A 56,733-nucleotide genomic window follows, 5' to 3' on the forward strand; every position below is an offset into this window, starting at 1 on the left:
CCGCTTTCGTCCCACGGCGCGTTCGTATAGACCTTGCCGTCGGGCGCCACCGCGATCGCGGTGATGTTGATCTGCGCCCAGATGCCGTCGCCGAAACCGAAGGTATTGCCGATCCACGACGTTTTCGCGTTCAACGCGGTTTCCGCATGCACCGTGACACTGGCCGCTCCCGCAGTCAGTCCGGCGGCGCATGCAAAAACAGCGAACCAGCTTTTGAACGTGAAACGGTGCAAGGTATTTCCTCCAATCAGCGCCGCGCGCGGGCAAAGAGGCTCGCGCGGAAACACAACTCAATGAATGACGCTACGAATCGCGGTCGATCTCGTGATGCAGACCGCTAGAAGCCGTGCAAGGACATAGGACAGATTCGTGCGGGAACAGGACTCGGGCAGAGCGTCCGGAAAGCAAACCCAGGCGAACCCCGCAAGTCCGCGAGCGCTTGACAGCGATCACAGCGTGAGGCCCACGCGCCGTCCTTGGCCACCCAATCCGCACGGCTCACATTACGCGGAAAAAACGCCGCGACGAAAATCGAAAATAATTCAAAAATATTCGACGCATTAAGCGTCTCGAAAGAAAGCAATTAAAAATTGATTAAAACGAAATCGGCTGTGGCGGCGTTGTGCACGGAGCTGTCAGCATCCATCCTTACCGATGCCCAGCAAAGCAATCCGCACTTATTACATATCCCGTCATCCATTCGACACAAGCATAAAAATCCATTGCGAATAGATAACGAAACACCCTGTTGCAATCTGATTCATTTATCCAATTCATTCCCGTTTTTTCACGATTTTATTTTCCCTAGAATCGATTGCACTTCCGTTGCGATGCGAAGCGAGCGCGCCTGCTCCACGAAACCCTCGCGCGATGCTTCGCCCGGCCCATCTGCTTCACACCATGGACGGTTCATGACTGCCAGCGCACTGCCCTTAGCGCCTTCCCACTCCCGCCGCATCGTGCAGCTCGACGGCTTGCGCGCCATCGCGGTACTTGCCGTGTTCGCGCAGCACGCGTTGAAAGCGCCGCTGTGGATGGGCGTCGATCTGTTTTTTGTTTTGAGCGGTTTTCTGATTACCGGCATCCTGCTCGAACGCAAGGCGCGTCAGCAGTCGTATTTCGGCTATTTCTACGCACGCCGGGCGCGCCGCATCCTGCCGCCCTACGTGCTGCTGATGGCGGTGTCGTCGCTTCTGTTCGGCCTCGGCTGGGCCGAGCACTGGCAGTGGTACACGTTCTTCGCGACCAATATCGGCGACGCGCTCAATCAGAGCGGTCACGACAGCCTGAATGTGCTGTGGTCGCTCGCCGTTGAAGAGCAGTTCTACATTGTCTGGCCGTTCGTGATCCTGCTCGTGCCCGAGCGCGTGCTCGGCTACGTGGCGGCCGCGTTGATCCTGCTGGTGCCCGTGTTGCGCGCGGTGGCCACGCCCTGGTTCGATTCGTTCTGGCCAATCTATTACCTCACGCCGTTCCGCATGGACCTGCTCGCGGCCGGCGCGCTGCTGGCGGTTGCCGTACGGCGTGACCGAAATGCGCTCGAGCCTTACAGAGGCGTCGCCGTGCTGGGAATGATCGCGGCGCTGGCCACCCTCGCGTGGCTGCATCTGCACTTTCCGCGCTTTCGCGCGGCCAATACGCCGCTCTCGAACGCCGGGCTCTACAGCGTTTCGCTGGTGCTTTGCACTTCAGTCGTGGTCATCGCCCTGCAGAGCAAGGGCATCGTCAAACGGCTGTTGTGCAATCCCGTGCTGGTCTATATCGGCACCATCAGCTACACGATTTATCTGATTCACCTGAGCGTGCTGTATGCGCTGTGGCCGCTGCATCTGAACCGCTTCGTCACCGCCGCGCTCGCGCTCGCGATCACGCTCGTCTACGCCAGCATCACGTGGTTCGCATTCGAGAAGCGCCTGATTTTCGGCTCGACGGGCAAGGCGCCGGCGCATGCGCCGACACAAGCCGCCAACGGCGGTGGCGTCGGCACGGCGCGGCAAGCGCCGCAAAGCCGCGCATGAAGTGTATGAAGCGCCGCGCATGGCTTGCCGCAAGCATATGCGCCGCTGCATCGCTGCTCGCATCCGCCGCGTTCGGCGCGGCGCCGGGCCCGCGAACGCAAGTGCTGATCGAGGCCTACGGCGATTCGACGACGCTCGGCATTACCTGCAGCGAAGGTCATTGCGGCCCGCAGGCGCAAAACGCGGTCGCGTATCTGCAGGACGAATTGCAGGCGCGCCACGGCGAACGGGTGCGCGTGACGAACTACGGCGTGGGCAACACGATGGCGACCCAACTGCGCGACGGCACGGGTAATCGCCGCGCCGGGCCGACGGCGGGTTTGCCGTGGCAGGAACGGCTCGCCGCTTCGTCCGCGCAGATCGTGCTGATCAATTACGGCATTAACGAAGTGATGCAGAACCAGACGCCCGAGCAGTTCTACACGGCCGAAACGACGCTTGTGAAAACCGCCCGCGCACTCGGCAAGCAGCCGGTTCTGCAGACCGCGAACCCGATGCCCGACAACCGCCTCAATGCGCGGCTCGCGACGATGGTCGCGATGACGCGCCGCGTGGCCGCCGAACAGCAAGTGCCGCTCGTCGACCAGTTCGCGTACATCAGCAATTTGCCGGACTGGAAGACTTTGATGTCCGACGGCGCGCATCCGAAACCGGGGCTGTACCAATTGAAGGCCGAACAGGATTTTCAGGTCGTCGAACCGTTGGTGCGGCGGCTGTTGGAAGGCACGCCATGAAGCGCTTTTTTCTCTCTTTTAACAATCACGAAGGCAAGCTATGAGCCAACCACGCAAAGCGACCATCACCGGCGTATCCGGACAGGACGGCGCCTATCTGACCAAACTGCTGCTCGACAAGGGCTATATCGTGACCGGCACCTACCGGCGCACGAGTTCCGTCAATTTCTGGCGCATGCGTGAGCTCGGCGTGATCGATCATCCGAATCTGCGTCTTGTCGAACACGATCTGACCGACCTCGGTTCGACGCTGCGCCTGCTCGAAGGCGCGCAGGCCGACGAGTTGTACAACCTCGCCGCGCAGAGCTTCGTGGGCGTTTCGTTCGACCAGCCGGTGACCACCGCCGAAGTGACCGGGATCGGCGCGCTGAATCTGCTCGAAGGCATCCGCATTCTGAATCCGAAGATGCGCTACTACCAGGCGTCGACGTCGGAAATGTTCGGCCTCGTGCAGGCCGTCCCGCAACGCGAGGACACGCCCTTCTATCCGCGCAGCCCGTATGGTGTCGCCAAGCTGTTCGCGCATTGGTCGACCATCAATTATCGCGAGTCGTATGGTCTGTTTGCGAGCAGCGGCATTCTGTTCAATCACGAATCGCCGCTGCGTGGCCGCGAATTCGTTACCCGCAAGATCACCGACACCGTCGCCAAGATCAAGCTCGGCAAGCAGGACGTGCTCGAACTCGGCAACCTGAGCGCCAAACGCGACTGGGGCTTCGCGCTCGAATACGTGGAAGGCATGTGGCGCATGCTGCAAGCCGATGAGCCGGACACCTTCGTGCTCGCCACCGGCCGCACCGAAACGGTCCGCGATTTCGTGCGCATGGCGTTTGCGGCAGCGGGCTATCAGCTCGAATGGTCGGGTAAGGAAGAGCGCGAGTCGGGTATCGATGTCGCCACCGGCAAAACGCTGGTGCGTGTGAATCCGAAGTTTTATCGTCCGGCCGAAGTGGACCTGCTGATCGGCTGCGCGGACAAGGCTCACGAAAAACTCGGCTGGAAACCGGAAACCACGCTGGAGCAGTTGTGCCACATGATGGTTCATGCGGATCTGGGGCGCAACGAGCATCATGAGACGTTTTGATTCGGCGTAGGCAGTAGCCGAGCCACGGAGGCGCGGTGGCTTGGCTCACTCTGCCCACAGCGAGGGACGCGTTTTTTGAACCAGATATATCTGCGTGTCTAGTTCGAAAACGACAATCCCTCCTCACTATTAGCTCATTTGCGACAAAATCGGCTGCATCTAGCCGAATGCTAGCTTGAAAGCGATATCCCGAGATTGGCGCCGCCATCTCATATTTAGCCAAAAAGCGACGGACCTGCTAAATTAAAAGCTACAAAACGACACGATGCCACCACAGTGAATCTCTCCGAAGCCGAAAAACGACGGTCAGCAGACGTATTTTTTTCTACCTCCGATGCCACGCTAAACCGAAGTCTGCAGCGTCGCGCGAAAGACGGAAGCCTTACACGTGTTGGCCCGGGTGTGTATGTCGAATCCGGCAGTGAAGAAGAGATAGTTGGCAGAATTCAGCGCAACTGGCAGAAAATCGCAGCGCACGCGGTTCCGGGCGCGGTAGTTTCGCATTTGAGCGCATTGACGGGCGGCATCACGGCGTCCCACGAAGTCGTGCTGTCTCATCCGACTCGCTATAACCGCCGTGTTCGCTTTCCCGGCCTCACCCTGGTACTGATGAAAGGGCCGGCCCCGCAAGCCGGCGACCTTCGGCTTGGTTCTCTCGACCTCTACTGGGCTTCACAGGAACGCGCTCTTCTGGAAAATCTCGGTCGAGGTTCGGCAAGTATCCGCGCTGGACGCAATGCCATTGAAGAGCGGCTCATTACCTGCCTGAACGCGAACAAAGAAGCCGGACTCAATCAGATTCGGGACCGCGCCCGCGCGCTGGCGGAACCGCTCGGCGCAACTGCCAGCTACGAAATACTCAACGGCATGGTCGGCGCGCTGTTGACCACCCACTCAAAAGGCACACTCAAAACAAAGGCCGGTTTGGCCATCGCTCGAGGCATGCCAATCGACATGGGGCGTATCGACGTTTTCAGCACGCTGGCGACTGCATTGCGCACCGCAGTCCTGCCCGATATCGCTGACGTAGCCGAGCGAGGGAACGCCCGGATCCACTTCGCGTTTCTTGAATCGTATTTTTCCAACTACGTCGAAGGAACACGATTTTCTGTGGAAGAAGCCGAGGGGATCGTGCTACGCAATCAGATTGTCGCCCAGCGCCCGAAGGATTCGCATGACATCCTCGGCGTGTTCGACCTCGCGTATCAAACGGAAACCCGTGCGGCAGTGCCACCGGTCGGTGACGATTTCGTCGATGTGCTTCAGGAGCGCCATCGCGTCATGCTTGAGCGCAGGCCGGAAGTGAACCCGGGCCACCTCAAGCTCGAAGCAAACTATGCAGGCACCACCCAATTCGTCGAACCCTCGCACGTCCGCGGTACGCTTGCTGAAGGGTCCCGCCTCGCGTTGACAATTCCCGAAGGGATGGGACGGGCCATTTATTATCTTTTTCTCGTCGCAGAAGTGCATCCGTTTGCCGACGGCAATGGGCGACTATCCCGCCTGGTCATGAATGCCGAACTATCGCGGTGCGGTCGCTCTCGCATCATTATTCCAACGCTATTTCATCCCCAGTTTGTAGACTGTCTGAGGGCGCTCACGCAGAACGGGCGGCCCGAGCCGCTTATTAAAGCGCTTTCACGCATGGGCAGCTGGTGTGCGGAGTTCGATTACGCTGACCTTGCCGCACTGGTGCAGGCCATGAGGAACTCCAACTCATTCGAAGAATCCGTTGCCGACTTCCGCCTGCTGAATGCTGACGGCAGCCGGGCTACGTAAGCCCGTCCGCCACCCGCTGGGGTCAATGCACCCCGCCCGCCGCAATCGCCTCCCCATACACCGACGCCACCCGCTTCGCGATCACCGAGTTATCAAAGTTCTCACGCGCATAACGGCGGCATGCCTCGGCATCCGGCAATTTCAGCGTCCCGTTGAGCGCACCCGCAAGTCCATCCGCGATGGCCTTCGCGCCCGTCTCCGGCAGCACCAGATTCGGCGACAAACCCGCCACCGCTTCCGGCAAACCACCCACCGGCGTCACGAGCACCGGCGTACCGGAAGCCAGCGATTCGACCGTGATCAGGCCGAAGCCCTCGAGCGCCACCGTCGGCACGACACTGATATTCGCCGCGCGATACAGCGCGGCCAGATGCTGATCGGGCACGAAACCCAGCAGCTTCACGTTGTCCTCCAAACCCGCCTCGGTGATGCGCGCCTGCAACTCGCCTTCGAGCCGTCCCTTGCCCGCGATCAGCAGCAGTACATCCGGCGCCGTGCGCTTGACCAGCTTCACCGCGTCGATCAGATCTTCGAGACCCATGCGGCGCACCAGGCGCCGCACCGCCAGCACGATCGGCCGGTCCTGCGGCAATTGCAGCTTCAGACGCGCCTCGGCGGGCGTGATCGGCAGATTGAACTGCTCGACATCGACGCAACCCGGCACCACGCGCACGCGGTCCGGCGCGATGCGATAGCGCGAGGTCAGAATCTTGCCGAACGCTTCCGACAACACGATCAGCCGCGACGAGCGCGCATAGACCGATTGCTCAAGATAGCGCTTGGCGCGCTGGCCGAGCGAATCGGCGCCTTCCACATGACTTTCGTCAGCCCACGGCCCCTGAAAGTGTGAAACCTGCGGAATGCCGCGCGTCACGTCGAGGCCCGGAAAGGTATAGAGCGCGAAGTGCGAGGAAATCACGTCGGGACGCGACGTGCTGATTTCCTGACGCAGCGCGCGGCGCGCGGCCATGAGCCGCAGCGGCAGCGATTGCGCGGCCGAGCCGAAGCCGTTGATGGCGCCGCCGGTGTCGGCCGCCACTTTGGGCGAGCCGGCCACCACGCCGCGCACCGCGACGCCCGCGCCCGGCAACGCGCCGACCAGCGAGTAGTACATGCGGTCGAGGCCGCCCGCGCGCTCGGGGAACCAGTGCATCCCGATCTGCAGCGATTTGATAGAGCTCGTCGTCATGGTTGTGACCCCTGTGCGTTTTGAGAGTTGTGATAGTCGAGCGATGAATGCGTCAGGCGAGCGAGTGAAACCCGCAACGTCATTCCGCGCTCTTCTGGCCGGCCAGCGTGTTCAGCGTCAGCGCGTCGGTCTTGGCGACCGCTGCCGCTTCCGCCTCGCTGCGTCGGCGATCCTTCTGCTGTCCTGCAAGCTGGCGATAGAGCGCGATGTATTGCGCGGCCATGCGCGCCCAGCCAAAGCCGGTCGCGAGCTCATTGGCGGCGACGCCCATCGCGCGGCGCGCCACGTGGTTGTCGGCGAGCCTTGCGACCGCGCGGGCCAGCGCCTTGGGATCGTCCGGATCGTCGAGCACGATGCCGCATTCCGGCGTGATGATTTCGGCGCCGCCCGCGGTGCGCGCCGTGACCACCGGCAAGCCCGCCGCCATCGCTTCGAGCAGCGACAGGCTCATCGCTTCATAGCGCGACGGAAACACGAAGGCGTCGACCGAATGCATCAGCACCGGCATCTCTTTCACGAGACCGAGAAAATGCACGCGATGCGCAATGCCGAGTGCCTTCGCCTCTTCCGGATATGGACTGCCCGGCAGAAAGCCCGCCACCGCGATCTGCACGTGCTCTGGCAGATGTTTGAGCGCGGCGAGCACGGTGCCGAGGTTCTTGCGCGGCGTGCGCAGATCGCCGACGAACAGCAGCAAAAACGCATCCTTCGGCAAACCGAACTTCTCGCGGTCGCCGGTGGCCGCGGCGAAGCCTTGCGTATCGACGCCGTTGTAGATCACGTCGACACGGTTATCGGGCGTGAGGCCGATCGCGCGGATTTCGTCGGCGACCTTTTGCGACACCGCCGTGATCACCTTCGAGCGCCGGTAGGCCCAGCGTTCGAGCAGCGCATTGCAGCGCGTATAGACGGATTGATACGCGGACCACATGCCCTTGGTCAGTCCGAACGGGTAGTACTTGCTGCCGAACCAGCCGCTATGCACGAAGTGCGAGGTGTTGACGTCGGCGGGCATCCACGTGATGAAGCCGTTGACGTGCAGCACGTCGTATTCGCGGCGATGCGCGCGCAGCCACAGCGCGCTCTTGAACGCGAACACCTGCTGACGCAGCAGATTGGTCGGCCACCAGCGGCCGATTTTGATCGGCGCCCAGCGGACGTTCGGATGCGCGAGCAGATCCGGCGCGACGTGCGAGGCGATCAGCGTGACGCCGATGTTCTCGTCGAGCGCCGCGCGTGCGATCTCGTGGTTGACGCGCCCCTGGCCGTCGTTATGGCGCACGACGTGCGTGACAATGGCGACTCTCAATCAGTGCCTCCGTGAAAAAATAGCGTGTGATTTGACAGACGTGCGCGGTTGATCTTTTCGTAATGCACCGCGGAAAGAATCGAAAAAACACTCATGAAAAGCAGCAGTCCGCCCGTGCCGACCAGCGAGTTGGTGAACACCAGCATCGCAAACGTGGCGAGGCTCAGGCTCATGCAGGCGGACACGAATTTATCGTTGCGCAGCTTGAACGACGCGAGCACCGCGCGCGTCACCAGCCAGATGATTCCGGACATGTAGAGCAGCGTGCCGGGCCAGCCGAGCACGAACGGAATGTTCATCACGCCGCTGTCGAAGTTGCCGTACTGACCGAGCTGGCCGCCGTCGTTCGAGAGTTTGGTGGAGGTGCCGGTGGCGCCCATGCCTTCGCCGGAGACATCGGTAAAGGCCGTTTTGGCGAAGGTCGCGTAGAACTCGTTACGCGCGGCGTAGCTCTGGTCGTCGTTCAGGTTGACGATGGTGGTCAGGCGCGCCTGCATCCGCTCGGCCACCGGGCCGACCGCCAGCAGCGGCACGCATAGTCCCGCCAACAGCACGGCGCTCGCGACAATGCGCACCCGCACCTTGTTATTTGATTTGACGAGCTGGATCAGCAGCGCGATGACCCAGCCGCCCCACGTCGAGCGCACGAGGCTCAGCGCGAACGCGAAGAAGCCGAGCGCCGCGGCGATCCAGCGCACCCGGTGCGTGGCCGCCATGACGAACACCATCGCGCCCATCATCGCGAACGCGAACGGTCCCGACGAGTTCATCGTGCTGAACACGCGCACGCCCATCGGCACCGGGTCGCCCTGCGAGTTCATCTGCGAGCCGAGCATCCACAGCGCGTCCCACTGCGGCATGATGAAGAACTGCACGAGGCCGTAGCCGCCCATCACCAGCATGCCCCAGATAAACGTATTGACGATGGTGTCGCGGTACTTCGGATACTGGCGCGTGTGCGCCATGATGTGAAAGCCGATCAGGATCGGATACAGCCAGTTCGCGAGGTCGTAGGTGGCCGCGAGCGGCCCGCTCGACATCACGCCCACCAGGAACGCATAGACGAGCCCGAGCAGGACCAGCAGCACCGGCAGGCCGCGCCGTTGCCCCAGCAGCTTGTAGTAACGCAGCAGCGACAGGCCGCTGATCATCGTCACCGCGAGCGGCGCGACCTGGATCAGGCTGGTCGGCGTGAACGAGCCCTTGGACCAGTCGGCCAGACGCCGCACTTCCGGGCTCAGGAACCACAGCCACCACATGAACCCGATGTAGCGCGCCGGACTCTTGAAGTACAGCCACAGGCCCGTCAGGATCGCGAGCACCGGAAACGCGAGCGTGAGCACGGTGCCCTGATGCGCGCCGATCAGCAGCGTCGTGACGAACCACAGCAAAGCCTCCGGCAGCCATTCCTTGCGGCTGCTGGACGGTGCCCGTGCGGTGCCGTTCGCGCTAGCGGCGCTTCGCGTCAGCGTCGACATCGTTCAGAGACCTCCGCGCGACTGGCGTGCCGGCCGCCGCTCGGACTCGGACACGCCCGCCGCCGTCGCCATGCCGGCCGCTGAGCGCGTGCGCGCCGCAGCCCGCGCGCGCAGCATCTCCTGGGTGATCCGCACGTGCTGCATGGCGTAGTGCTGAGTGGTCAGATCGCGCGACAGCAGGCCGGCCGCGGCCGCCTGCGCCTGGCGCAGCGCATCGAGCGGCGCGGCGGCGAGTTCATCGACCGCTTCGCGCAGCGCCTGCGGATTGAACGGCGGAATATAGAACGCCTCGCCGGCCGGAAAATAATCCTGCAAGGCGCCGACGTTCGTGACCACCATCGGCTTGCCGACTGCCGCCGCTTCGAGCATCACGGTAATGCCCGAGGCGTGTGAATTCGGCCGCAGAGGCACGACGATCACGTCGGCCCAGTCGTACAATTCGTGCTGCTTTTTGATGCCGGAGAACAGCGCGATCTCGACGTTCGGCGCGCGCAGCGATGCGGGAATACGGCGCCGGGTCGCAAGCTTCACGGTGTAGCGCGTGTCGTTGCCGAACGCTTTGATGAGCGTCTCCCAGTCGCGGTCGCGGTCGTTGCCGATCGCGGCGATGCGGATCGGCGTGTGCGGCGTCCATTCGGCCGGCGTCTTGACGGGGAAGTCGTGTGTGTTCAGGCCATACAGCAGCGGCTTGGCGTCGCGAGCGAAGTAGCGCTGGCACAGTTCGGCGTTCTCGCTGGCGAGCGTGGTGAGCTGATCGGCGCGCGTCATGAGCTTGCGGTACAGCCAGCTGCGCAGAATGCCGTAGGAAGGCCATTTATCGAGCAGCCACACGCTTTGCGCGAGCAGCAAGGGGGATGCGTCAGCGCCGGCCTTGCGGCCGCTCAAGAGCAGCATGAGGGCCGCGGACAGCCATTCCTGTTCCGTATGCGTCCAGATCACGTCCGAGCGCAGCATCTCGGCGCGGTTGCGCCACGTATGGATGAAGTCGAACCCGAGCGCCGCCTTCAACGCGCGGCGCAGCAAACGCACCGGCTTGCTCTCGCGTGCATCCTGCGAATACGTGAGCCTGAACGCGTCGGATTCCGCGTGGTGATAGCCGTACAGACAACCAATGTTGTCGCCCGGCCGATAAAAGCGCGGGTCGGCGCCGTAAAACAGATGAACGTGAACTTTCGTACTCATGCAGGCACTCCGCTCTGCCGGTGGAAAGGGGCATCGGCGGCCCGGACGCGGGCCGTGCGCCGATGCGCGAACGTGCGAGACGTGGAGGATGCGACCGAGCCGGCGATCACGCGGCGCGTGAGAGCGCGCGACGCGCCTCGTGTGCACCGCTGCGCACGGCGCGCCAGCGCGTGAGCTTCAGGCCAGCCTGCTTCGAGAGCAGCGCGAGCGCCGCGTGCGTGAGGCCCGGATAGACCCGCGTGCCGACCAGCGTCCACCACCACCACGCGGTTTCGCGATGCAGCGGCGGCAACTGGTCGCGCAGGATCAGATGGAAATTGAAGGCGGCGTTGCGCAAGGCGGCCATGGTTTGCGCGTCGCGGCGGTCGTCGTCGAAACGTTCGGCGGGGAAATGATCGACCGCCACGCGCGGGTCGTACATCAGCTTCCAGCCGGCATTCTTCACGGCGAGGCTGAACGCCATGTCGTTGTGGACCTGAGCGCCGGCGCCGCGCAAGCGCGCGTCGAAGCGGATGGTGCGCACCGCCTCGCGGCGGTAGCTCATGTTGGCGCCCTTCAGAATGTCGACTTCGCGCGCGCCGCCCACACCCAGGTGATGATTGCCGATGACCTTGCCGTGCGCCGTGACCTTGCCCACCAGCGGACGCTCGCCGTCCAGCACGCGGCCTTTTTCGTGCACCCAGTCGCGTCCGCCGAGCGCGCCGAGGCGCGTGTCGCCCTCGAAGGCGGCCGCGATGCGTTCGACCCAGTCGACGTGCGGCGCGGCGTCGTCGTCGGTGATCGCGATCACGTCGCCGCGCGCGGCGTCCAGACCGCGATTGAGCGCCGCGACCTGGCCGGGCACCTCGACGATCGCCAGCGCGAGCGGCAACGCGCCCGCTACAGACGGATCGCGCAGGCACGCGTGGGTCGCTGCGTCGTCGGCACGCGCCACCACCACCACTTCGTCAGGCCGCCGCGACTGCCGTTGCAGCGCCGCGAGGCAGCGCGCCAGATCGGCCGGGCGGCGGTAAGTCGGAACCAGTACCGTCACTTTCATCGTGATGTCCTTTGTTGTCGTCGTTGCGCGAGGTTCGCCATGCATAGGCCAACCCGCCGCCTCAGGTGCTCAGGTATTCCTGAACCGCCGCGTAGCCACGGTCGTAGCCGCCGCGCGAGCGCGCCGGCATGCCGTTGAAAATGCCGCCCTGCACGTGCACGCCGGCCGCGCGCAGACGCTTCAATGCGTCGTTGATCTCGCCCTCGCTGTGCACGCCCGAGCGCATCACGAAGAAGGTCGAGCCGGCATACGCGCCGATGATCGACGCATCGGTCACGGCCAGCACCGGCGGCGTGTCGATCATGATCACGTCGTAGCGCTTGGCGAGGCCTTCGAGGTACTGCGGCAGACGCGGCGACATCAGCAGTTCCGACGGATTCGGCGGACGGCGGCCGCACGAGATGAAGCTCAGGCCGTCGACCTGCGAGCTGCGGATCGCTTCTTCGAGCGAGATCTGGCCGCTCAGCAATTCGGACAGGCCGTTATCCGGCGCACCGCCCAGATAGCGTTCGAGCACGCCGCGGCGCATGTCGCCGTCGATCATCAGCACGCGCTTGCCGGAGTTCGCAAGCAGCACCGCGAGGTTGACCGTCAGGAAGCTTTTGCCGACGCCCGCCATCGGACCCGTCAGCATGACAATGCGGTTCTTCGCGTCCATCAGCGTGAACTGCATGGAGGTGCGCAGGCTGCGCAGGCTTTCGACCGTGACGTCCTTCGGCCGCGCGTTCGCGAGCACCGAGCGCAGACGTTCGCCGCCGCGCTGGAAGCCGGCTTCGAGCACGCCCTGTTCGGCGGAGAGCGGCACAAGGCCGAACACCGGCAGATGGAACGCGCGCTCGATGTGGTCGGGGTCGTCGATGCCCTTGAACATATTGCGGCGCAGGAACACAAAGCCGGTGCCCGCGATCAGCCCGAGAATCACCGCCGCCGACAGGATCAGCGCCTTCTTCGGCTTGACCGGCACGCCCGGGCGCAGCGCGGCGTCGACGATATGCACGTTGCCGCCGGTGCCGGCCTTCTGCACGGACAGTTCCTGCACGCGGTTGAGCAACAGCACGTAGATGTCTTCCGCCACCTTCGCGTCGCGTTGCAGCTGCACGGCCTTCACTTCGGTGGCCGGCAGATCGCGGAAGCGGTCCGCGTATTTGGCGCGCTGCGCCTGCAACTCGGCCATCTGCTCGCGCGCGGCTACCAGCATCGGATGATCGTCGCCGTAACGCTCGGTGAGCTGCGCCATCTGCAGACGCAGGCCGGCAATCTGCTGCTCGTACTGCACGCTGCCTTCGAGGTACACCTTGGCCTCATCGCTCGCGTTGATCGAGCCGGACTGGCGCTGATACGCGGTCAGCGCGGCCTCGGCGCGTTCGAGATCGGACTTCAGGCGCGGCTCCTCGCTCTTGAGGAAGTCGAGCATCTTGCTGGCGTCGGCCTGCTTGTTCAGCACGTGCTGGCGCACATACGATTGCGCGAGCGCGTTGGCGACCAGCGCGGCGTGTTCGGGGCTCTTGTCTTCCAGCGAGATCTGGATCACGCCGGTCTGCTTGCCCTGCTCCTGCACCGTGATCGCCGACTGGAACGCGGAGATCGCGTCGAGGTCGTTGGCGCGCATCACCGTGAATTCCTCGCCCGGGCGCGCCACCAGTTTGTTGACCATGATGGTCACGCCGCCGCCCTGCTCCTGCTGGCCGACCTGGCCGTGCAGCAGCAGCGAGCCGTTCGCGGCGTACAGGTTGTACTGCTGGGCGTCGATCACTTTCATGGTCAGCTTCTGACCTTCCAGCGCGGGGATCACGTCGATCGAATCGACGTCGGCCTCTTCACCGCCCCATGCATACGACGACAAACCGAGCCACGGACGCGCCGGCTGCCCCGGCGTCGCCATGCGCGCGGCGATGCTGCCGAGCAGAGGGAAGGTTTTCGGCGTGACGCTGAAGTTCAGCTTCAGTTGCTGCACGACCGGGCCGACCACGCCGCGGCTCTTGATGATTTCGATCTCGGCGTCGGTCGGCAGCGAGGTCGAGCCGGTGGTGATCGCCGCGCCGGTCTGCGTCTGCGTGAGCGCCTGCGACGTGTTGTCCGATTGCTCGACCCGCACATGCGCGTCGGCCGAATAGATCGGCTTGGCGAGAAAACAATAGGCGCCGGCGATCCCGACGATCACCGCGGCGATGGCGATGAGCCACCAGATGTCGTCGAGGATCACCTGCACCAGTTGTCCGAGGACGACGTCCTCTTCTTCGGTCTTGATCGGACCGGCCATGTGTGGAGAGATTTGGTTGCTCACGATTCGCTTCCCGTATCGGTTACAGCGGTATTTGCTTCGGTCCCGCGCCACGTCCATTACGGACGGCGCGGCGCGGGGCCTGACGACGGCTCAGACTGCGGTTACGACGATCAACGCGTCAGCTGTTTCAGGTAGAACAACGTCTGCACGCTCGGCAACACCTGCTGCAACACACGGTTGAAGGTGGTCGACGCGGCGGTGCCCACATACACGACATCCAGCGGCTGCAACTGGAACTGCGAGGACAGCATGATGGCGTCCGGCTGCGTCATGTCGAGGCGATACACGTCCGGCGTGGTCGGGTGATCCTTCATGCCGCGCATCACGAAGATCTGGCGCGGATTGGCGTCGGTGTCGAGAATGCCGCCGCCTTGCGTGAGCGCATCGGCGATCGTCATGCGGCCTTTGATGATCGGCAGCTGGATCGGCGTCTTCACTTCGCCCATCACGAACACGCGGCTGTCGGTGCGGTCCGGCACGTTGATCACGTCGCCGTTTTGCAGCATCACGTTCTGCGTGGTATCGCCGCGATCGAGCATGCGGTCGGCGTCGAGCACATAGAGCTTGTTGTTGCGCGTGAGACGCACGCGCTGAATGTCGGCGTCGGCATTCGTGCCGCCCGAGCGCGTGATCGCATCGACCAGCGTGAGCGGCACGTCGCTCATCGCGAGCGGGCCCGGTGTCTTCACTTCGCCGGTGACCTGCACTTTCTGGCCGCGATACGACAGCACGCGCACGTCGACCTGCGGATTGCGAATGAACCGCACGAGGCCGGTGCTCAACTGGTCGCGCACCTCGCCGACGGTCTTGCCGGCGGCCTTGATGCGGCCGACGAACGGGAAAAAGATCGTGCCGTCGGCCGCGATGGTCTGGCCGTACGGATCGGCCTGGCCCGGCAGCGCGGCCGTGTACGGCTGCTGCAAGGCGCCGCCGATCGACTGCGTGGTGTTGCCGCCCGCCGACAGCGTGCTGCCCTGCGGCGTGGTCAATTCAGGGTGATCCCACACGGTGATGCCGAGAATGTCCTGCGGCGCGAGGCGGTACACGTACTGCGACGGGTCGCTCAGGTTCGAGGGCGGCAGCACCTGCGTCTTCGCGGCGGCGGCTTGCGCCTGCGCGGTCACGACAGCGGCATCGATCACATGGACCGGATAGGTTTCGGCGGCCTGGCTGTCGTGCCGGCCGTCGTCTTTCAGACGCGACGTATCGAGGTAATTGCCAGGTGCGGTGGCGCAGGCCGACAGAAAGGACGTCAGCAAAAGCGTGGCGGCAAGCTTCGAGCGGAGATGCGCCGGCTTGCGGTTCGCGAATGAGTGTGCAGCAAGTTTTTTCATCAGCATATTTTCTTCAGCCATCCCATGACCAGATGTTCGATGAGCACGAGACTCTCCCTATAAGCGGTTTCCGCACCGCCGTGCGGATCGGCGACGTCGGAATCCGCTTCCCACTTGCCGAGCGGATAGACCTTGCCGCGTGAGGCCGGATCGAGCGCTTCGACGTCGCTCACCTGCGCGCGCTCGGTGACCAGCACCAGATCGGCATTGCGCACAAGTTGCCGGTCGAGCCGCCGCGAGTAGTGGATGCCGGAGGCCACGCCCTGCTCGGCGAGCAGGCGTTGCATGACCGGGTCCATGGCGTGGCCGTTCATCGCCCGCAAGCCCGCCGAATGAAACGCGATCGGCGCCGCCCGCGAACGCGGCGCCGCGCGTTGCCGGGCTTTGAACAGCATTTCGGCAGCAGGCGAACGGCAGACGTTTGCATGGCAGACGATCAGAACGTTGGCGAACATGGCGGGCTCCGTGATGAAGGCTGACCGGTACGTTAGCGGCGGATCAGCGGCCGGCTTCGGCCGCGTCCGCCGTTTGCGCTTGCGGCAAGCCGCTCGTGCCGACCCTGGCCGGCGCGTTGCGCAGCGCGTGCTGCCGGCCGATCGCGTGATACTCGATACCGAGTTCGAGCAGCGCGTCCGGTTCGTACAGGTTGCGGCCGTCGAAAATCAGCGGCGTCTTCAGGATGCGTTTGAGCGAGTCGAAGTCCGGGCTCTTGAACACCTTCCACTCGGTGAGGATCACCAGCGCGTCGGCGCCAACAGCGGCGTCCATCTCTTCCTTCACGAACTCGAGGCGCGCGTGTTGCTGAGGTACGTCTTTCAGATCCAGCGCGAACACGCGCTTCGATTCGTCGATCGCGACCGGGTCGTACGCTTTCACGCGCGCGCCGCGGCGCAGCAGTTCGGCGATCAGCGGACGGCTCGGCGCTTCGCGCATGTCGTCGGTGTTCGGCTTGAACGCGAGGCCCCACACGCCGAAGGTGCGGTCCGACAGGTCTTCGCCCAGACGCGAAACGATCTTGTGCGCGAGCACTTTCTTTTGCGTGTCGTTGACGGCTTCGACCGCTTCGAGAATGCGCAGATTCGCCTTGAAATCAGCCGCTGTGCGGATCAGCGCCTGCACGTCTTTCGGAAAACACGAGCCGCCGTAGCCGCATCCGGCATACAGGAAGTCGTAGCCGATACGCGGATCGGAGCCGATGCCGCGGCGCACGGCCTCGATATCCGCGCCGACGCGGTCGGCCAGATTCGCGAGTTCGTTCATGTACGAAATGCGCGTGGCGAGCATGGCGTTGGCCGCGTACTTGGTGAATTCGGCCGAGCGCACGTCCATGTACAGCGTGCGTTCGCGATTGCGGTTGAACGGCGCGTAGAGGCGCTTCATCAGTTCGCGCGCTTTTTCGCCGGGCACGTCCTCATCGCAACCGAGCACGATCCGATCGGGGCGCGTGCAGTCTTCCACCGCCGCGCCTTCTTTCAGGAACTCGGGATTCGACACCACCGAGAACATATGCGCCGCGTTGCGTTCGGCGAGTTCGGCGGCGATCACTTCGCGCACGCGCGAGGCCGTGCCGACCGGCACCGTCGATTTGTCGACGATCACCTTGAAGCCCGTCATATGCCGGCCGATATTGCGCGCGGCGGCGAGCACGTATTGCAGGTCGGCGGAGCCGTCTTCGTCGGACGGCGTGCCGACCGCGATGAACTGGATATCGCCGTGCGCGACGGCGGCTTCGACGTCGGTCGAGAACTTCAGGCGGCCGGCCTTGCGATTGCGCGCGATGATTTCCTGCAGACCCGGTTCATGGATCGGCACGCCGCCGTTGTTGAGCACGTCGATCTTGCGCTGATCGACGTCGAGACAGAACACATCGTGGCCGATGTCGGCCAGACAAGCGCCCGTCACGAGGCCTACGTAGCCACTACCGATGATCGTCAGGTTCATGTATTACACCTCGGAAAATGGAATCCAGAAAAATAGTCACATGACGCGTGACCGAAGCCCGCAAGAAAACGCCGGGCCGTCAATAGGCGTTGCTGCCCACGAAGCCTTTCCACAGCGTCAGCACGACGATCTTGATGTCGAGCCAGAAGGTCCAGTGCTGCATGTAGTACAGATCGAGCTTCACGCGGCCCATCATCTTCTCGATGCGGTCGGTTTCGCCGCGATAGCCGTTGATCTGCGCCCACCCGGTGATGCCCGGCTTGATCCGGTAGCGGTGCATGTAGCCCTTCACCAGATCCTTGTAGATGTCGTCGTGTTCGAGCGCATGCGGACGTGGACCGACCACCGACATCTCGCCGCGCAGCACGTTGATGAACTGCGGCAACTCGTCGAGACTGGTACGCCGCAGGAACGCGCCGACCGCCGTGATGCGCGGATCGCGCCGGGTGGCCTGGGTGATCTTGCCGTGCTCTTCCTTGTGCATCTTCATCGAGCGGAACTTGTAGATCTCGAACTGATGGCCGTCGATGCCCTTGCGCTTTTGCCGGAAGAACACGGGGCCCGGCGAGTTGATCTTCACCGCGGCGGCGATCACCAGCATCACCGGCGCGAGCGCGGTCAACGCGGCGAGCGCGAACAAACGGTCGAACACACGCTTGGGAAGCACGCGCAGATCGGTGATCGGCGAGGCGGCCAGGTTGATCGCCGGCACGCCGAGCAGATCGACCATCGGCTGATTGAACAGCGTCAGGCTGCGCACGTCCGGAATGAAGCGGATGTTCACGAAGTCGTTGCGCAGATCCATCACGAAGCGATGGATCGCTTTCTCCTTCGAGATCGGCAGCGCCAGCCACAATTCGCGGATCGCGCGCTGGCGCACGAGTTGCAGCATGCGCTGATAGTCGCGCTCGACCGGCACGCCTTCGATCGCCTCGCCCGCGTCCGGATCTTCATAGTGATTGATCGTGCTGTCTTCATCGAACACCACGACCGGCGAGAAACCCGCGTCCGGACGGCTGCGCATCTGCTGGATCAGGAAGCGCCCATACGGCGCGCCGCCGACAATCGCCACCGCGCGCTGGTTGAAGCCTTCGCGACGCAGTCCGCGCAGAATCGAATAGACGATCACCTTGGTGACGATCAGCAGCACGATCGTGGCCACGGCCCAATAGACGAGCCACAGCCGCGACAGGCTGTCCGAGCGGTGCAGGCTGAAGCTGATCAGCACGCCGGTGATTTCCACCAGCAGCCAGCCGCCCGCCACGCGGCACAGCAGGTCGTAGAGCGGCTTGCCGCGCCACGACTGATAGATCCCGAGCGCCGGAAAAAACACCACCACCAGCAGGCAGTCGAACGCGAGCGAGACGCTTTGCATATCGTCCAGCCACACGACTTTCCCGCTGTGCACGGCCGCCGCGATGGCGGCGCCGAGCGCGACCATGGCGATGTCGATGATTCTCGATAGAACGCTCAGCATGCGCTGCCCCTTAGTTCGTCAGTCAAGTGCCATCCGTTGGTTGGTTGAAATGCAGTCCGGCGATGGGACGCACAACGCCGGTAACCGCGTCATGCAATTCCGTGCGCGACGCGTAACTGTTTGAACCGGTGCTAATTGCCCTTCTGTTTCCCACTCGAAAAAAACTGCCTGAACAGCCGATTGGGAAATCTGTGTCGGAATGAGTGAATACCCTTGTTCAGGTATAGATAAAGCGATATTAAAATTCCCGCTGCAAGACCGTAAATATCTCAAATTGTATCGGTCAATGTTTCGGCTTTTTTTCTCAATTTTGTTCGGCAATTATTACCGGATTCAGCGTTTTACAGGCGCCTTCTAAGCCTTGATGTAGGCTGATCCTGCAGCTTCAGAGCGTTTTCCTGTGAAGCTTGCACATCGCCCTGCACCGTCATTCTGGCGCATGGCGAGCAGTAAAAAAATGGTCCGTGATTTTTTTCCGGTAATTTTTCTTTTTAAAAAATTATCCGGACATTTTTTCTTCACGAAATCGAGAAGTCGATTAGGCGTTTTATATAGTTTCTATTTAACGCGCTTTTATTGATTCCTGAGTTCGTGATAAAACTCGACGCATTCACCCAGCCTCGAGGAGTCCATCATGACAGCTCCGGTTACGGCAACGCCCGCCGACACCCGGTCCACGCAAGTCAAGTCCCTGAACGTCAAGCTCAAGGTTCATCCCGTGATTCTGGCGGGCGGTTCCGGCACGCGGTTGTGGCCGATGTCGCGCGAACAGCATCCGAAACAGTTGATCGGCCTGCTCGGCGACGATTCGCTGCTGCAATCCACCACGCGCCGTCTCGAAGGACTCGAGGCCGGCTATCCGCTGACCGAGCAACTCGTCGTGGTGGCCAATGAAGAACAGCGCTTCACTACCGCCGAGCAATTGCGCACGAGCGGCAAGCCGACCCGGCTGATTCTCGAACCCGCCGGCCGCGACACGGCGCCGGCACTCACGGTGGCCGCCCTCTCGGTCGCCGCGCAGGACGAAGACGGCATCATGGTCGTGATGCCCGCCGATCACGCGGTCACCGACATCGACGGATTTCACGCGGCCGTGGCCGCCGGCGTGCAGCACGCGGCGGCCGGCCATATCGTGACGATGGGCATTGTGCCGACGCGCGCGGAAACGGGCTACGGCTACATTCGCATCGGCGCGGCGCTTGGCACGACTAATCACACGCAGGAGGCCGACGCGGAAGTGACCAGCAAGGTCGGTGCGCACAAGCTCGATCGCTTCGTCGAGAAGCCGCATCTGGAACTCGCGCAGCGTTACATCGACTCGAAGGAGTACTGGTGGAATAGCGGCATTTTCATCATGCGCGCGTCGACCTGGCTGAAGGCAATCCGCCATTTCCAGCCTGCCATTTACGAAGCCTGCGACGCGGCCTTCGCGGGCGGCAAGGCGGACGGCGACTTCTTCCGTCTGCAACGCGACGCGTTCAGCGCCTCGCCGTCGAATTCGATCGACTATGCGGTGATGGAACAGCTCGGCAACGATCAAAGCGCGGCCTCGGGCGTAGTCGTGCCGTTGCAGGCAGGCTGGTCCGACGTGGGTTCGTGGGACGCGATCTGGGATATCTCGGACAAGGACGCCGATCAGAACGTGGGGCGCGGACGCGTGATGTTCGAAGGCGCGGCCTCGACCTTCGCGCATTCCGAAGGACGACTGATTGCCTGCGTGGGTACGCAGGATCTCGTGGTGGTGGAAACGGCCGACGCCATTCTGGTCGCCGACAAGTCGCGCGTGCAGGACGTCAAGAAGATCGTGGGCCGCATTCGCAACGACGGCGGGCTGGAAGCGGCCAACCATCGCAAGGTGCATCGCCCGTGGGGCAACTACGATTCCGTCGACACCGGCGAGCGCTTCCAGGTCAAACGGATCGTGGTGAAACCGGGTGCGCGGCTCTCGTTGCAGATGCATCATCACCGCGCCGAACATTGGATCGTCGTGCGCGGCACGGCGCTCGTCACGCGTGGTGAAGAGCGCTTTATCGTCTCCGAAAACGAATCGGCCTACATTCCGCTGGGCGTCACCCACCGCCTCGAGAACCCGGGCAAGATGCCGCTCGAAATGATCGAGGTCCAGTCCGGCTCATATCTCGGCGAAGACGACATCGTGCGCTTCGACGACACCTACGGACGCCAGTAACGCGCGTGGACGAGGGGCGTCGGTGAACGGCGTCCTTCAGATAGCACCAGTGAATCGCAGCGAATGCCACAACGAATGAAGCGGGAACCTGCGGCGGTTGCTCCTACCGGCCGCGGGGAACTGCCGTGCTAGCCGCCGCGCTCATCCCGCGTGGGAGATGAGTTCTGTGTACGACGGATAACGATCTGATGCACTGCTCTCGGTCGCTGCGGCGGCAGAGGCCGGTTCGCCGGGATAACGGCGCAACGGACCACGGAACGCGTTGAGCGGTCCATGCAACGGCGCGCCATGATTGGCCGCGACCGGCTCGGGCACATGGCGCAAGGCGGGCAACGGGCGTGCTGCGACTGGCTGAGCCGCCGCGGCCTGCTCTGCCGCCGCCAACGTGAGGCACTCGCGCTCGATCCATTGCCGCGCCCAGTCGAGCGCGTATTGCTCCGCCGCTTCGGCTTGCGCAAAGCGCGGGCCGACGAGACCGGAACGCTCGACGCGTTTGCCATCTTTCATGATTTCCGCCCACGCCCGATACATGGCGCTCGGCACCTGCTCGGCCGCGACGTAGATCACATAGCCGCGCCGGTCGGCGATTTCCGTGCCGCGCGGCGCGAGGCTCATCGACAGCGGGCTGCGCCGATCGTCGGGCGCGGATGTTCCGCGCGCCGACGCGATGGCGGAGTCCAAACCATGCATGGCGGCACCGACCGCGCGCGCTTCGTCCGGACGCGGCAGGCCGGCCCGCACGACATGCCGTGCGGGCGCTGCGGCGGGTGCGACTGGTGCGGCGGGCACGGCAGGCGCACGTGACACCGGCGGCGCATGCGTGACGCCGGACAACTGACGCGTGATGTCGGCAATCGGATCAGCCGAGCGCCAGCTGCCCAGGCTGCTCGACACGCCGCCTGGCGCTTGCCATGACTCGGGGCTTCTCCAGGACACGCCACGCAGATGCTCGTCGCGCACGCTGGGAGTTTCCGCTACCGGTGCTGCGGGTTTGGCCGCGACGGGCGGCGCCGGTTGAGGGACGTACGCAAAGGTGCGCCCGGTTTGCGATAACAGCCGAACCATCTCGAGCAGCGTGCCGTTCAATTGCCACTCTTCGAAACGGCGCCGGCAAGTCGGACCCGAGGGATAACGCCCTGGCAGCTTCGACCAGGGTTCACCGGTTGTCAGGATCCACAGGACGGCATTCGCCACGATGCGCGGTTCGGCGCGGGGCCGGCCGCGTCGGTTTAGACGGACGGCCGGCTCATCTGAAACAAGCGCTGCCAGCAGCGCCCATTCGTCATTGCTTAGCTCATCGAAAAACATTGGGTTTTCTCCACGCAGCCTGGCCAGGCCGCGGCTTTGGACTGCCACGGATTCAACTTTCACGACCCGTGTGCAGGCCTCGGTTGCACAAATATGTTTTGTACGTTTTGTTGTCTGGTCAATACCGCCCCGACTTAGTGCGGTTCGTCCCTATTGCGAAGCACAAAACGTGGTCTCACTCGTGCATGGGAGAATTTGTGCACGAAGCATACCATCCCCAGGGTTTGCGTGAATATGAATGAGACAAGTGTTACGGATGGAAACAATCTTGTCCTTTTTGCTGCGTCATTGCTCGCAATGCCGTCATAAAAGTCGCGTCGTTTCTGGTAGAAAAATGGCGCTATTGCATCGCACAACATGCAGGCATCACGACGAATAATGTTTATGAATCCGTTGTCCGTTCAACAGGGGATTTCAATGCAATTTGGCTAGGCTTTAGCCGACCGGTTAAAGAATCAGAAGCAGCGCTGATCAATTGATGTGCAGTGCATCAACGCGTGGGAAATTGCGCGGTGTGAGCGGCGCAGGACCGCCGACCGAACGACGGATTTCGTCACTCGCTCCCTTCCCGATCTAACCCATAGACCAGCGTTCAGCGCACGGGTTTCGCCGCGCCCTCGCCCACCACCGTCGTCCATTCACGCACGCGCCAGCGTGTCACGAGACCGGCGAGTACATATGGATCGGCCTTGGCAAAGGCTTCGGCGGCAGCAGCAGAGTCGCCTTGAAAGAGCAATACGGCGGTGTCCGTGGGCTCGGCCAGCGCGCCCGCCAGCAACAACTCACCGCGCTCGGTGGCCGCCCACGCCAGCTTCAGATGCGCATCGCGATACGCTGCGCGCCGTTCGAGATAGTCGGACACCAGGTCGTACATCAACAGATAGTGCATAACGAGCCTCCTCGGCCGGTGGGAGAACGGGCTAGCCGTGCAACCGGCGGCGTGCCTTCTGGTCAATATTACCCATATGTTGGGTAGCGGAATTTCATGCCGAATTACAATTCAATTGCATGTGCAGCAATGCGAAAAGCATGCTTGAATCTTTAACCGATCTCATGGAATTGTTGAGCGCTAATTCCTTTGAATTCGCCTCGTGAATTTAATCTGGAATGCATAACATAAATCCATAGTCGCGCCATTCGCGTTTCATACTCCAATCCGCCCTCAGTCCCCGTCGCGTAAGGGAAAACCAGCGTCGGCGCCTGTCAACCGGATTGCGTTTTTAGCCGTTCTGGCAGACAGCATTTGCCATAATGGTCATGCCGAGGGTCCTGGATACCGTTGACGCCCGCGCGCATGAACGACCAAAAACGTTTTCACCACCGATGGAGTGTCACATGAAAATCCAATCCGCTATCGCTACGCTGGTTCTGGGTGCTGTCCTCGTTTCTTCGCCGGTGTTCGCACAGAACAGCCAGCAAACCAAAATGGCCGACTGTAACAAGCAGGCCGGCGACAAGAAGGGCGACGAGCGCAAAGCGTTCATGAAGACCTGCCTGTCCGCGAAGCCGGCCGCCGCTGCGCCGATGAGCCAGCAGGACAAGATGAAGGCATGCAACACGCAAGCCACCGGCAAAAAGGGTGATGACCGCAAGGCGTTCATGAAGAGCTGCCTCTCGTCCGCACCGGCTAATTAAACACAATAAACACAACAAATCGGCGCCGCGCGACAAGCGCGGCGCCTGCGCGCGTTCAACTCGAACACTGCGGTGCTGTTGTTCCGCGCTCACTCTGCGCGTGCGCACCCCTTCCTGCGCAGCCCATCCGCCCGAACCCGCCATTTTTCTTCTATGATGGCTGCGGAGACGGCCCACCCCCATACAACATTAGACGGGCCGCCATCTTGTCGTTGGTGCTGCAGAGCATCCATCGGAGGCAAGGATGGTATCGAAGCATAAAAACCGCTGGTTGAGGCGGTGGCTGGTCGTCATCATTTTCTGGGCGGTGCCCGTGGCGATCGTGGCGGTGAGCGAGATCCGGGAGGAAATGGCGTACAACGCCGTCGACCTCGACCGTGCGCTGACCAGCTGGAATTTTACCGACGCGCAGCGCGCCGCCGGTGCTCCCGCGCGCTGCCATGGCAAGCCCGACGAAGCGCAAGCCGCGGGCTGTCCGGCCGATGTGCTGGCCGCCAACGCGCCGCGTCAGCAGGACGCCCGCAATGAATACAGCGTGCGCCGCTCCACTCTGATGGCTTATCTGTGGCACGCGTTCGTCGGCTACTGGATCGTGCCGGCCGTGGCGCTGTTTCTGCTCGGTGTGCTGATCGGCATGGTGCGCCGCGCGCTGCGGCGCCCGCCGGCGGTCAAGAGCCCGGCGAACCACGGTTGAGCGCGCTGCCGGATCGAAACGGCTGAATCTTGAGCTGATCGAAGGGCCGATTAACGTGCCGAATTCCGGCCCAATCTGCGGCGTCACGGCAACACTTTCAAATCGATTTCAAGGCCGGTTCGAGCAGCGCAAAATCGGTAAAAATGAATGCTCGAAACGCTCGCCGTCCTGTTCCCATTCGCTTGGGCGAAACCCGGCGCGACTCGCCCGAAGCCATTCAAACGCGCGCTTTGCGCGGCTTCGAGGCGTAGTCTGATGCCGGTCAAAATTACGGCACGGTGCCTTACGATTTGCCCGAAACCCCCGCTGCACAAGGCTTTTCGCCTGACGAGGAAGTGCGCCTTTTGCGCTTGCGTGTGATATAACTCAAAGGCAACCTGGCTAATCAGATGAGGTTGCGCCCCGGAACCATGACGGAGAAAAACGATGCAAAGACGAAACTTCATGCTGAAGACTACCGCTGCGCTCGCTTTCGGAGGCCTTGCACTCGCCGGTTGCACGACCAATAAGAGCAACCCCGATACCCCCGCCACCGACTCAGCCAAACGCCAATCGATCGACGCTAGCGTCGAAGGCACCATGTCGCGGCTCTACACGACCGTGAAGGGTTCGCGTGAGCTGGTCTCGAAGGCGCGCGGCGTCCTCGTGTTCCCATCGGTGCTGCAGGTGGGCTTTGTCGTCGGCGGACAGTATGGCGAAGGTTCGCTGCGCGTAGGCGGCGGCACGGTCGGTTACTACAGCACGATTTCCGGTTCGTTCGGCCTGCAGGCGGGTGCGCAGTCGAAGGCGATCATCTTCCTGTTCATGACGCAGGACGCACTGGACAAATTCCGCAATACCGACGGCTGGTCGGCGGGCGGCGACGCGTCCGTCGCGCTGATCAAGATGGGCGCCAACGGCGTGATCGACACCACCACGGCCACCGCTCCGGTCGAAGTGATCGTGCTCACCAACGCCGGGTTGATGGCCGACGTATCGCTGCAGGGCACCAAGGTTTCGCGCCTGAAGATCTAGCCTAGGCGCGCTGCCGATGGCCGGTCTGCGAGGTGTGCGTCTGATCCGCCGGGTTCCGTAAGCAGCGGTGGCCGGATCAGACGCAATCCTGCGCAGTCTGCCTTTGCAACGTCAGCAACGCGGCATGCGCCGCGCCGGTGAGCTTTTGTTGGCCGCAATCGCGGGCGCGGTCCAGCACCACCGCCCGGCGCCCGTTGCAGTAGCCTCAATCGTATCGAGTGGTACGCCAGCAAAAAGCGGCAATGCGCATCGCGCATCGCCGCTCTTTTTTACCCTGCCGTTCGAGTCGAATCGCTTCGGCTCAGCTTCCCGACGTATCGATCACCTTGAAGCGCGAACGCTTTTGCGCGCGAATCACCATCTGATACGCATCCACATATTGCTGCGCCATGCGATGCGAAGTGAAGCGCTCTTCGAAACGTTGCCGCACGCCCGCGCGCGGCATCTTGTGCAGGCGATTGACCGCCGCCACCGCGCCGATTTCGTCTTCGACGATAAAGCCCGTCACGCCGTCTTCCAGCACTTCCGGCACCGAGCCGCGGTTGAATGCGATCACCGGCGTGCCGCATGCCATCGCTTCGATCATCACGAGGCCGAACGGCTCCGGCCAGTCGATTGGAAACAGCAGCGCGTGCGCGCCGGACAGGAATTCGGCCTTCTGGTGATCCGCGATCTCGCCGATGAACTCCACATGAGGCAAATCGAGCAATGGCCGGATATCGCGCTCGAAGTACTCGCGATCGGCGGCATCCACTTTAGCGGCGATGCGAATCTGCATGCCGCAGCGGCCCGCAATCCGGATCGCGGTATCGACACGTTTCTCCGGCGAAATCCGGCCGAGAAACGCGAGGTACTTCTGCTCGACCGGCTGCGGCGTGTAGAGCTGCTCCGGCAAGCCGTGATAGACGGTGGTCAGCCACTTGGCCTGCGGCAGCGGATGCCGCTGCGAATTCGAAATCGAAATCACCGGCGCGGTGTTGAACGTGTCGAACACCGGCTGCTGCTCGGGCAAATCGAGGCGGCCGTGCATGGTCGTGACGAACGGCGTGTCCTGGCGCTTGAACACCGAGAACGAGTAGTAGTCGAGGTGGAAATGCAGAACGTCGAAATTCTCGGCCTGGCGGCGCACCAGTTCCATCAGCAGCATATGGGGCGCCACGCGGTCGCGAATGCCCGGATCGAGACGCAGCGCGCGCGGCCAGACGGCTTCGAGCTTGGCGCTCGTAACGGAGTCGCCGCTCGCGAACAGCGTCACGTCGTGGCCGAGATCGACCAGCGCTTCGGTGATGTACGACACGACGCGCTCCGTGCCGCCGTACAGCTTTGGCGGCACCGATTCGGTCAATGGGGCGATCTGCGCAATCTTCATATTTTGTCTCCGTGAGCTGACGGCTTGCGCCGCGAGGCGGTGCGCGTCAGCGGCGCCGAGTATGACAGCGCCGATACCTCCGATCAATGCAACGGCCCAAGCCGGCCGCGTGCACCACCGGCATCGGAGCATTATTCACTACAGGACGACAAAAAGCGTTTCGTCTTGCATTTCCTCGGCGCTGTTACATTCAGCTTACATACAGCTCGGCGCGGGAACGGCTGCTTGTGCTCAACGCGAAGGCCATTTCCATGGCGGCATATCGCGATCGTCGGCATCGGTCATGCGCGTCGCGCCGAACTGTTTTTCCAGCACGATCGACTGACTCGCCTCTTCGCGCTCGAGCGCCGCGATCAGACGCGCCGCGTGCGACACCACCAGCACCTGCGAATGCGCCGCAGCTTGCGCGATCAGGCGCGCGAGCGCCGGCAGCAGATCCGGATGCAGACTCGTCTCCGGCTCATTCAGCACCAGCAAGCCAGGCGGACGCGGCGTCAGCAAGGCGGCGACCAGCAGCAGATAGCGTAAGGTGCCGTCCGACAACTCCGCGCCTTTCAGCGGACGCAGCAGGCCGTGCTGCTGCATCGTGACTTCGAAGCGGCCGTCCTGGGTCGCGACGTCGAGGCTCGAACCTGGAAAGGCGTCGTCGATGGCCGCATCGAGCGCGGCCGGATCGCCGATCTCGCGAATGGTTTGCAAGGCCGCGGCGAGATCCGCGCCGTCGTTCGCGAGCACGGGCGTGTGCGTGCCGATCTGCGGCAGACGCGCGGGCGCGTCGGCGTCGGTGCGGAAATGGTCGTAGAAGCGCCAGGAGCGGATCTGCTCGCGCACCGTGATCATCTCGGGCGCAGTGCGCGGGTCGGAGAACTCCGTCATCATGCTGTCGAAGCTGGCGACGGGTTGCGGAACGGTTTGCCAGTCGCCGCGCTCGTCGCGCGTGCGCAGCGCCGGGCCGTGGCGATCGACCAGCAAGGCCGACGGCCGCAGCACGGGGCCGCTCCAGATGCATTCACGCTTGATGGTCGGATCGAGCGGAAAGCGCGTGGCGTGATTCACAAGCGGCAAACCGAGATCGATCGCGTAGCCGAATTGAGCGCCGGAAAACCCGAGCCGCAGGCTGACCGGCTCCTTGCGGCGCAGCGGTTCCACCGCGAGCTCACCCGCCAGCACGGCCCGCGAAAAGCGCTCAGGGCCGGCCCATAGCGTCGACGGCAATCCGCCCTCGCGCGCGAGCGAGGTGATCAACCCACCGCGCGCCGTTTCGCCCAGGAGCCGCAGCGAGCGATACACGCTCGACTTGCCGCTGCCGTTTGGACCTGTGATCACGTTCAGCTTGCCGAGCGGCACGATCAACTCGCGCACCGAGCGATAGCCCGCAATGGCCAAAGTGGTCAGCATGCGTTGGCCCGACATTCAAGGGCGCACGCGCGCGGGTTCCGCAACTCTGCCGCGTCTCGACACACGCTCACGCCGCCGCCCCCGAAGCCGGACAGGTACTGGTCGACACGCCCCATCACTTATGCCCGCCGCCCTTGCCCGGTTTCTGCGCCGGCACGCTGCGCAGATCGCGCAGGAAGGTATCGCGCCACACTCCGAGATCGTTCTCGCGCAGCGCCGCCATGTTGATCTCGTGACGCCGCTGACGCGCGTCGAGCGGCATCTGCAACGCGCGCTGCAACGCTTCGCACATGCCGATCGCATCGTGCGGATTGACCAGCAGCGCGCCGGTCAGCTCCGCCGCCGCGCCCGCGAAAATCGACAGCACCAGCACGCCGGGGTCTTCGGGATTCTGCGCGGCGACGTATTCCTTCGCGACCAGATTCATGCCGTCGTGCAACGGCGTGACGAAACCGATCTGCGATTCGCGAAACAACGACATCAGCTTCCAGCGGTCGTACTGCTGGTTCAGATAACGGATCGGCGTGTAGTCGAGGCCCGAGTAGCGACCGTTGATGCGCCCTGCTTCGTACTCCAGATCCTGGCGAATCTTCTGATAGGTGGCGACGTCCGAGCGGGTCGGCGGCGCGATTTGCACCAGCGTGACGTTGCCGCGCCATTCCGGCGAGCGCTCCAGCAGATGTTCGAACGCGCGGAACCGTTCGACGAGACCCTTCGAGTAATCGAGCCGGTCGACGCTCATGATCAGCTTGCGCCCTTCCAGACTCTGCTTCAGATCGAGCACGTGCTGACGGCTTTCGTAGCGCTTTGCCTGCTCGGCGATTTCGTCGGGGAACACGCCGATCCGGTAGACGCCCGTGCGCAGCTTGCGGCCGAATGCTTCGACCACGCCGTCCGCGCCCACCGTGCCGCGCGCGTGACGCGTGACGTAATCCTTGAAGGCGAGTTCGTCGGTGGCGGTCTGGAAGCCCAGCAGGTCGTAGCACGACAGCGACTTCACCAGTTCTTCATGCGGTGGAATGTTGAGCAGGATCTGCGGCGCGGGAAACGGAATGTGCAGGAAGAAGCCAATGCGATTCGTGATGCCCTCGTTGCGCAGCGCTTCGGCGAACGGGATCAGATGGTAGTCGTGAATCCAGATCACGTCGTCGGGTTCGAGCAGCTTGATCAGCTTGTGCGCGAGCCATGCGTTGACGCGCCGGTAGCCCGCGTATTCCTCGCGCTCGTAGCGCGCGAGGTCGTTGCGGTAGTGGAACACCGGCCACAGCGTCGCGTTCGAAAAGCCGCGATAGTATTGGTCGTAGTCCTTGCGCGTCAGACCGACGGTCGCAAAGGTCACCGCGCCGTCCTGCTCCAGCGTCGGGCCCGCGTTGGCGACGGTCTCGCTGACCACGTCGCCGCTCCAGCCGAACCACACGCCTCCGGCATCTTTCAGCGCGCCGAATACGCCGACCGCGAGGCCGCCGGCCGAGCCCTTGGTTTCCGTCGGCGTTGCGACGCGATTCGACACGACGATCAGTCGGCCCATATTGCATGTCCTCCTTGGTTCGCGCGACGCGCCGGGTGCTTTCGCAGATGTTCGAAGTGTCTCGCGCCTGCTTGCGGCGCGAGAACCCAAACCACATGAAGCACGCAATGCCGCGCCGGATTCGTGAGTGAGTGGACGGTTCGACCGTTTTGGTGCCCGATCAGTTGCATTTATCGGCGCCGAATCCTCAAAGTATGCCGCTTCCAGCCGTCAAACTCGTTCCTTCACCTGCCCCGCCACGCCCAGCGCCGACTGCCGTCCGGCGCGGCTCGCCACCGGATCGGCCTCGGTATGCGCGGCGGTGCTGCCGGCCGGCGTCTGCGTGCTGCGCGGCACCCAGTCGAGTGGCTCGCCCGTACCGGTTTCCAGTTCCGCCGACACTTCCGCGCGCGCCCGCGGCAAGTACTGCGGATAGTGCTGCTGAATGAAGTCGAGCAGACCTTCGCGCACCCGGCAACGCAAATCCCAGTTCAGGCCGGAGTCGAGCGAACTGACGAGCGCGCGCAATTGCATGGAGCGCTCAGTGCCGTCCGTGACCTGCAGCACCTGCACACGCCTATCCCACTCGGGCGCGTCCTCGACGATGCGCGCGAGCTCCTCGCGCAGCGGAGCGAGCGGCATACGGTAATCGACGTAAAGGAACACCGTGCCGATGATCTGCGAACTGCTGCGGGTCCAGTTGGAAAACGGGTTCTCGATGAACCATTGCAGTGGCACGATCAGCCGCCGCTGATCCCACAGACGCACCGACACATACGTGCCGGTGATCTCCTCGATACGCCCCCACTCGCCCTGGATCACGACGACGTCGTCGAGACGGATCGGCTGCGACAACGCGATCTGCAAGCCGGCGATCAGATTGCCGAGCACTGGCCGCGCCGCGATACCCGCGACCAACCCCGCCACGCCCGCCGACGCCAGCAGGCTCGCGCCGATCTGCCGGACGCTCGGAAACGTCATCAACGCGCCGCCCACGCCGACGATCACGATCACGAACATCACCGAACGGGCCAGCACGCGCGCCTGCGTATGAATGCGGCGCGCCTGCAGGTTGTCGGCGGTATCGAGCGGATGGGCCTGAATGATCGCCTCGCCGATCGCCGCCGCCGAGCGCACCGAGAGCCACGTAATTCCGCCGATCAGCGCGATCGCCGCAGCGTCGCGCAGCGGCGTGATGAAGGTCAGCGTGTCGGGCGCTTCCCACCAGACCGCCTCCAGCGCGAGGATCACCAGCACGAACAGCGACGGCTTGTCGATATAGCGCAACACGACGCTCGTCAGCGGATAAGGCCGCGCGAGCCGCGTCACGATGCGCGCGCCGATCCGATGGATGCCCGCGGCCAGCACCATCGCGATGACCGAGACGATCAACGCGCCGAGCCACGTATGCAGCGGCGCTTCGGCCATACTGTTGAGGTCGTCGAGAGTTGGCATGAAGGGGATTGTCCTCCTGGCTTGGGTGCGGGTGGAACCCGCGCTGAACGGGAGCGGAGCTGGCGAGCCTCGAACGTGGCTGCGGTGCGCGACGCGCGAGCCGCCGGACGGCGCCGCTGAAGAAGCATCCACCGTTGTAGCCGGCGTGAGCGCGCATGGTTACGCGCCGTTGCGGACTGCCTACAGACATCTTAGGTCGTTCGTCAGCGCGATCCTGGAAAGGTGCCAGGACCGGCCGCTTCTGCAAACGGATGGCCGTGGTTTGGATCGGTTTTCAGGCGGGACTTCGAAGCAGCCCCAAGCGGGGTTCCGGTCGCTGAAACCCGAAACACGGCAGCAAGCTGAAATGCCCGACGCGCCCGCCGTGGGGCGTGCGAGGCATCAGCCGTGATTCAACTCAAATTCAACTACCGCTCTTGCAGGGAAACGCCTTGCCGAGGCCCAGCGAGATCGCCGTGCTGGCGTTGTAGCCCGCGACATTCGGATTCTCGGCAATATACTTGCGCACCGCGTCGGTCAACTGCGCCGAGCGCGCGTCCTGCGGCAAGCAGAAGTACTGGCCGACGCGCGGACCGGTCGTGCCGCCGATCGCGTCGATGGTATTGAAGATGCCGTCAGCGGCGCCTTCGATATAAGCGGCGCACGCGCTACGCGACGCCACGTCCGTCTTGGTGCACAGCTTGTTGAGGTCGCCTCCCGTAAACGCGGCTGCCGATAGCGGTACGGCAAACGCGCTGGCGAAAATCAAAGCCCGCAGCATGGTGTTCCTTTCCAGGGTCGTTTATCAGGCGGTCTGTCGCCGCGTCCGAACGGCACGCCCAGGCGGCGCGCCAAAGTCGTCATTCTGCACTGTTTTGCGAAGCGCCAGCGTGCGCGGCCCCGCTATCTTCAGGCACTTTTTACTGCGATGCCGGGCGGCGGCCGTTGCGCCGGTATTTTTGCGCTTTGGCGGAAGTGCGGCAGTGCCTCGCGGGCGGGGCCCAGGCGGCCGGCAGACTTGCTGACTTTCCGGCTCGATCGGCCGGCAAAACCCGCTGGCGTTGTCACATGGCCGGCAAACGGGACTGGTCCGTGCCCGAAGCCAGAGCAGCCGGCAGATCCGCCGGCCAGTGGCCAGCGCTAAAAAAAAGCCCGGCACACCGGATGCCCCATCAACCGCCGACTCAAACCGCCACGCGCATCACTTCGGTTGCATCTGTTGCAGGCGCGCGGTCAGCCCTTCGACCACGTCCGGCTCCTTGTAGGTCTTGGCAAAATCGAGCGCCGTCATGCCGATCTGGTTCTTCACCGTCAGATCCGCCCCGTTGTCGAGCAGCAGCTTCACGGTCGAGACGTGGCCGCCGCGCGCGGCCATCATGAGCGGCGTGGTGCCGTTCGGCGAGCCTGCGTCGACGTACGCCGAATGGTCGAGCAGCACCTTGACGATATCGTCATGCCCGTTCGCGGCCGCGTAGTGCAGCGGCGCCCAGCCCTTCTTGTTGACCTCGGCGTCTTTTGCGATCAGCAGGTTCACGAAGTCGAGGTCGCCGTTCAGCGCGGCCATCATCATCGCATTCTCGCCGGCTTTGTCCTGAATCTCGATGTTGGTCTTCGGATTGGCGACCAGCGCGGCGCCGACCTTGTCCGATTTCTCGCGCGCGGCCAGCACCAGCAGGGGAATGCCCTGATTATCGACACTGTTCGGGTCCATGCCCTTGGCGAGCAGCTTGTTGACGCCGTCGACGTCGTCGAACTTGACCGACTTGATCAGCGAATCGATCGGCGCAGCCTGAGCCGGCGACACCATCAACGAAGTCAGCGCGGCACACGCCAGTGCGGCCGCGAACGCGACCCGCGACGCGCCACGCCGTGCCGAAGCCAGCGCGCCACGCGCCTTGAAAGTGTCTTGTTTCTCAGCAAACGACATCGAAAATTCTCTCATATTTAACTTTAGGAAACGTCCCTATCCCTTTGATATTGATCGGCTTTACGTCTCACGCGCCAGCCGGCGTGGGGATCTTGAAAAGCCGGAAGAAGTTCTGCGTGGTCGCGGCGGCCAGCGCCGTTTCCGGCATCTCGCGTTGCTGCGCGATGAACCGTCCGACATAACTCACGTACGCAGGTTCATTCGGCTTGCCGCGATACGGCACCGGCGCGAGGTACGGCGAGTCGGTTTCGATCAGCAAGCGCTCGAGCGGCACGCGGCGCGCGACATCCTGCACGTCGGTCGCGCTCTTGAACGTGACGATGCCCGACAGCGAGATATAAAAATTCTGCGCGAGCGCCTGTTCGGCGACGGCCCACGGCTCCGTGAAGCAATGCATTACGCCGCCCGGCTCGCCCGCGCGCTCCTCGGCCATGATCCGCAGCGTGTCTTCCGACGACGAGCGCGTATGGATGATCAGCGGCTTGCCCGTGGCATGCGCCGCGCGAATATGCGTGCGAAAACGTTCGCGCTGCCATTCCATGTCGGCGATCGTGCGGCCTTCCAGGCGGTAGTAGTCGAGTCCCGTCTCGCCGATCGCGACCACCTTCGGATGCGCGGCCAGTTCGACCAGTTCGGCGACGCTCGGCTCGCGCATGTCCTCGTGATCCGGATGCACGCCGACCGACGCGTACACGTTCTCGTAGCGGTTGGCGATTTCCAGCACCGACGGCAGCGTTTCCAGATCGACGGACACGCACAGCGCGTGCGTGACCGAATGGCTGCGCATATTCTCGAGCACCTGCGGCAGGCGGTCGGCGAGTCCTTCGAAGTTGATATGGCAGTGCGAGTCGACAAACATGGTGATGTCCTGCTTAGGAAGTGCTTGAGGTGAATCAGGCGGCGGTGGTGGCGCGGTCCAGGCGTTTGCCCAGAATTACCAGATCGCGCTCCACGCCGTCCAGCACGGCCACGCGCGGCAACGAGCCCCACGTGTCGAAACCGAAGCTGCGGAACAGGCGCAAGCTCGCCTCATTGTGGCCGAAGATAAAGCCGAGCACGGAGTCGATGCCGAGCGCCGGCGCCGCCGCCAGCGAAGCCGCGAGCAATTGCTTGCCAAGGCCGCGGCCGCGCGCGCTTTCGTCGAGATAGATGCTGACTTCGGCGGTGCGTTGATAAGCCGGGCGGCCGTAGAAATCCGAAAAACTCAGCCACGCGATCACGCGGCCGGGCTGCTCCGCGTCTTCCACCACCCACAGCGGCCGCTTTTGCGGACCATGCGCGTGAAACCAGCCCAGCCGGCTTTCGACGCTGACCGGCTCGAGATCGGCCGTGACCTGCCGCGACGGCACCGTCGAGTTGTAGATGGCGACGATCGCGGGCAGATCGTCGAGCGTGGCATCGCGGTAGGAAAGGCTCATGGTGCGTTGAACGTTAGAGGGAAGGCAAATACAGGAAGAAAGACGGACGGGCGCCGGCCGCCGGTGCGGTAAAGCGCCGCAAAGCGCGCCGCCCCCGCCGGCGTGTCTCGCGGACAAGCCTCAGGCGAACAATTCGCGGTAGCCGATAAACAGTTCCTCGAACACCAGCCGCGCATTCAGCGGATGGTTCTCGACGGCGCGCTGGCGCGTCACGATCCGCATGAAGCGCGCGGACGCGCTGGCATCGGCCTGCGACGCGCAGCGCGTCAACGCCGCCGACGCCTGTGGAAAATACCGTGGCGCGCCTGCCGTGCGCTGCGCCAGCAAATCGTACATCCAGCGTTGCAGCCAGCCTAGCACCAGCGGCACGGGCAGCTTCTGCAGCGCCTCGCCGCACGCGAAAGCGTCGCAGTCGGGGCCGGCGGCGAGTTGCTTGAGCGTCCAGTCGCGTAGCGCGCGGTTCTCGTCGCTGGCGAGCGCGAGTGCCGTGAGCGGCGCGCCGCCGGCTTCGGCGAGCAGCGCAGGCGCTTCGGCCACGCCTTGCGCGGCGAGCCATTTCGTCGCCACCTCGGGCGCGGGCATGGTCATCGGCCATTGGCGGCAGCGGCTGATGATGGTGGGCAGCAGGCGGTCGACGCGCGCCGACACCATCAGGAACACGACGCCCGCCGGCGGTTCTTCGAGCGTCTTCAGGAGCGCATTGGCCGCGGCGATGTTCAGCCCTTCCGCCGGATACAGCACGACCACGCGCGCGCCGCCGCGGTGCGAACCCACGCCGACGAAGTCGAGCAAGCCGCGAATCTGCTCGATCTTGATTTCCTTGCTGGGCGCGCGGGTCTTCTTGCCTTCGTCGGCGTCGGCCTTGTCGGCTTTTTCGTCCGCCGCGTTGTTCAGGCCGGCTTCGGCGGCCAGCGCCTCGGGCACGACGATCCGGTAGTCCGGATGATTGCCCTGCGCGAACCAGTTACAGGCGACGCACGCGCCGCACGGCTCGCCGTTGGGCTGCTGCGCCTCGCACAGCAAGCCTTGCGCGAGATGCTGCGCGAAGCGCAGCTTGCCGATGCCGGCCTGTCCATGCAGCAACAGGGCGTGCGGCCAGTGGCCGCGCAGCTGCTGCAGGCGGTTCCAGTCATCGGCTTGCCACGGATAAATCATCGTTTCTCTTTGAAATCAATCTGTTGCAGGAGTTTTATGAAGTGGAACGCGAACTCCGCACAGCGTTATAAGACAAGGTTATATTCTTTTAAATTCAAAGAACTGCGATCAATTCCTCAAGTTTTCTCTGAATCTGCACAATGCTCTGCGCGGATTCAATGATAGCGAACCGGTAAGGCGCCTCTTCGGCGCGGCGCAGATATTCGGCGCGCGTGCGGTTGAAAAACGCCACCGACTCGCTCTCGAAACGATCCGGATCGCGCGCCGCGCTGCGCCGTTCGCTGGCAATCTCGGGCGCGAGGTCGAACAGCACCGTCAGATCCGGTTGAAACCCGCCCTGCACCCAACGCTCCAGCGTTTCCAGCTTGTCGCGCGGCAGACCGCGGCCGCCGCCCTGATAGGCAAAGGTCGCGTCGGTGAAACGGTCCGACAGCACCCAGTCGCCGCGTGCGAGCGCCGGCTCGATCACTTCGGCCAGGTGCTGGCGGCGCAGCGCGAACATCAGCAGCGCCTCGGTTTCGAGGTCCATTTTCTGATGCAGCACGATCTCACGGATCTGCTCGCCGAGCGGCGTGCCGCCGGGTTCGCGCGTCATCACGACCGAGCGGCCGGTGCTCGCGACTTTCTGTTCGAGGCGCTCCCGAAACCAGCTGAGATGGGTGGTCTTGCCCGCCCCGTCGATGCCCTCAAACGTAATGAATTTGCCCCGCGCCATCATTGCCCTCGAATGTATTTGTCCACGGCCTTGTTGTGATCGCCGAGGGTGTCGGAAAAGATACTGCTGCCGTCGCCGCGCGACACGAAGTACAGCGCGGTGGTTTGCGCCGGATTCAGCGCCGCTTGCAGCGACGCCACGCCGGGCAGCGAAATGGGCGTCGGCGGCAGGCCCATCCGGGTGTAGGTATTGTAGGGAGTGTCGGTCTGCAGGTCTTTTTTCCTGATATGGCCGGCGTAGCTGTCGCCCATGCCGTAGATCACGGTCGGGTCGGTCTGCAGCGGCATGCCCACGCGCAGACGGTTCGCGAACACCGCGGCGACCATTGGCCGGTCGGATTTCTTGCCGGTTTCCTTTTCGATGATCGACGCCATGGTCAGCGCGTCGTACGGCGTCTTGTACGGCAGGTTCGGCGCGCGCGCGGTCCACGCTTCGTCCAGACGCAGGCGCATCAGGCGGTAAGCGCGGCGGTACACGTCGAGATCGCTGGTGTTCTTGTCGAACAGATACGTATCCGGGAAAAACAGTCCTTCACCGTTGCCGATCGACGCTTCCGGCGCGTTGATCGCGTTCATCAGATCGGTGTCGCTCATGCCGATCGTGTCGTGCTTGAGCGCCGGATTGGCGTCAAGCTCGGCGCGCATGCGCTTGAAGGTCCAGCCTTCGATGATGGTCGCCACGTATTCATTGACGTCGCCGCGCGCGATTTTCTGCAGCACCTCGTACGGCGTCACGCCCGTCTTGAATTCGTAATTGCCCGATTTCAGCTCGCTTTGCAATCCCAGCAGCCGCGTCATGATGACGAACAGTTCGGGTTCGACCGGCACGCCGCCGCGATTGAGCTGCAGCGTCACGCTGCGCAAGCTGCTGTGCGGCTTGACGGTGACATCGAGTTGCGCCGGGTTCAGCTCGAGCGGGCTGTTGGCCCAGTGATACCCACCGGCAATGGCGGCTGCGGCCAGCACAACGACGATCGCGCCGGCGACGAAACATTTTCTGAAAAGGGTCATGCGGAACGTGGCAGGATTGGACTGCATATAATACTTGTTTGCCTTAGCTAAAGTCAGAATTGACTGTTCTCGGAATCCATGAACATACCGCTCGCTACCGCTTCAGGCACTTCCCCTGGCAACGCCGTCACGGCCGCTGCCGCCACGCCCGCCGTTCTGCCCACGCTGCCGCGCCCTTCCACCGATGAATTCGACGCCGTCATCCACCACGGCGCGTACATGCCGCTCACGCAGTTCGGCGTGATCGACGCTACCGGCGACGACGCAGCGAGCTTCCTGCACGGACAGTTGACCAACGACACCCAGCATCTCGACGCCGCCAACGCGCGCCTCGCCGGCTACTGTTCGGCCAAGGGGCGTCTGCTCGCGTCGTTCCTGACGTGGCGCAGCGGCGACACGATCCGCCTGCTGGCATCGAAAGACGTGCAGGCTGCCGTGCAGAAGCGGCTCTCCATGTTCGTGCTGCGCGCCAAGGCCAAGCTTGTGGACGCGAGCGGCGAACTGGCCGTGATCGGTCTCGCCGGCGACGTGCGCAAGGCGCTCTCGGGCGTGTTCGACGCGCTGCCGGACGGCGTGCACGTGAAAGTGGACGGCGCGGCGGGCTCGCTGATTCGCGTGCCGGACGCGCTCGGGCACTTGCGTTTTCTGTGGATCGGCCCGAAAGCCCAGGTCGAGTCGCTCCTGCCCTTGCTCGACGAAAAGCTCAAGCGCGTTTCGCCGGCCATGTGGGACTGGCTCGACATTCGCGCCGGCGAGCCGCGCATCACCCAGCCTGTGGTCGAGCAATTCGTGCCACAAATGGTCAATTTCGACGTGCTCGGCGCAGTGAATTTCCGCAAAGGCTGCTATCCCGGCCAGGAAGTGGTGGCGCGCAGCCAGTATCGCGGCACGATCAAGCGGCGCACCTCGCTCGCCAACGTGGCGGGCGAACTCGACACGGTGCGCGCCGGCGCGGAACTGTTCCATTCGGACGATCCGGGCCAGCCGTGCGGCATGGTTGTGAACGCGGCGTCGGCGCCGGACGGCGGCGTGGATGTGCTGGTCGAGATCAAGCTTGCCGCGCTGGAAAACGGCACGGTGCACCTGGGCGCGGCGGACGGCCCGGCGCTGCGGTTTCTGCCGCTGCCCTACGGGCTGCCGACCGAAGTTTAAAGTTCTCTCGCGGTACGAAGCGGCGCAATCAGGCGCCGCTTTTTACTGGCCTCTTGATCTGCAACGCCCCCACCGGGAGATGCCCCCCGATGTGCCTGATCGTCTTCGACTGGCGACCCGACTCGGTCGACGGCCCGCTCTTCACGCTCGCCGCGAATCGCGACGAATTCTTTCGCCGTACCGCCGAGCCGATCAGCTGGTGGCAGGACGCGCCGGGCGTGCTGGCCGGCCGCGATCTTCAGGGCGGCGGCACGTGGCTCGGCATGTCGCGCGACGGCCGCTTCGCCGCGCTGACCAACTACCGCGCGCCGCATGAAATGCGCGCCGACGCGCCGACCCGTGGCACGCTCGTCAGCGACTGGCTGAGCGGTGCCGCGCGCGATGGGGCGAGCGACGCGGCGAAGGATCCGCACGACACCCCGCTCGCGTATCTGCAACACGTCGCGCAAACCGGCGACATCTACAACGGGTTCAATCTGCTGGTGGGCGACTGGACGCGGCGCGAGCTTGCCTGGTACTGCAACCGCGGCGACCTCGCGCCCGCGTTGCTCGCACCGGGCACGCACGGCATCTCGAACGCGGTGCTCGATACCGCGTGGCCCAAGCTGGTAAAAAAGCGTGCCGAACTGGGCACGCTGCTCACACGCGACGCGATGCCGCCGCTGGAACGCCTGATCGATCTGATGCGCGATCCGCGCCTCGCGCGCGACGACGAGTTGCCGTCCACCGGCATTTCGCTCGAACGGGAACGGGCGTTGTCGGCGGCGTTTATCGAAACGCCCGAGTACGGCACGCGCGGCACGACCGCGTTACGCGTGGCCGCGCACGGCGAAGTGATCAGCGTGGCCGTCGCCGAGCGTAGCGACGACAACGGCTCGCACCGCATCGTGCGGCCCGGCGACTTCGAGCGCAGCTTCGCTTTCAATATCGAACGCGAAATGGAGCAATGATCGTTGGGCGGATTGGCGGCGGTTTCTTCGGTCCACTTTAGCGCTGGTCGCCAACCCCGCGCCGCTAAACGCCTGACAAACCGCGCTCAGTCGATGCCGAACGCCGCGCGCAATGCCGCGGCGGCATCCGCGTGCGCCTCCGCGACCTCCGGTACATAACCACCCATCTTGAAGAACTCGTGGATCATGCCCGGATAGCGCTTGAGCGTGGCCGCATTGCCCGCGGCACGCAATTTCTCCGCGTAGGCATCGCCTTCGTCGCTTAACGGATCGTATTCGGCGGTAGCGATCCACGCCGGCGCAACGCCGCTGAAATCGGGCGCGCCACGCTGGCCGTCGAGCGGCGCGAAACGCCAGTCGTCGCGGTCGCCCGTATCGCGCACGTATTGCTCGAAGAACCATTGGATCGTGTCGCCGGACAACAGAAAACCGTCGGCGAGACGCGAGTGCGAATCGGTTTGCTGGTAGCCGGTCGTGCCCGGATAGACCAGCAATTGCAAGGCGAGCTCGATGCCGGCGTCCCGTGCGAAAACCGCGCAGACCGTGGCCAATGTGCCGCCCGCGCTATCGCCGCCCACCGCGAGCCGGTCCGTATCCACGCCGAATTCCGCGGCGTGCGTATGCAGCCAGGTCAAGGCGTCGAACGCGTCATTCACGGCGGTGGGAAATTTATGCTCCGGCGCCAGCCGGTAATCCACCGACAACACCGTGCACTGACCGTCGCGCGCGAACATGCGGCACAGCGCATCGTGCGTATCGACGCTGCCCACCGTGAAGCCGCCGCCGTGGTAGTAGACCAGCGCCGGCGCGGGCTCCGCCCAGCTCGGCTCGACCGGTTGATAAAGACGCACGCGAATCGTCGCGCCGTCGCGTGTGGGAATGCGCAGATCTTCGAGCGCGAACATCGGCGCGCTCGCGATCTCCAGAATCGGTGCGCTTTTTTCGTACGAAGCCCGCGCGTCTTGCGCGGTCATTTCGTGAAGCTTCGGGCGTTTGGCCCGCGCGATCATGTCGAGCACCTGCTCGATCTTCGGATTCAGCGGCATGGTGCGTCTGATGGCGCATGTGCGCCGAAGGTTTAAAAAGAAACCGGCGCGATAGCGCGCCGGCGATGCGATAAATGCTCGTGCCTAACCGGCGTTCTTCACTTCCGGCTTGAGCGACATGGGGTCGGTGGGATTGCGCAACTGCTCGATGTCCTCGTGACGCAGCTTCACCGTTGCCATGATGCCCGGATGCGTGACGATATAGAAACGCCGCGTGGCGATCGCTTCGAAGGTGAGATCGGCGACATCGCCCGCATTCAGCTTGCCCGATTGCACGGCGCGCTGCAGTTGCTTGCCCGCGGCGATCTGCGAGCGCGTCGGCCCGCGGTCGTTGCGCAGGTCCGCGGGGCGCGCGCGTTCCGCATCGGCGATGCCGGTCGGCACGAAGGCCGGGCACAGCAGCGAACAGCCGACGAGGCCACCCGCCTCCGCATGGCCGGCTTGCGCCAACTGCAGGTCGTGATACAGCGTTTCGGTGAGCGACACCACGGCGTGCTTCGACGCGTTGTAGATGCCCATGGCAGGCGGCGACAGCAGCCCCGCGACGGACGCCGTGTTGACGATATGCGCCGGCTCGTTTTGCGCCAGCATGATCGGCGTGAAGACCCGCACACCGTGCGCGACGCCCATCACGTTCACGCCGAACACCCAGGACCAGTCGTTTGCCGAGCTTTCCCACAGGAAGCCGCCCGACCCCACGCCCGCATTGTTGAACAGCAGGTGCACGCGGCCGTAGGCATCGAGCGCCGCTTGCGCGAGCGCTTCGACTTGCGCCGCGCTGGCGACGTCCGTCGGCACGCCGATCGCCTCGGCGCCTCCGGCACGCAGGGCCTCGACGGTTTGCGCGAGCGCGTCGGGATTGACGTCGGCGAGCACGAGCTTCATGCCGAGCGACGCGCCCTTCTGCGCGAACGCGCGGCCGAAACCGCTCGCCGCACCGGTGATCACCGCCACCTTGCCTGCGAATTCGAACATCGTTTGACTCTCCTGGTTTGCCCGGCTTGTTGTGTGATTCGCCTGAGCTCGCTTGCGCGCCGGCGCGATCAGATCAGCTTGACGAGTTGCTTGCCGAAGTTCTTGCCTTTGAGCAGACCGATGAACGCCTCGGGCGCGGCTTCGAGTCCTTGCGCGATGGTTTCGCGATACGCCAGCTTCTTTTGCGCGACCAGCGTGCCGAGTTGCTTGAGCGCCTCCGGCCACACGTCCATATGCTCGCTGACGATAAAGCCTTGCACGAGCAGACGCTGCGTGAGCATGAGCGACGGATGTTTGAGCGGCATCGGCTCGCCATCGTAGCCCGCGATAAACCCGCACAGCGCGATCCGGCCGAACGCGTTCATGCGCGCGAGCGTCGCGTCGAGCACCGCGCCGCCGACGTTTTCGAAGTAGCCGTCCACGCCGTCCGGCGTCACCGCCTTGAGGTCCTGATAGAGATTGCCGGCCTTGTAATCGACGCAGGCGTCGAAGCCGAGCGTCTCCGTTACGTAGCGGCACTTGTCCGCGCCGCCGGCGATGCCGACCGCACGCGCGCCGGCCAGTTTCGCCAGTTGACCGACCACGCTGCCCACCGCGCCGCTCGCCGCGCTGACCACCACCGTCTCGCCCGCTTTCGGCGCGATGATGCGGTTCAGCCCGTACCACGCGGTGACACCCGGCATGCCGACCGGGCCGAGATAGGCCGACAAGGGCACATGCGTGTCGTCGACTTTCTGCACGCCTGCTCCGTTCGAGATGCCGTATTCCTGCCAGCCGAACATCGCGACGACCTTGTCGCCGACCGCGAACTTCGGATTCTTCGACTCCACCACTTCGCCGACCGTGCCGCCGATCATCACTTCGTTCAGCGGTTGCGGCGCCGCGTAGGACTTGCTGTCGTTCATGCGGCCGCGCATGTACGGGTCGAGCGACAGGTAGTGATTGCGCACGCGCAATTCACCGTCGGCCAGCGGAGCGAGCGGTGTTTCGACGAGGCGAAAATTGTCGGGCGTCACGGCGCCTTGTGGGCGCGACGCCAGCACGAGTTGACGGTTGATCTGGGGCATGACGATCGTCTCCATGAGTTGCCGATGAATCGGCGAATGATTTGAACGGAGTGTGCAAAGTGAGAAACGGCGCGCGCGTCTCTTCGAGATGCGCACGCGCTTCGCAAGCTTGCGCTCAGCCGTCGCTGGGACCGGGTTTCGCCGACGGGTCGCTGCGCAAGCGCTGTTTCGTGATGTCCCGCCCTACGGCAAGGCGGCGCATGTACTTGAAGGTGCCGAGCGCCTTGGCGACGAAGTGGCCGTCGCTGTCGCGGATCTCCCCTTCGCAATAGGCCATGGTGGTGGAGCGGTGCAGCACGCGAGCGCTTGCGCGCAATTCGCCGCGGCCCGGCTGCATGAAGTTGACCTTCATCTCGACCGTGACGACGCCGACGCCGTCGCCGGCCAGACTGCGCGCGGCCATTGCAAGCGCGATGTCGGCGAGCGTCATGGTGACGCCGCCGTGGGCGACGTCCCACGTGTTCATATGATCGTGCCGCAGCGGCAGCACGACTTCGCTGGTGCCGTCCGCGGCCGACAGGAGCTGCGCGCCGAGCCGGTCGACGAACGGGCTCTCGGGCATGGACGCGGTGCTCGCGTTGGATGAGGGCGAATCGGTCATGGCGGTATGCGGATCGTGTGGTCGGTATGTTCGTGAAATTGCTGCGTGGCGCGTGGGGAAGCTCCAGCGTTTATTCGAGCTTGCCCATCGGCCAAGGCAAACAGGAAGCCTATCAAACTTACGCGTTTGGTGGAGTTTTATCGGGAGGTTCGGGCTGGCGGAAATGGGCTGCCGGCGATGCGGATAAGGGCTCATTCGCGAGCATTGCGCTCGGCGAATCGATCGCCTCTGTCGAGTCGAAACGACCGGCTGGGCTGGTGTGGTCCGATCCGCGACGGCCGCACACTCCAATCGGGTTCAGGCGGCGTAGGTGACGAATTAGAAGAAGCCTACGAGACTTTCACACATCGACTTTCAAGATCGGCGCGCGAGCGCGACGCCGATCCGTTCGGCATTTGTCAGTGGCTAAAGTCGGCGCCTAGCCAATCCGCTGCGGTGGTCTTCGCATAGCTGACGGCGTCTTGTGGATCGGGGAACACGCCGAGCTGGTCCCAACGCTCTTCCGCGGCGAACGGCCCCTTGATGCCAAGCGCTTTCTGAATACTCAACTGCGCCGCGTATGTTCCGTCCTCGAGAGGCCGCGCTGTGGCGACCACCTTATGCGGGAGTCCTTGCCGCACGGGTTGAATCAGTTCCAGAGGACCGCCGGCAGCGCCGACGTCGATCAGCTCGTTTCGCGTGTTGCAGTCGGGGCAATAGAAGTAAAACGAATTGTGGTCCCGGTTCGGTTTGACCTGTTTGCGGGCAAGTACAGCTCGGCACTCGACATTTTCACAAATGAATGGCATATCGTCTCCGTGGTGATCTTCGAGTGGTAACGCGGGGCAGATCGGCATTGCCTTCAAGAAACGATCTGCCAGAAGCAGCCGGTCAGCAATCAGCACATGACCGGATTGCTAATGATAGGAAGATGCCATTCAGAGTGCTTGCCAGTCTTCTGCGACGCCTTGTGACGAGCCGCTGTGCCGGCAGACGATGCATCAATGATGATCAAGGTAACGTGCTTCTTCAAGCACTTAGATCGGCGTTGCACCGCATCAATCCGGGTGTCGCCGCGCGGCGGCGTGAAACGCGTGCCGTCGGGAAACGAGGTGGCGATCGCCGCGGCCATCCGTTCGCGGTGAAGCGCCGCTTGGCGCACGGCACGGCCCGGTACAATGCATGACCCAAGCCGCTTCTTGCGAGGTGCAGGTCATGTCCTTCTTCCGCGCGCTGCTGTCCTGCCGTTCCGTTCGTCTGGCCACGTTCCTCGCCATCGTCGCGCTGACACTCGACGGTTGCGCCGGCCTGTTCGGCGGCGACCCGGTGCGCGTGAACGTGGCGGGCATCGAACCAATCGACAGTCAAGGCCTCGAGATGCGCTTCAACGTGAAGCTGCGCGTGCAGAATCCCAACGATTCCGAGGTCAGCTTCAACGGCGTGTCGCTCGATCTCGAACTGAACGGCAAGCCGTTCGCGAGCGGTGTGAGCGATCAGGTCGGCACGGTGCCGCGCTACGGCGAAACGGTCGTCAATGTACCGTTGACCGTGCCCGCTTTCGCCGCGGTTCGCCAGGCCTTTGCCTTCGCGGACGCCACCCAGTCGGGACAGATTCCGTACATTCTGCGCGGCAAGCTGGCGGGTGGACTGACGGGCACGACGCGATTCGTCGATCAGGGCAGTTTGAGCCTGCCGTCGGCCGGCATGGCTTTGCCTTGAAACGGGTCATCGGGCTAGCCTGCACGACGCGCGAATAGAAAACGGGTGCCGCATGATTCACGCGCTCTCACGCGCCGAACCACACGGCACCCGCCGTTCACTACTGCTCGACCCGGATCACACCACTTCGAACAAACCCGCCGCGCCCTGCCCGCCGCCGATGCACATGGTCACGACCACCAGCTTCGCGCCGCGCCGCTTACCTTCGATCAGCGCATGGCCGGTCAGCCGCGCGCCCGACACGCCATACGGATGGCCGACCGCGATCGCGCCGCCGTTCACGTTCAGACGGTCTTGCGGAATGCCGAGCTTGTCCGCGCAATACAGCACCTGCACCGCGAACGCTTCGTTCAGTTCCCACAGGTCGATGTCCTCGACCTTCAGACCGGCCTGCTTGAGCAGCTTAGGCACCGCGAACACCGGGCCGATGCCCATCTCGTCCGGCTCGCAACCCGCCACCGCGAAGCCGCGGAAAATGCCGAGCGGCTGCAGCCCTTCGCGCTCCGCCACCTTCGCGTTCATCACCACGCAAGCCGACGCGCCATCCGAGAACTGGCTCGCATTGCCCGCGGTGATGACACCGCCCGGCAGCGCGGTGCGAATCTTCGACACGCCTTCGAGCGTGGTGTCGGCGCGAATGCCTTCGTCGCCGCTGACGGTCACTTCTTTCGTGAAGAGACGCCCGCTCGCTTTGTCTGCAACGCCGGCGAGCACCGTCAACGGCACGATCTCGTCCTTGAACTTGCCGGCTTCGAGCGCGGCCGCGGCGCGTTGTTGCGAACGCGCGCCGTATTCGTCCTGGCGCTCTTTCGAGATCGAATAGCGTTTCGCGACGTTCTCCGCGGTCTGCAGCATCGACCAGTAGATTTCCGGCTTGTTCTGGCTGAGCCAGCCTTCGGTCAGCATGTGGTGGTTCATCTCGTTCTGCACGCACGAGATGGATTCCACACCACCGGCCACGAACACGTCGCCTTCACCGGCGATCACGCGTTGCGCGGCCAGCGCGATAGTTTGCAATCCCGATGAACAGAAACGGTTCACCGTCATGCCCGGCACGCTGACCGGCAAACCGGCGCGCAGCGCGATCTGCCGCGCGATGTTCATGCCCGTCGCGCCTTCCGGATTGGCGCAACCCATGATCACGTCTTCGATACGCGCCGGATCGAGCTTCGCGCGCTCGACGGCGGCCTGCGTCACGTGACCGCCGAGCGTCGCGCCGTGCGTCATGTTGAAACCGCCGCGCCACGATTTGGCGAGGCCCGTACGGGCGGTGGATACGATTACGGCGTCAGTCATGCATGCTCTCCTACTTCCAGATGTCGGTGCTGGCGCGCGGGCAATTCGCCGCACAGCGCCACCTCAGTCAATTCACTCGCGCTGTAGTTCAACCGTTGAACCCACGGCTCTTCGCCGCCAGTTCCGCGATGCTCGGCGCCAATTGCCACGCATTGCCGTTCGGCCGCGCCGCATAGCGGCGAATCGCGCGCTCGACGTTGTAGAGGCCGACCGTGTCCGCGTACAGCATCGGGCCGCCTCGATAGAGCGGGAAGCCGTAGCCGGTCAGATAGACCATGTCGATGTCCGACGCCTTCGACGCGATGCCCTCTTCGAGAATCTTCGCGCCTTCGTTCACGAGCGCGAACACGAGCCGCTCGACGATTTCCTCGTCGCTGATCTTGCGGCGCTCGGTGTCGGTTTCCTTCGAGAACGCGACGATCATGTCGTCAACCACTTTCGACGGATACGCGGTACGGTCGCCCGCCTTGTAGTCGTACCAGCCGCCGCCCGTCTTCTGGCCGAAGCGCCCCGTCTCGCAGAGACGATCAGCGATCTTCGAGTAATGCATGTCGGGATGTTCCAGATAACGGCGCTTGCGGATCGCCCAGCCGATATCATTGCCGGCCAGATCGCTCATGCGGAACGGACCCATCGCGAAGCCAAACTTCTCGATTGCTTTGTCGACCTGCGCGGGCAGCGCGCCTTCTTCGAGCATGAAAAGCGCCTGGCGGATGTACTGTTCGATCATCCGGTTGCCGATAAAGCCATCGCACACGCCCGAGACCACGGCGGTCTTTTTGATTTTCTTCGCCAGTTTCATCACGGTGGCGAGCACGTCTTTCGCCGTCTCCTTGCCGCGCACCACTTCGAGCAGCTTCATCACGTTGGCCGGGCTGAAGAAGTGCATGCCGACCACGTCCTGCGGACGCTTCGTGAACGCGGCGATCTTGTCGACGTCGAGCGTCGACGTGTTCGAGGCGAGGATCGCGCCTTGCTTCGCCACTTCGTCCAGACGCTTGAACACCTGCTCTTTCACGCCAAGTTCTTCGAACACCGCTTCGACGATCAAATCGGCGTTTTTCAGGTCGTCGTAGGAAAGCGTGGGCGTGATGAGCGCCATGCGCTGTTCGAGCGCTTCAGGCTTGAGCTTGCCCTTCTTGACAGTCGCTTCGTAGTTCTTGCGAATTGTGGCGAGGCCGCGGTCGAGCGCTTCCTGTTTTGTTTCCAGCAGCGTGACCGGAATGCCGGCGTTGATGAAATTCATCGCGATGCCGCCGCCCATCGTGCCCGCGCCGATCACGGCCACCTGGCCGATATCGCGCACCGGCGTGTCGGACGGCACATCGGGAATCTTGCTCGCCGCGCGTTCGCCGAAGAACGCGTGACGCAGCGCGTGGCTTTCCGGCGTCTGCACGAGCGCCATGAAGCATTCGCGTTCAAAGGCGAGGCCCTTGTCGAAACCCTTCTGCACGCCTGCTTCCACCGCGTCGATACATTTCAGCGGCGCGGGGAAATTCTTCGCCATCGTGGCGACGGTATTGCGCGCGAACTGGATGAAGCCGGCGGCGTTCGGATGCTCGATCTTGCGGTCGCGCACCTTAGGATGCGGGCCCTCCTTCGCGCCGACCTTGCGGGCAAACGCCAGCGCTGCTTCGGCAAGATCGCCCTGTGCGAGTTCGTCGAACAGGCCGGAATCGGCGAGCTTCTCCGACATGACGGGCGCGCCGGAGACGATCATGTTGAGCGCGGCTTCGAGACCGATGGCGCGCGGCAGACGCTGCGTGCCACCCGCGCCCGGCAGAATGCCGAGCTTCACTTCCGGCAGCGCGATCTGCGCGCCGGGTGCGGCAATACGGTAATGCGCGCCGAGCGCCAACTCCAGGCCGCCGCCCATCGCGACGCTGTGAATCGCCGCGACCACGGGCTTCGCGCTGCCTTCCACGGTCTTGATGACGGTGGCGAGCGTCGGCTCCTGGCCCGCTTTCGGCGTGTTGAATTCGGTGATGTCGGCGCCGCCCGAGAAGGCCTTGCCTGCGCCGGTCAGCACGATGGCCTTGATGGCCGGATCGCTCTGCGCGCGCTCTATCCCTTCGACGATACCCGCTCGCGTCGACAGGCCGAGGCCATTCACGGGAGGATTGTTCAGCGTGATGACGGCCACGCCGTCATGAGTTGTGTAGTCCACTGCCATCTGCCTGCCTCCATGCGATCCATGCGTGAGGGCGGCAACAGATGCCGCCCATCCGGTTCATCGAGTCGGATCGACGATCCGACCGATTGTCTGTTCTTTCCGGGGTCAGCAGGCAGAATACACAAAAAAGCACGCTCGTTCAATTCTCGTTTTTTTATTTTCAGGCGGGGTTTCCCCTGGCAAGCGGCGTGAGCGGACAGTCTTTTTCGTCTTCAAGCGCGGAAGGCAGCACGTGGTTGCGGAACATGTCGCGCAGTTTGAGTTTCTGCAGCTTGCCGGTCGCCGTGTGCGGCAATTCGTCGACAAACGCGACGTCGTCGGGAATCCACCATCTGGCGACCTTGCCGTCGTAGAAGGCGAGCAGTTCCTCGCGCGTGACCTCGAAACCGGGGCGTTTGACGACCACCAGCAGCGGCCGCTCGGTCCACTTCGGATGCGCGCACGCAATGCACGCCGCTTCGGCCACCGCCGGATGCGCGATCGCCACGTTCTCGACATCGATCGAACTGATCCATTCGCCGCCGGACTTGATCACGTCTTTCGAGCGGTCGGTGATATGCAGAAAACTGTCGCGGTCGATGGTGGCGACGTCGCCGGTGGGAAACCAGCCGTCCACGAGCGGCGAATCGTCCTTGCGGAAATAGCGGTCGATCACCCACGGTCCGCGCACATGCAGATCGCCGAACGCCACGCCGTCCCACGGCAGTTCGCGGCCATCCTCGCCGACGATTTTCATGTCCACGCCATACAGCACGTGCCCCTGCTTTTCGAGCAACGCGCGCTGTTCTTCGAGCGGACGCTGGCTTTGCTCCCACGTCAGTTTGGACAGCGTGCCGAGCGGCGACATTTCGGTCATGCCCCATGCGTGGATCACCTGCACGCCGTAGTCGTCTTCGAAGGTGCGCAGCATGGCCGGCGGACAGGCCGAACCGCCGATCACCGTGCGATCGAGCGACGAAAACCGCACTTTCGCCTCGCGCAGATAGTTGAGCAGTCCAAGCCACACGGTCGGCACGCCAGCCGAATACGTGACGCGTTCGCTCTCCATCAATTCGTACAGCGACTTGCCGTCGAGGTCCTTGCCGGGGAACACGAGCTTCGCGCCGGTCAGCGGCGCGGCGTGCGGAATGCCCCATGCGTTCACATGAAACATCGGCACGACGGGCAGCACGCAGTCGCGCGCGGAGAGACTCATGGCGTCGGGCAACGAGGCGCCGAACGCATGCAGCACCGTCGAACGATGCGAATACAACGCGCCCTTCGGATTGCCCGTGGTGCCGGATGTGTAGCACAGGTACGAGGCTTGCCGTTCGTCGAGCGGCGGCCATTCGTAGTTGCCGTCCTGCGCGGTGACGAGTGTTTCGTAGCTCAGCGCGGGTGTCTGCATCGCGGGCAGATGCGCGTCATCGGCTAGCGCGATCCAGCCGCGCACTTTCGGGCATTGCGGCGCGAGGACGTCGACGAGCGGCGCGAACGTGGTGTCGAACAGCACGTAGGCGTCGTCGGCGTGATTGATGATGTAAGCGATCTGATCGGGAAAGAGGCGCGGATTGATCGTATGGCACACGGCGCCGAAACCGGTGGTGCCGTAATACGCTTCCAGATGACGGTAGCCGTTCCACGCAAGCGTCGCGACCCGTTCGCCGGGTTCGACGCCGAGTGCGATCAGCGCCTGCGCGAGTTGCTTCGCGCGCTTTTCGCAATCACGGTAGGTATAGCGATGCAGATCGCCTTCGATACGCCGCGACACGATTTCGGTGCTGCCGAAATGCCGCGCGGCGTGTGCGAGCAACGAAGGCACCGTGAGCGGCACGTCCATCATCTGGCCAAGCAGCGGCGTCGTCATAAAGAGTGGTCTCCTCGGCTCGATCGTTTCAATTGGTTTTGCAGCTCGGGGGGCGCGCCTCGTCGCGCCTTCGGCGAAAAGCGCAAAGCCGGCGAGATCCGGACAGGATCGGTACGGGACAGACGTACGGCCGGCCTGCAGCTCCGCGGGCGCGGACTTACAATATCGGTTAATCCAGAGGCGCTCAACATGTCGTTTTCCCCAAGCATTGCAGGGTTATCCGGGCCTTTGTCGGCCCTTTCCGATGCGCTCACCACGTTGCACGAGAGCGCGTTCGCACGGCTCGGCAGCGTGTTTCTGACGCGTCTGCCGGCGGCGCCGCTCAATGCGCCATACCTCGTCGGGTTCTCCGCCGAAACCGCCGCGCTGCTCGGTTTAGAGCCGGGCCTCGAGAAGGATCCGGGCTTTGCCGAACTGTTCTCCGGCAACCTCACGCGCGAGTGGCCGGCCGAGGCGCTGCCTTATGCGTCGGTCTATTCCGGGCACCAGTTCGGCGTGTGGGCCGGCCAGCTCGGCGACGGCCGCGCGCTCGGTCTCGGCGAAGTCGAACATAACGGCCAGCGCTTCGAGTTGCAGCTCAAAGGCGCGGGGCGCACGCCCTATTCGCGCATGGGCGATGGCCGCGCGGTGTTGCGTTCGTCGATCCGCGAGTACCTGTGTTCGGAGGCGATGCATCACCTCGGCATTCCGACCACGCGGGCGCTGTGCGTGATCGGCTCCGATCAGCCGGTGCGGCGCGAAACCGTCGAAACGGCAGCCGTGGTCACGCGCGTGGCGCCGAGCTTCGTGCGCTTCGGCCACTTCGAGCACTTCTATTCGAACGATCGCACCGACGCGCTGCGCGCGCTCGCCGATCATGTGATCGAGCGTTTCTATCCGCATTGCCGCGAAGCCGACGATCCGTATCTCGCGCTGCTCAATGAAGCGGTCATCTCGACCGCTGATCTGATGGTCGACTGGCAGGCGGTTGGCTTCTGCCACGGCGTGATGAACACCGACAACATGTCGATCCTCGGCCTCACCATCGACTACGGTCCGTTCGGTTTCATGGACGGCTTCGACGCCGGCTACATCTGCAATCACTCCGATTCGCAAGGCCGTTACGCGTACAAGATGCAGCCGCAGATCGCCTACTGGAACCTCTTCTGCCTCGCGCAAGGGCTGCTGCCGCTGCTGGGCGAAAAGCACGAGGAAAGCGTGCGCGGCGACAAGGCGATCGAAGACGCACAACGTGTGCTCGGCGGTTTCAAGGATCGCTTTGCGCCGGCGCTGGAGCGGCGCATGCGTGCCAAGCTCGGCCTCGATATTGAACGCGACGGCGACGACGGTCTGGTCAATCGCCTGTTCGAAGTGATGCACGCCAATCGTTCGGATTTCACGCTGACCTTCCGCAATCTGGCGCGTGTGTCGAAGCACGACGCAAGCGGCGACGCGCCTGTGCGCGATCTGTTTCTCGACCGCGCCGCCTTCGACGCCTGGGTGAACGACTACCGCGCGCGGCTGTCCGAAGAAACACGCGACGACGCCGCGCGCGCCATTGCAATGAACCGTGTGAACCCCAAATTCGTACTTCGCAATCATCTGGCGGAAACGGCGATCCGCCGCGCGAAAGAGAAGGATTTCTCCGAAGTGGAACGACTGGCGGCCATCCTGCGCCGTCCGTTCGACGAACAGCCCGAGCACGAAGCGTATGCCGGGCTGCCGCCGGACTGGGCGAGTTCGCTGGAAGTGAGCTGCTCGTCGTGACGCGCCGAGCGGCTTCTGCTTGCGCGTGGTGATGTAGTGAGCCGCAGCGAGCCGTAGTGATCAGAACCCGCCTGACCGTCTAACCGCCCCCAAAACAAGCCCGAGACAGGAACCGACCATGAACAAACCCGACGAACTCAAGACCAACGCCCCCGCCGTGCAGAAAGACGACGCCGAGTGGCGCAAGCAGCTCTCCGATATCGAGTATCAGGTGACGCGCCACGCCGCCACCGAGCGCCCGTTCACGGGCCGCTACCACGACCACTGGGATCGCGGCATCTATGACTGCGTCTGTTGCGGCACGCCGCTGTTCGAATCGGACACCAAGTTCGACGCCGGTTGCGGCTGGCCGAGCTACTTCAAGCCGATCGACGGCGAAGTGATCAAGGAAAAAACCGACCGCTCGCACGGCATGCTGCGCATCGAGGTGGAATGCAAGAACTGCGGCGCGCATCTGGGCCACGTGTTCGAAGACGGACCCGCGCCGACCGGCCTGCGGTACTGCATCAATTCAGCTGCGTTACAATTCGAGCCCAAGTAACGCAGCGCGGAGTCCGGCGCGTTGCCGGCCGGCGTCTGCGTCCATTCAGGCACGCGCCGGCCGCGACACCCTTCATCCAGCTTGCGAACCGTTTCTCCTGCTTCGCACCGCGCCCCCATTTCCTGACTCTTTTCTCCGACTCTTTCTCCGACTCCCGACCAGATAATGAAATTCCTGTTCGATCTGTTCCCGATCATCCTGTTCTTCGTCGCCTTCAAGATCTGGGGCATTTTCACGGCGACGGCAGTGGCGATCGTCGCCACGCTGGTGCAGATCGCGTGGGTGGCCTTCCGCCACCGCAAGGTCGATCCGATGCTGTGGGTGAGCCTCGGCGTCGTCACCGTGTTCGGCGGCGCGACGCTCGTGCTGCACAACGACACCTTCATCAAGTGGAAGCCGACCGTGCTGTACTGGGCGTTTTCAGTGGCGCTGATCATCTCGCAACTGGCCTTCAACAAGAACCTGATCGAAGCGATGATGGGCAAGCAGATCACGCTGCCGCACGCGATCTGGGGCAAGCTGAGTGTGGTCTGGGCGATCTTTTTCGTGCTGCTCGGGCTGGTGAATCTGTTCGTCGCGTACAACTACACGACCGACCAGTGGGTCAATTTCAAGCTGTTCGGCGCCACCGGTTGTCTGGTGGTGTTTATCGTCGGACAGAGTTTGTGGCTCTCGAAGTATATGAAGGAAGAATGACATGACGAGCGACGCAGATGTATTCATGCACGCCACCACCGCCGAGCGCGCCGCGCTGATCGAGGCGCGCCTCGCCGCCGCGCTGGCGCCGGTCGCTTCGATCCAGATCACCGACGACAGCGCGCAGCACGCCGGTCACGCCGGCGCCTCCGCCGGCGGTCATTTCAGTGTCACGATCGTAGCTGCCGCATTCGCCGGCAAGGCCCGCGTGGCGCGGCATCGCATGGTGTATGATGCGCTGGCCGATGCCATGCAGCGCGGCATTCACGCCCTTGCCATCACGGCGTATACGCCCGAAGAATTCGCTTTGTTGCCCCGCTAGGAAAATTTTCGATGACCTTGAAGAAAACCCGTCTTTGGGTATTGCTGGCTGCGTTTGCAGCCGCACCTGCATTCGCACAGAACATCGCCGTCGTGAACGGCACGCCGATTCCCAAAGCACGCGCCGATGCGCTGATCGACCAACTGGTTCATCAAGGCCAGCAAAATACGCCGCAACTGCAGACCGCCGTGCGCGAAGAACTGGTGAATCGCGAGATCCTGATGCAGGAAGCGCTGCGCCGCGGCCTGCCGAATCGTCCGGACATCAAGGCGCAAATCGCCGTGGCACAGCAAACCGTCGTGCTGCGCGCGCTGATCGAAGACTTCGTGAAGAACAACACGCCGAGCGACGCCGAAGTCACCGCGCGTTACAACGCGCTGATCAAGGACGCAGGCGGCAAGGAATATCACCTGCACCACATCCTCGTGGACAACGAACAGCAGGCCAAAGACCTGATCGCGAAGATCAAGGCCGGCGCAAGCTTCGAGGATCTGGCCAAGCAATTCTCGAAAGACCCGGGATCGGGCAAGAACGGCGGCGATCTGGACTGGTCGGACCCGAAGGCCTACGTGCCTGAATTCGCGGACGCGGCCACGCATCTGCAGAAAGGCCAGATGACTGACACGCCGGTGCATACGCAATTCGGCTGGCACATCATCCGTGTCGACGACGTGCGCAACATCACGCCGCCGCCTCTGGAGCAAGTGCGTCCGCAGATCGTGCAACAGATCCAGCAGGAAAAGCTGCAGGCGTTCGAGGAAGGTTTGCGCAAGAACGCGAAGATTCAGTAAGCTGAGTTCGATTCTGCTGAAGGCGCTGTTCAGTCAATGACTGAACAGCGCTTTTTTCATTGGGATTGCCCGCAATCACTTGCGCAAGGCGCGGCTCATTTCCGCAAGCGGCATCGCAACGATCGAATCGAGCAGGCGAACTTCGCCGGCATTCGGCTGCGCGATTTCGCCGACGCTGCGCCGGGTGTCCGCCACGCGGGCGTCGAGCGTGGCCAGCATCTCATTCAGCAATCTTTCCGAACCCTTCGGCGAAAGACGAAGCGCTTCGCCGAAGGCGAGCATGTTCTTTCTGTTGATCTGCGCGAATTGAGTGGCGTCTCCCACAGGCATGGTCAGGTCGCAGTGCGGCCAACGGTCCCGCTGCTGCGGTTGATAGGTCGGCGTGTGGTAGACGACCGTGCTCACCAGATCGTAGAACGGCGCCAGCCTGTAACCGCGAGCGGTGACGAAGAACGAGAGATTTTTCAGGTGCGAGTCGGCATTGCCGATGAGCACATTGAAGATCGCCCAGCGGAATACATCGAGACGCGCCACGGCCCGCGTGCTCGTTTTCTCGATCGCATCCCTGAGCACCTGCGCGGTCGCGTTCTGATATTTGAAGCTGCGGTCGTAATTCAGCAATTGCATGGCGTCGACAGTATGCAGCCGCCGAGCCGGCTCACTGCTCGTGTCACGGTCGAAGCGATCGATCACGTAACAGGCCGAAGGCACCCGCAAAAAATGCGTGGGCGGTACGCGCACACCCATTGCACGCGCGAGCTGCATGCAGAAAAACTCGTTGATCGCCGAATGCGGATAGCCTGTGCTGCGCATGTCGGGCTTGAGAAGATGCATGGATGGTTCACTGCCCACGGGCTCCAGCAGTTCGTAGTCCGGCGCGTTGCCTCGCAAAGTCAGCAACAGCTTCTGTTGGGCGCCCGCCGCGGACATACGTTTGGGCGCCGTGGCGGTGAGCGCGTGTTGCGGCATCGCCTGAATGCGCGCCTCCAGATTCGCCCGCGACAAAGACAGCAGTCCGCCAGGCGCCTCCTGTTCGCCGTCTGCGAGCAGCGTCAAGGCGCCAGCCGATTCGCGGCCGTAATAGGCGAGCAGACCCCACGCGTCGCTCGCATCGACCTTGGCCTCACGAGCGAGCGCACTGCGCATTTCCTCTTCAGGCAGCAGGTTGTCGAAGAACCATTGCACCGGCCGCTGGCTGGAGCCGTCGACGAAAGGCTCGGCTAGCAGTGGGAAAGCGGGTGAAAGCGCAAACGCGTCCTCCCGAGCCAGCCAGTCCTCGGCGTAGGCAAATGACCAGACACCGCTGTCGTCGCTCACGACGCCCACGCGGCGGCCATTCGCATAGGCGGCTAACGTTCTAGCGGCCATGGGTACTCCGGCGGCGATGAGATGCTTTGGTGGAGACGTCTGCCGGAATGTCTACGGAAACCTCGGCGCGCAGCGTGATGCCCAGTTCGCTGAGCAGATGCAGCACCTTGCCGATCTGCGCCGTTGGCTTACCTGCCTCGATGTGCGTGATGAACTTGGGAGACAGACCGGTGGCGGCGGCGAGGTCGTCGCGCGTCAACCTCTGCGCAAGCCTGGACGCCCGCACGAGATCGCCTAACTCCGTCATGTTGCTGATGAAAACTTTGGACTCCATCACTCGCCCCGTGTGCGTTCGTACCCGCTCGGGAACATTATGCCATGGGGAGCGCGGTTTTAGCTGATTTCGTACCCGAGCGGGTACGAATCGGCATGCCAAACGTCAATAGTGAAGGTTTCGTACCTGATCGGATACGAAAGATAGACAAATCGGGGAATATGAGCGTTGACGTACCCGAACGGATACGAAGGAGATAAGTTCAGTCTGGGAGTTGCCGCGCAGGCGGACCGGTGCGCCCGCCATCCGCCGGCCTTCGACCCCGCACAAGCGCGCGGTCGCGGCACCGGCAAGCTGGCGCGCAGCACACTACGCGCCAGCCAGTCTCACCTCATCACCCCAACCAGCGGCGCGCGTTCTGGAACACGCGCAGCCACGGGCTTGCGTCCGTCGCCCCTTCGCCCCAGCCTTCCGGATGCCAGCTCATCTGCACCGCGCGATGCACGCGCTCGGTATGCGGCATCAGGACCGTGAAGCGGCCGTCCGGCGTCGTCACCGACGTGATGCCGTTCGGCGAGCCGTTCGGGTTGAACGGATACTGCTCGGTTGCCTGACCGCGGTGATCGACATA

52 protein-coding genes (2 of these 52 cut by a window edge) are annotated in these 56,733 nt (G+C 63.5%); 16 read left to right on the top strand and 36 right to left on the bottom strand.

What is annotated here, in order from left to right:
* Positions 1 to 233 carry the beginning of an NHL repeat-containing protein gene (locus ACFSNN_RS10850; protein ID WP_134456099.1) on the bottom strand. 1,969 nt of this gene lie to the left of the window's left edge, so only the first 233 of its 2,202 coding nucleotides appear in the window; it begins with the start codon at positions 231 to 233; the stop codon falls past the left edge of the window.
* A gap of 678 nt (positions 234 to 911) precedes the next feature.
* On the opposite strand from ACFSNN_RS10850, the gene ACFSNN_RS10855 reads away from it, so the two are divergent.
* The 4 genes from ACFSNN_RS10855 (at position 912) to ACFSNN_RS10870 (ending at position 5,615) form a co-directional block, all read left to right on the top strand.
* Positions 912 to 2,018 (top strand): acyltransferase family protein, encoded by a 1,107-nt coding sequence (locus tag ACFSNN_RS10855; RefSeq protein WP_134456100.1) that lies wholly within the window; start codon positions 912 to 914, stop codon positions 2,016 to 2,018.
* A gap of 5 nt (positions 2,019 to 2,023) precedes the next feature.
* A complete protein-coding gene (locus ACFSNN_RS10860) occupies positions 2,024 to 2,752 on the top strand; it encodes an SGNH/GDSL hydrolase family protein (RefSeq protein ID WP_134458856.1) in 729 nt (242 codons plus the stop codon).
* 40 nt (positions 2,753 to 2,792) lie between these two features.
* The gene (gene gmd / locus ACFSNN_RS10865; protein ID WP_134456101.1) at positions 2,793 to 3,836 is read left to right on the top strand and encodes a GDP-mannose 4,6-dehydratase; all 1,044 of its coding nucleotides are present in this window, start codon (positions 2,793 to 2,795) and stop codon (positions 3,834 to 3,836) included.
* Positions 3,837 to 4,112: 276 nt separating this feature from the next.
* Entirely contained in the window at positions 4,113 to 5,615 is a 1,503-nt protein-coding gene (locus tag ACFSNN_RS10870) for a Fic family protein (RefSeq protein ID WP_134456102.1), read from the top strand.
* 22 nt (positions 5,616 to 5,637) lie between these two features.
* On the opposite strand, the gene ACFSNN_RS10875 is transcribed toward ACFSNN_RS10870, so the two are convergent.
* The 10 genes from ACFSNN_RS10875 to ACFSNN_RS10920 all read right to left on the bottom strand — a co-directional run bounded on the left by ACFSNN_RS10875 (position 5,638) and on the right by ACFSNN_RS10920 (position 18,848).
* Positions 5,638 to 6,804, bottom strand: coding sequence for a glycosyltransferase family 4 protein (locus tag ACFSNN_RS10875; protein ID WP_134456103.1), 1,167 nt, complete (start codon positions 6,802 to 6,804; stop codon positions 5,638 to 5,640).
* 79 nt (positions 6,805 to 6,883) lie between these two features.
* Positions 6,884 to 8,113, bottom strand: coding sequence for a glycosyltransferase family 4 protein (locus ACFSNN_RS10880; protein WP_134456104.1), 1,230 nt, complete (start codon positions 8,111 to 8,113; stop codon positions 6,884 to 6,886).
* Positions 8,110 to 9,591, bottom strand: a complete 1,482-nt coding sequence (locus ACFSNN_RS10885) for a glucose-6-phosphate isomerase (RefSeq protein ID WP_134456105.1) — start codon at positions 9,589 to 9,591, stop codon at positions 8,110 to 8,112. The genes ACFSNN_RS10880 and ACFSNN_RS10885 overlap by 4 nt, the downstream gene beginning before the upstream one ends.
* A 3-nt stretch (positions 9,592 to 9,594) precedes the next feature.
* Positions 9,595 to 10,773 carry a glycosyltransferase gene (locus ACFSNN_RS10890; RefSeq protein ID WP_134456106.1) on the bottom strand — a complete coding sequence of 393 codons (1,179 nt, stop codon included), beginning with the start codon at positions 10,771 to 10,773 and terminating at the stop codon, positions 9,595 to 9,597.
* Between the two features lie 106 nt (positions 10,774 to 10,879).
* Complete coding sequence (locus ACFSNN_RS10895) at positions 10,880 to 11,812, bottom strand: glycosyltransferase family 2 protein (protein WP_134456107.1); 933 nt, start codon at positions 11,810 to 11,812, stop codon at positions 10,880 to 10,882.
* Between the two features lie 61 nt (positions 11,813 to 11,873).
* The gene (locus ACFSNN_RS10900; RefSeq protein WP_134458858.1) at positions 11,874 to 14,072 is read right to left on the bottom strand and encodes a polysaccharide biosynthesis tyrosine autokinase; all 2,199 of its coding nucleotides are present in this window, start codon (positions 14,070 to 14,072) and stop codon (positions 11,874 to 11,876) included.
* A 134-nt stretch (positions 14,073 to 14,206) separates the two neighbouring features.
* On the bottom strand, positions 14,207 to 15,436 hold the full coding sequence (locus ACFSNN_RS10905) for a polysaccharide biosynthesis/export family protein (RefSeq protein ID WP_134456108.1): 1,230 nt from the start codon (positions 15,434 to 15,436) through the stop codon (positions 14,207 to 14,209).
* Positions 15,430 to 15,885, bottom strand: a complete 456-nt coding sequence (locus ACFSNN_RS10910; RefSeq protein ID WP_134456109.1) for an arsenate reductase/protein-tyrosine-phosphatase family protein — start codon at positions 15,883 to 15,885, stop codon at positions 15,430 to 15,432. Before ACFSNN_RS10910 ends, ACFSNN_RS10905 begins: the two co-directional genes overlap by 7 nt.
* A gap of 43 nt (positions 15,886 to 15,928) precedes the next feature.
* Entirely contained in the window at positions 15,929 to 17,371 is a 1,443-nt protein-coding gene (locus tag ACFSNN_RS10915) for a UDP-glucose dehydrogenase family protein (protein ID WP_134456110.1), read from the bottom strand.
* Positions 17,372 to 17,450: 79 nt separating this feature from the next.
* Positions 17,451 to 18,848 carry an undecaprenyl-phosphate glucose phosphotransferase gene (locus ACFSNN_RS10920; RefSeq protein WP_134456111.1) on the bottom strand — a complete coding sequence of 466 codons (1,398 nt, stop codon included), beginning with the start codon at positions 18,846 to 18,848 and terminating at the stop codon, positions 17,451 to 17,453.
* Positions 18,849 to 19,482: 634 nt separating this feature from the next.
* Between ACFSNN_RS10920 and ACFSNN_RS10925 the strand changes: the two genes are divergently transcribed.
* The gene (locus ACFSNN_RS10925; protein WP_134456112.1) at positions 19,483 to 21,036 is read left to right on the top strand and encodes a mannose-1-phosphate guanylyltransferase/mannose-6-phosphate isomerase; all 1,554 of its coding nucleotides are present in this window, start codon (positions 19,483 to 19,485) and stop codon (positions 21,034 to 21,036) included.
* A gap of 141 nt (positions 21,037 to 21,177) precedes the next feature.
* Here the strand turns inward: ACFSNN_RS10925 and ACFSNN_RS10930 are convergent, their stop codons facing one another.
* Together ACFSNN_RS10930 and ACFSNN_RS10935 are read right to left on the bottom strand one after the other, a co-directional pair.
* On the bottom strand, positions 21,178 to 22,344 hold the full coding sequence (locus tag ACFSNN_RS10930; protein ID WP_134456113.1) for a transposase: 1,167 nt from the start codon (positions 22,342 to 22,344) through the stop codon (positions 21,178 to 21,180).
* Between the two features lie 592 nt (positions 22,345 to 22,936).
* The gene (locus tag ACFSNN_RS10935) at positions 22,937 to 23,233 is read right to left on the bottom strand and encodes a YciI-like protein (protein ID WP_012432960.1); all 297 of its coding nucleotides are present in this window, start codon (positions 23,231 to 23,233) and stop codon (positions 22,937 to 22,939) included.
* Positions 23,234 to 23,679: 446 nt separating this feature from the next.
* On the opposite strand from ACFSNN_RS10935, the gene ACFSNN_RS10940 reads away from it, so the two are divergent.
* The 3 genes from ACFSNN_RS10940 to ACFSNN_RS10950 all read left to right on the top strand — a co-directional run bounded on the left by ACFSNN_RS10940 (position 23,680) and on the right by ACFSNN_RS10950 (position 25,687).
* Positions 23,680 to 23,979, top strand: coding sequence for a PsiF family protein (locus ACFSNN_RS10940; RefSeq protein ID WP_012432959.1), 300 nt, complete (start codon positions 23,680 to 23,682; stop codon positions 23,977 to 23,979).
* Between the two features lie 244 nt (positions 23,980 to 24,223).
* Positions 24,224 to 24,673, top strand: coding sequence for a hypothetical protein (locus tag ACFSNN_RS10945; RefSeq protein WP_134456114.1), 450 nt, complete (start codon positions 24,224 to 24,226; stop codon positions 24,671 to 24,673).
* A 426-nt stretch (positions 24,674 to 25,099) separates the two neighbouring features.
* Positions 25,100 to 25,687 carry a BPSL1445 family SYLF domain-containing lipoprotein gene (locus tag ACFSNN_RS10950; protein WP_134456115.1) on the top strand — a complete coding sequence of 196 codons (588 nt, stop codon included), beginning with the start codon at positions 25,100 to 25,102 and terminating at the stop codon, positions 25,685 to 25,687.
* A gap of 301 nt (positions 25,688 to 25,988) precedes the next feature.
* On the opposite strand, the gene ACFSNN_RS10955 is transcribed toward ACFSNN_RS10950, so the two are convergent.
* The 11 genes from ACFSNN_RS10955 to mltG all read right to left on the bottom strand — a co-directional run bounded on the left by ACFSNN_RS10955 (position 25,989) and on the right by mltG (position 37,620).
* The gene (locus ACFSNN_RS10955; protein WP_012432956.1) at positions 25,989 to 27,056 is read right to left on the bottom strand and encodes a glycosyltransferase family 4 protein; all 1,068 of its coding nucleotides are present in this window, start codon (positions 27,054 to 27,056) and stop codon (positions 25,989 to 25,991) included.
* Positions 27,057 to 27,287: 231 nt separating this feature from the next.
* A complete protein-coding gene (locus ACFSNN_RS10960; protein WP_134456116.1) occupies positions 27,288 to 28,454 on the bottom strand; it encodes an AAA family ATPase in 1,167 nt (388 codons plus the stop codon).
* A gap of 115 nt (positions 28,455 to 28,569) precedes the next feature.
* Positions 28,570 to 29,982, bottom strand: coding sequence for an alpha,alpha-trehalose-phosphate synthase (UDP-forming) (otsA, locus tag ACFSNN_RS10965; protein ID WP_012432954.1), 1,413 nt, complete (start codon positions 29,980 to 29,982; stop codon positions 28,570 to 28,572).
* A 210-nt stretch (positions 29,983 to 30,192) separates the two neighbouring features.
* Positions 30,193 to 31,416: a mechanosensitive ion channel family protein gene (locus ACFSNN_RS10970; protein WP_134456117.1), complete on the bottom strand. Its 1,224-nt coding sequence runs from the start codon at positions 31,414 to 31,416 to the stop codon at positions 30,193 to 30,195.
* 403 nt (positions 31,417 to 31,819) lie between these two features.
* A complete protein-coding gene (locus tag ACFSNN_RS10975) occupies positions 31,820 to 32,176 on the bottom strand; it encodes a Rap1a/Tai family immunity protein (protein WP_007181973.1) in 357 nt (118 codons plus the stop codon).
* Between the two features lie 420 nt (positions 32,177 to 32,596).
* Positions 32,597 to 33,322 (bottom strand): ankyrin repeat domain-containing protein, encoded by a 726-nt coding sequence (locus ACFSNN_RS10980; protein ID WP_244322738.1) that lies wholly within the window; start codon positions 33,320 to 33,322, stop codon positions 32,597 to 32,599.
* Positions 33,323 to 33,389: 67 nt separating this feature from the next.
* On the bottom strand, positions 33,390 to 34,181 hold the full coding sequence (locus ACFSNN_RS10985; protein ID WP_134456119.1) for a TatD family hydrolase: 792 nt from the start codon (positions 34,179 to 34,181) through the stop codon (positions 33,390 to 33,392).
* Between the two features lie 34 nt (positions 34,182 to 34,215).
* Complete coding sequence (locus tag ACFSNN_RS10990; RefSeq protein ID WP_134456120.1) at positions 34,216 to 34,740, bottom strand: GNAT family N-acetyltransferase; 525 nt, start codon at positions 34,738 to 34,740, stop codon at positions 34,216 to 34,218.
* A 120-nt stretch (positions 34,741 to 34,860) separates the two neighbouring features.
* Positions 34,861 to 35,895: a DNA polymerase III subunit delta' gene (locus ACFSNN_RS10995; protein WP_134456121.1), complete on the bottom strand. Its 1,035-nt coding sequence runs from the start codon at positions 35,893 to 35,895 to the stop codon at positions 34,861 to 34,863.
* 94 nt (positions 35,896 to 35,989) lie between these two features.
* Positions 35,990 to 36,610, bottom strand: a complete 621-nt coding sequence (gene tmk, locus ACFSNN_RS11000; RefSeq protein ID WP_134458860.1) for a dTMP kinase — start codon at positions 36,608 to 36,610, stop codon at positions 35,990 to 35,992.
* Positions 36,610 to 37,620: an endolytic transglycosylase MltG gene (gene mltG, locus ACFSNN_RS11005; protein ID WP_134458862.1), complete on the bottom strand. Its 1,011-nt coding sequence runs from the start codon at positions 37,618 to 37,620 to the stop codon at positions 36,610 to 36,612. The genes tmk and mltG overlap by 1 nt, the downstream gene beginning before the upstream one ends.
* Positions 37,621 to 37,698: 78 nt before the next feature.
* Here mltG and ygfZ point away from each other — a divergent pair, with 78 nt between their 5' ends.
* Positions 37,699 to 38,772 carry a CAF17-like 4Fe-4S cluster assembly/insertion protein YgfZ gene (gene ygfZ / locus ACFSNN_RS11010; protein ID WP_377689111.1) on the top strand — a complete coding sequence of 358 codons (1,074 nt, stop codon included), beginning with the start codon at positions 37,699 to 37,701 and terminating at the stop codon, positions 38,770 to 38,772.
* 89 nt (positions 38,773 to 38,861) lie between these two features.
* A complete protein-coding gene (locus ACFSNN_RS11015; protein ID WP_134456122.1) occupies positions 38,862 to 39,722 on the top strand; it encodes an NRDE family protein in 861 nt (286 codons plus the stop codon).
* 86 nt (positions 39,723 to 39,808) lie between these two features.
* Here ACFSNN_RS11015 and ACFSNN_RS11020 read toward each other — a convergent pair whose 3' ends face one another.
* The 6 genes from ACFSNN_RS11020 to ACFSNN_RS11045 all read right to left on the bottom strand — a co-directional run bounded on the left by ACFSNN_RS11020 (position 39,809) and on the right by ACFSNN_RS11045 (position 44,522).
* On the bottom strand, positions 39,809 to 40,768 hold the full coding sequence (locus tag ACFSNN_RS11020) for an alpha/beta hydrolase (protein WP_134456123.1): 960 nt from the start codon (positions 40,766 to 40,768) through the stop codon (positions 39,809 to 39,811).
* Positions 40,769 to 40,852: 84 nt separating this feature from the next.
* Positions 40,853 to 41,743 (bottom strand): SDR family oxidoreductase, encoded by an 891-nt coding sequence (locus ACFSNN_RS11025; protein ID WP_134456124.1) that lies wholly within the window; start codon positions 41,741 to 41,743, stop codon positions 40,853 to 40,855.
* Positions 41,744 to 41,811: 68 nt separating this feature from the next.
* The gene (locus ACFSNN_RS11030; protein WP_134456125.1) at positions 41,812 to 42,810 is read right to left on the bottom strand and encodes an NADP-dependent oxidoreductase; all 999 of its coding nucleotides are present in this window, start codon (positions 42,808 to 42,810) and stop codon (positions 41,812 to 41,814) included.
* 115 nt (positions 42,811 to 42,925) lie between these two features.
* Complete coding sequence (locus ACFSNN_RS11035) at positions 42,926 to 43,411, bottom strand: PaaI family thioesterase (RefSeq protein WP_134456126.1); 486 nt, start codon at positions 43,409 to 43,411, stop codon at positions 42,926 to 42,928.
* A gap of 398 nt (positions 43,412 to 43,809) precedes the next feature.
* Positions 43,810 to 44,199 (bottom strand): hypothetical protein, encoded by a 390-nt coding sequence (locus ACFSNN_RS11040; protein WP_134458864.1) that lies wholly within the window; start codon positions 44,197 to 44,199, stop codon positions 43,810 to 43,812.
* 89 nt (positions 44,200 to 44,288) lie between these two features.
* Positions 44,289 to 44,522, bottom strand: a complete 234-nt coding sequence (locus ACFSNN_RS11045) for a hypothetical protein (RefSeq protein WP_166799222.1) — start codon at positions 44,520 to 44,522, stop codon at positions 44,289 to 44,291.
* Between the two features lie 83 nt (positions 44,523 to 44,605).
* Between ACFSNN_RS11045 and ACFSNN_RS11050 the strand changes: the two genes are divergently transcribed.
* Entirely contained in the window at positions 44,606 to 45,109 is a 504-nt protein-coding gene (locus ACFSNN_RS11050) for an LEA/WHy family protein (protein ID WP_134456128.1), read from the top strand.
* A 117-nt stretch (positions 45,110 to 45,226) separates the two neighbouring features.
* Here ACFSNN_RS11050 and ACFSNN_RS11055 read toward each other — a convergent pair whose 3' ends face one another.
* From ACFSNN_RS11055 to ACFSNN_RS11065, 3 genes are all read right to left on the bottom strand, one after another.
* Positions 45,227 to 46,405 carry an acetyl-CoA C-acyltransferase gene (locus ACFSNN_RS11055; protein ID WP_134456129.1) on the bottom strand — a complete coding sequence of 393 codons (1,179 nt, stop codon included), beginning with the start codon at positions 46,403 to 46,405 and terminating at the stop codon, positions 45,227 to 45,229.
* A gap of 88 nt (positions 46,406 to 46,493) precedes the next feature.
* Positions 46,494 to 48,578 carry a 3-hydroxyacyl-CoA dehydrogenase NAD-binding domain-containing protein gene (locus ACFSNN_RS11060; protein WP_134456130.1) on the bottom strand — a complete coding sequence of 695 codons (2,085 nt, stop codon included), beginning with the start codon at positions 48,576 to 48,578 and terminating at the stop codon, positions 46,494 to 46,496.
* A gap of 160 nt (positions 48,579 to 48,738) precedes the next feature.
* Positions 48,739 to 50,424: a 3-(methylthio)propionyl-CoA ligase gene (locus tag ACFSNN_RS11065; RefSeq protein ID WP_134456131.1), complete on the bottom strand. Its 1,686-nt coding sequence runs from the start codon at positions 50,422 to 50,424 to the stop codon at positions 48,739 to 48,741.
* A gap of 189 nt (positions 50,425 to 50,613) precedes the next feature.
* On the opposite strand from ACFSNN_RS11065, the gene ACFSNN_RS11070 reads away from it, so the two are divergent.
* The 5 genes from ACFSNN_RS11070 (at position 50,614) to ACFSNN_RS11090 (ending at position 54,520) form a co-directional block, all read left to right on the top strand.
* Complete coding sequence (locus ACFSNN_RS11070) at positions 50,614 to 52,170, top strand: protein adenylyltransferase SelO (protein WP_134456132.1); 1,557 nt, start codon at positions 50,614 to 50,616, stop codon at positions 52,168 to 52,170.
* Positions 52,171 to 52,288: 118 nt separating this feature from the next.
* The gene (gene msrB, locus ACFSNN_RS11075) at positions 52,289 to 52,711 is read left to right on the top strand and encodes a peptide-methionine (R)-S-oxide reductase MsrB (RefSeq protein WP_134456133.1); all 423 of its coding nucleotides are present in this window, start codon (positions 52,289 to 52,291) and stop codon (positions 52,709 to 52,711) included.
* A gap of 165 nt (positions 52,712 to 52,876) precedes the next feature.
* Entirely contained in the window at positions 52,877 to 53,407 is a 531-nt protein-coding gene (locus tag ACFSNN_RS11080; protein ID WP_134456134.1) for a septation protein A, read from the top strand.
* A gap of 1 nt (position 53,408) precedes the next feature.
* Positions 53,409 to 53,729: a BolA family protein gene (locus ACFSNN_RS11085; RefSeq protein WP_106307434.1), complete on the top strand. Its 321-nt coding sequence runs from the start codon at positions 53,409 to 53,411 to the stop codon at positions 53,727 to 53,729.
* 11 nt (positions 53,730 to 53,740) lie between these two features.
* Positions 53,741 to 54,520, top strand: a complete 780-nt coding sequence (locus tag ACFSNN_RS11090; protein ID WP_012432928.1) for a peptidylprolyl isomerase — start codon at positions 53,741 to 53,743, stop codon at positions 54,518 to 54,520.
* 75 nt (positions 54,521 to 54,595) lie between these two features.
* Here the strand turns inward: ACFSNN_RS11090 and ACFSNN_RS11095 are convergent, their stop codons facing one another.
* The 3 genes from ACFSNN_RS11095 to purL all read right to left on the bottom strand — a co-directional run.
* A complete protein-coding gene (locus ACFSNN_RS11095) occupies positions 54,596 to 55,888 on the bottom strand; it encodes a HipA domain-containing protein (RefSeq protein ID WP_134456135.1) in 1,293 nt (430 codons plus the stop codon).
* Entirely contained in the window at positions 55,878 to 56,162 is a 285-nt protein-coding gene (locus ACFSNN_RS11100) for a helix-turn-helix domain-containing protein (protein ID WP_134456136.1), read from the bottom strand. Before ACFSNN_RS11100 ends, ACFSNN_RS11095 begins: the two co-directional genes overlap by 11 nt.
* Before the next feature lie 334 nt (positions 56,163 to 56,496).
* On the bottom strand, positions 56,497 to 56,733 hold the 3' end of the coding sequence (gene purL / locus ACFSNN_RS11105; RefSeq protein ID WP_134456137.1) for a phosphoribosylformylglycinamidine synthase. It continues 3,849 nt past the right edge of the window; 237 of the gene's 4,086 nt are visible here — the last part of the coding sequence; the start codon falls outside the window, past its right edge; the stop codon is at positions 56,497 to 56,499.

The organism is Paraburkholderia dipogonis, assembly GCF_042680985.1.
GTDB classification, from domain to species: Bacteria; Pseudomonadota; Gammaproteobacteria; order Burkholderiales; family Burkholderiaceae; genus Paraburkholderia; species Paraburkholderia phytofirmans.

Coding starts and splice junctions, on each gene's coding strand:
- ACFSNN_RS10855 (WP_134456100.1), top strand. CDS start 912: ATGACTGCCAGCGCACTGCCCTTAGCGCCTTCCCACTCCCGCCGCATC.
- ACFSNN_RS10860 (WP_134458856.1), top strand. CDS start 2,024: ATGAAGCGCCGCGCATGGCTTGCCGCAAGCATATGCGCCGCTGCATCG.
- gmd (WP_134456101.1), top strand. CDS start 2,793: ATGAGCCAACCACGCAAAGCGACCATCACCGGCGTATCCGGACAGGAC.
- ACFSNN_RS10875 (WP_134456103.1), bottom strand. CDS start 6,804: ATGACGACGAGCTCTATCAAATCGCTGCAGATCGGGATGCACTGGTTC.
- ACFSNN_RS10885 (WP_134456105.1), bottom strand. CDS start 9,591: ATGTCGACGCTGACGCGAAGCGCCGCTAGCGCGAACGGCACCGCACGG.
- ACFSNN_RS10890 (WP_134456106.1), bottom strand. CDS start 10,773: ATGAGTACGAAAGTTCACGTTCATCTGTTTTACGGCGCCGACCCGCGC.
- ACFSNN_RS10895 (WP_134456107.1), bottom strand. CDS start 11,812: ATGAAAGTGACGGTACTGGTTCCGACTTACCGCCGCCCGGCCGATCTG.
- ACFSNN_RS10900 (WP_134458858.1), bottom strand. CDS start 14,072: ATGGCCGGTCCGATCAAGACCGAAGAAGAGGACGTCGTCCTCGGACAA.
- ACFSNN_RS10905 (WP_134456108.1), bottom strand. CDS start 15,436: ATGCTGATGAAAAAACTTGCTGCACACTCATTCGCGAACCGCAAGCCG.
- ACFSNN_RS10910 (WP_134456109.1), bottom strand. CDS start 15,885: ATGTTCGCCAACGTTCTGATCGTCTGCCATGCAAACGTCTGCCGTTCG.
- ACFSNN_RS10915 (WP_134456110.1), bottom strand. CDS start 17,371: ATGAACCTGACGATCATCGGTAGTGGCTACGTAGGCCTCGTGACGGGC.
- ACFSNN_RS10920 (WP_134456111.1), bottom strand. CDS start 18,848: ATGCTGAGCGTTCTATCGAGAATCATCGACATCGCCATGGTCGCGCTC.
- ACFSNN_RS10925 (WP_134456112.1), top strand. CDS start 19,483: ATGACAGCTCCGGTTACGGCAACGCCCGCCGACACCCGGTCCACGCAA.
- ACFSNN_RS10930 (WP_134456113.1), bottom strand. CDS start 22,344: ATGTTTTTCGATGAGCTAAGCAATGACGAATGGGCGCTGCTGGCAGCG.
- ACFSNN_RS10935 (WP_012432960.1), bottom strand. CDS start 23,233: ATGCACTATCTGTTGATGTACGACCTGGTGTCCGACTATCTCGAACGG.
- ACFSNN_RS10940 (WP_012432959.1), top strand. CDS start 23,680: ATGAAAATCCAATCCGCTATCGCTACGCTGGTTCTGGGTGCTGTCCTC.
- ACFSNN_RS10945 (WP_134456114.1), top strand. CDS start 24,224: ATGGTATCGAAGCATAAAAACCGCTGGTTGAGGCGGTGGCTGGTCGTC.
- ACFSNN_RS10950 (WP_134456115.1), top strand. CDS start 25,100: ATGCAAAGACGAAACTTCATGCTGAAGACTACCGCTGCGCTCGCTTTC.
- ACFSNN_RS10955 (WP_012432956.1), bottom strand. CDS start 27,056: ATGAAGATTGCGCAGATCGCCCCATTGACCGAATCGGTGCCGCCAAAG.
- ACFSNN_RS10960 (WP_134456116.1), bottom strand. CDS start 28,454: ATGCTGACCACTTTGGCCATTGCGGGCTATCGCTCGGTGCGCGAGTTG.
- otsA (WP_012432954.1), bottom strand. CDS start 29,982: ATGGGCCGACTGATCGTCGTGTCGAATCGCGTCGCAACGCCGACGGAA.
- ACFSNN_RS10970 (WP_134456117.1), bottom strand. CDS start 31,416: ATGCCAACTCTCGACGACCTCAACAGTATGGCCGAAGCGCCGCTGCAT.
- ACFSNN_RS10975 (WP_007181973.1), bottom strand. CDS start 32,176: ATGCTGCGGGCTTTGATTTTCGCCAGCGCGTTTGCCGTACCGCTATCG.
- ACFSNN_RS10980 (WP_244322738.1), bottom strand. CDS start 33,322: ATGTCGTTTGCTGAGAAACAAGACACTTTCAAGGCGCGTGGCGCGCTG.
- ACFSNN_RS10985 (WP_134456119.1), bottom strand. CDS start 34,181: ATGTTTGTCGACTCGCACTGCCATATCAACTTCGAAGGACTCGCCGAC.
- ACFSNN_RS10990 (WP_134456120.1), bottom strand. CDS start 34,740: ATGAGCCTTTCCTACCGCGATGCCACGCTCGACGATCTGCCCGCGATC.
- ACFSNN_RS10995 (WP_134456121.1), bottom strand. CDS start 35,895: ATGATTTATCCGTGGCAAGCCGATGACTGGAACCGCCTGCAGCAGCTG.
- tmk (WP_134458860.1), bottom strand. CDS start 36,610: ATGGCGCGGGGCAAATTCATTACGTTTGAGGGCATCGACGGGGCGGGC.
- mltG (WP_134458862.1), bottom strand. CDS start 37,620: ATGACCCTTTTCAGAAAATGTTTCGTCGCCGGCGCGATCGTCGTTGTG.
- ygfZ (WP_377689111.1), top strand. CDS start 37,699: ATGAACATACCGCTCGCTACCGCTTCAGGCACTTCCCCTGGCAACGCC.
- ACFSNN_RS11015 (WP_134456122.1), top strand. CDS start 38,862: ATGTGCCTGATCGTCTTCGACTGGCGACCCGACTCGGTCGACGGCCCG.
- ACFSNN_RS11020 (WP_134456123.1), bottom strand. CDS start 40,768: ATGCCGCTGAATCCGAAGATCGAGCAGGTGCTCGACATGATCGCGCGG.
- ACFSNN_RS11025 (WP_134456124.1), bottom strand. CDS start 41,743: ATGTTCGAATTCGCAGGCAAGGTGGCGGTGATCACCGGTGCGGCGAGC.
- ACFSNN_RS11030 (WP_134456125.1), bottom strand. CDS start 42,810: ATGCCCCAGATCAACCGTCAACTCGTGCTGGCGTCGCGCCCACAAGGC.
- ACFSNN_RS11035 (WP_134456126.1), bottom strand. CDS start 43,411: ATGACCGATTCGCCCTCATCCAACGCGAGCACCGCGTCCATGCCCGAG.
- ACFSNN_RS11040 (WP_134458864.1), bottom strand. CDS start 44,199: ATGCCATTCATTTGTGAAAATGTCGAGTGCCGAGCTGTACTTGCCCGC.
- ACFSNN_RS11045 (WP_166799222.1), bottom strand. CDS start 44,522: ATGGCCGCGGCGATCGCCACCTCGTTTCCCGACGGCACGCGTTTCACG.
- ACFSNN_RS11050 (WP_134456128.1), top strand. CDS start 44,606: ATGTCCTTCTTCCGCGCGCTGCTGTCCTGCCGTTCCGTTCGTCTGGCC.
- ACFSNN_RS11055 (WP_134456129.1), bottom strand. CDS start 46,405: ATGACTGACGCCGTAATCGTATCCACCGCCCGTACGGGCCTCGCCAAA.
- ACFSNN_RS11060 (WP_134456130.1), bottom strand. CDS start 48,578: ATGGCAGTGGACTACACAACTCATGACGGCGTGGCCGTCATCACGCTG.
- ACFSNN_RS11065 (WP_134456131.1), bottom strand. CDS start 50,424: ATGACGACGCCGCTGCTTGGCCAGATGATGGACGTGCCGCTCACGGTG.
- ACFSNN_RS11070 (WP_134456132.1), top strand. CDS start 50,614: ATGTCGTTTTCCCCAAGCATTGCAGGGTTATCCGGGCCTTTGTCGGCC.
- msrB (WP_134456133.1), top strand. CDS start 52,289: ATGAACAAACCCGACGAACTCAAGACCAACGCCCCCGCCGTGCAGAAA.
- ACFSNN_RS11080 (WP_134456134.1), top strand. CDS start 52,877: ATGAAATTCCTGTTCGATCTGTTCCCGATCATCCTGTTCTTCGTCGCC.
- ACFSNN_RS11085 (WP_106307434.1), top strand. CDS start 53,409: ATGACGAGCGACGCAGATGTATTCATGCACGCCACCACCGCCGAGCGC.
- ACFSNN_RS11090 (WP_012432928.1), top strand. CDS start 53,741: ATGACCTTGAAGAAAACCCGTCTTTGGGTATTGCTGGCTGCGTTTGCA.
- ACFSNN_RS11095 (WP_134456135.1), bottom strand. CDS start 55,888: ATGGCCGCTAGAACGTTAGCCGCCTATGCGAATGGCCGCCGCGTGGGC.
- ACFSNN_RS11100 (WP_134456136.1), bottom strand. CDS start 56,162: ATGGAGTCCAAAGTTTTCATCAGCAACATGACGGAGTTAGGCGATCTC.